Source organism: Paenibacillus sp. FSL M7-0656 (assembly GCF_038003225.1).
Classification (GTDB): Bacteria; Bacillota; Bacilli; order Paenibacillales; family Paenibacillaceae; genus Paenibacillus; species Paenibacillus amylolyticus.
On record NZ_JBBOOT010000001.1, the window covers coordinates 4,556,042 to 4,613,712 of the forward strand.

Annotated in this window: 54 protein-coding genes (2 of these 54 running past the window's edge); 47 read left to right on the plus strand and 7 right to left on the minus strand. The window is 47.4% G+C overall.

The genetic code is table 11. The features are described 5' to 3' along the window. Nucleotides 1-341 carry the 5' portion of a Leu/Phe/Val dehydrogenase gene (locus MHI01_RS20180; RefSeq protein ID WP_340983963.1) on the minus strand. It extends 874 nt beyond the left edge of the window, so only the first 341 of its 1,215 coding nucleotides appear in the window; the start codon lies at nucleotides 339-341; its stop codon lies off the left edge, out of view. Between the two features lie 345 nt (nucleotides 342-686). On the opposite strand from MHI01_RS20180, the gene MHI01_RS20185 reads away from it, so the two are divergent. From MHI01_RS20185 to MHI01_RS20195, 3 genes are all read left to right on the plus strand, one after another. After that, nucleotides 687-1,202, plus strand: a complete 516-nt coding sequence (locus MHI01_RS20185; protein ID WP_036606590.1) for a DUF2179 domain-containing protein — start codon at nucleotides 687-689, stop codon at nucleotides 1,200-1,202. 289 nt (nucleotides 1,203-1,491) lie between these two features. Beyond that, the gene (locus tag MHI01_RS20190; RefSeq protein ID WP_340983964.1) at nucleotides 1,492-2,919 is read left to right on the plus strand and encodes a pectate lyase family protein; all 1,428 of its coding nucleotides are present in this window, start codon (nucleotides 1,492-1,494) and stop codon (nucleotides 2,917-2,919) included. Between the two features lie 325 nt (nucleotides 2,920-3,244). Continuing rightward, complete coding sequence (locus MHI01_RS20195; RefSeq protein ID WP_100528222.1) at nucleotides 3,245-3,922, plus strand: hypothetical protein; 678 nt, start codon at nucleotides 3,245-3,247, stop codon at nucleotides 3,920-3,922. A gap of 76 nt (nucleotides 3,923-3,998) precedes the next feature. Here MHI01_RS20195 and MHI01_RS20200 read toward each other — a convergent pair whose 3' ends face one another. The 3 genes from MHI01_RS20200 to MHI01_RS20210 all read right to left on the minus strand — a co-directional run bounded on the left by MHI01_RS20200 (nucleotide 3,999) and on the right by MHI01_RS20210 (nucleotide 7,587). Then, a complete protein-coding gene (locus tag MHI01_RS20200) occupies nucleotides 3,999-5,075 on the minus strand; it encodes a substrate-binding domain-containing protein (RefSeq protein ID WP_076320107.1) in 1,077 nt (358 codons plus the stop codon). 140 nt (nucleotides 5,076-5,215) lie between these two features. Next, a complete protein-coding gene (locus MHI01_RS20205) occupies nucleotides 5,216-6,400 on the minus strand; it encodes a glycoside hydrolase family 130 protein (RefSeq protein ID WP_340983965.1) in 1,185 nt (394 codons plus the stop codon). Further along, nucleotides 6,397-7,587, minus strand: coding sequence for an AGE family epimerase/isomerase (locus MHI01_RS20210; RefSeq protein ID WP_340983966.1), 1,191 nt, complete (start codon nucleotides 7,585-7,587; stop codon nucleotides 6,397-6,399). Before MHI01_RS20210 ends, MHI01_RS20205 begins: the two co-directional genes overlap by 4 nt. A 452-nt stretch (nucleotides 7,588-8,039) precedes the next feature. On the opposite strand from MHI01_RS20210, the gene MHI01_RS20215 reads away from it, so the two are divergent. The 10 genes from MHI01_RS20215 to nikE all read left to right on the plus strand — a co-directional run bounded on the left by MHI01_RS20215 (nucleotide 8,040) and on the right by nikE (nucleotide 18,989). Then, entirely contained in the window at nucleotides 8,040-9,353 is a 1,314-nt protein-coding gene (locus MHI01_RS20215) for an ABC transporter substrate-binding protein (RefSeq protein WP_340983967.1), read from the plus strand. Nucleotides 9,354-9,548: 195 nt separating this feature from the next. Then, nucleotides 9,549-10,436 (plus strand): carbohydrate ABC transporter permease, encoded by an 888-nt coding sequence (locus MHI01_RS20220; protein ID WP_340983968.1) that lies wholly within the window; start codon nucleotides 9,549-9,551, stop codon nucleotides 10,434-10,436. 2 nt (nucleotides 10,437-10,438) lie between these two features. Further along, the gene (locus MHI01_RS20225) at nucleotides 10,439-11,272 is read left to right on the plus strand and encodes a carbohydrate ABC transporter permease (protein WP_124116727.1); all 834 of its coding nucleotides are present in this window, start codon (nucleotides 10,439-10,441) and stop codon (nucleotides 11,270-11,272) included. A gap of 229 nt (nucleotides 11,273-11,501) precedes the next feature. Next, nucleotides 11,502-12,539 carry a glycoside hydrolase family 130 protein gene (locus tag MHI01_RS20230; protein ID WP_340983969.1) on the plus strand — a complete coding sequence of 346 codons (1,038 nt, stop codon included), beginning with the start codon at nucleotides 11,502-11,504 and terminating at the stop codon, nucleotides 12,537-12,539. A gap of 5 nt (nucleotides 12,540-12,544) precedes the next feature. After that, complete coding sequence (locus MHI01_RS20235) at nucleotides 12,545-13,486, plus strand: glycoside hydrolase family 113 (RefSeq protein WP_340983970.1); 942 nt, start codon at nucleotides 12,545-12,547, stop codon at nucleotides 13,484-13,486. A gap of 258 nt (nucleotides 13,487-13,744) precedes the next feature. Continuing rightward, nucleotides 13,745-15,379: a nickel ABC transporter substrate-binding protein gene (gene nikA / locus MHI01_RS20240; protein ID WP_340983971.1), complete on the plus strand. Its 1,635-nt coding sequence runs from the start codon at nucleotides 13,745-13,747 to the stop codon at nucleotides 15,377-15,379. A gap of 35 nt (nucleotides 15,380-15,414) precedes the next feature. After that, nucleotides 15,415-16,359 (plus strand): nickel ABC transporter permease subunit NikB, encoded by a 945-nt coding sequence (nikB, locus tag MHI01_RS20245; RefSeq protein ID WP_340983972.1) that lies wholly within the window; start codon nucleotides 15,415-15,417, stop codon nucleotides 16,357-16,359. Beyond that, the gene (gene nikC / locus MHI01_RS20250) at nucleotides 16,356-17,186 is read left to right on the plus strand and encodes a nickel ABC transporter permease subunit NikC (protein WP_340983973.1); all 831 of its coding nucleotides are present in this window, start codon (nucleotides 16,356-16,358) and stop codon (nucleotides 17,184-17,186) included. The genes nikB and nikC overlap by 4 nt, the downstream gene beginning before the upstream one ends. A 39-nt stretch (nucleotides 17,187-17,225) precedes the next feature. Next, complete coding sequence (gene nikD, locus MHI01_RS20255) at nucleotides 17,226-18,032, plus strand: nickel import ATP-binding protein NikD (RefSeq protein ID WP_340028127.1); 807 nt, start codon at nucleotides 17,226-17,228, stop codon at nucleotides 18,030-18,032. A gap of 156 nt (nucleotides 18,033-18,188) precedes the next feature. Further along, on the plus strand, nucleotides 18,189-18,989 hold the full coding sequence (gene nikE, locus MHI01_RS20260; protein WP_340983974.1) for a nickel import ATP-binding protein NikE: 801 nt from the start codon (nucleotides 18,189-18,191) through the stop codon (nucleotides 18,987-18,989). A 546-nt stretch (nucleotides 18,990-19,535) separates the two neighbouring features. Here nikE and MHI01_RS20265 read toward each other — a convergent pair. Next, on the minus strand, nucleotides 19,536-20,114 hold the full coding sequence (locus MHI01_RS20265) for an NAD(P)H-dependent oxidoreductase (protein WP_036671608.1): 579 nt from the start codon (nucleotides 20,112-20,114) through the stop codon (nucleotides 19,536-19,538). Between the two features lie 337 nt (nucleotides 20,115-20,451). Further along, complete coding sequence (locus MHI01_RS20270; RefSeq protein ID WP_036671691.1) at nucleotides 20,452-21,042, minus strand: TetR/AcrR family transcriptional regulator; 591 nt, start codon at nucleotides 21,040-21,042, stop codon at nucleotides 20,452-20,454. Nucleotides 21,043-21,205: 163 nt separating this feature from the next. On the opposite strand from MHI01_RS20270, the gene MHI01_RS20275 reads away from it, so the two are divergent. From MHI01_RS20275 to MHI01_RS20320, 10 genes are all read left to right on the plus strand, one after another. Next, entirely contained in the window at nucleotides 21,206-22,186 is a 981-nt protein-coding gene (locus MHI01_RS20275; protein WP_340983976.1) for a phosphotransferase family protein, read from the plus strand. Nucleotides 22,187-22,204: 18 nt separating this feature from the next. Next, nucleotides 22,205-23,203 carry a glycosyltransferase gene (locus tag MHI01_RS20280; RefSeq protein WP_047840852.1) on the plus strand — a complete coding sequence of 333 codons (999 nt, stop codon included), beginning with the start codon at nucleotides 22,205-22,207 and terminating at the stop codon, nucleotides 23,201-23,203. Between the two features lie 53 nt (nucleotides 23,204-23,256). Next, nucleotides 23,257-23,541 (plus strand): YesK family protein, encoded by a 285-nt coding sequence (locus tag MHI01_RS20285; protein ID WP_315372898.1) that lies wholly within the window; start codon nucleotides 23,257-23,259, stop codon nucleotides 23,539-23,541. 113 nt (nucleotides 23,542-23,654) lie between these two features. Next, nucleotides 23,655-23,816, plus strand: coding sequence for a hypothetical protein (locus tag MHI01_RS20290; protein ID WP_017691697.1), 162 nt, complete (start codon nucleotides 23,655-23,657; stop codon nucleotides 23,814-23,816). 98 nt (nucleotides 23,817-23,914) lie between these two features. After that, on the plus strand, nucleotides 23,915-25,996 hold the full coding sequence (gene abc-f, locus MHI01_RS20295) for a ribosomal protection-like ABC-F family protein (RefSeq protein WP_339284686.1): 2,082 nt from the start codon (nucleotides 23,915-23,917) through the stop codon (nucleotides 25,994-25,996). 392 nt (nucleotides 25,997-26,388) lie between these two features. Further along, a complete protein-coding gene (locus MHI01_RS20300; RefSeq protein WP_127551550.1) occupies nucleotides 26,389-26,856 on the plus strand; it encodes a hypothetical protein in 468 nt (155 codons plus the stop codon). Further along, the gene (locus MHI01_RS20305) at nucleotides 26,856-27,140 is read left to right on the plus strand and encodes a hypothetical protein (protein WP_036671603.1); all 285 of its coding nucleotides are present in this window, start codon (nucleotides 26,856-26,858) and stop codon (nucleotides 27,138-27,140) included. The genes MHI01_RS20300 and MHI01_RS20305 overlap by 1 nt, the downstream gene beginning before the upstream one ends. A 4-nt stretch (nucleotides 27,141-27,144) precedes the next feature. Then, complete coding sequence (locus MHI01_RS20310; protein ID WP_340983977.1) at nucleotides 27,145-28,545, plus strand: glutathionylspermidine synthase family protein; 1,401 nt, start codon at nucleotides 27,145-27,147, stop codon at nucleotides 28,543-28,545. Beyond that, nucleotides 28,527-28,931 carry a DUF350 domain-containing protein gene (locus MHI01_RS20315; protein WP_017691702.1) on the plus strand — a complete coding sequence of 135 codons (405 nt, stop codon included), beginning with the start codon at nucleotides 28,527-28,529 and terminating at the stop codon, nucleotides 28,929-28,931. Before MHI01_RS20310 ends, MHI01_RS20315 begins: the two co-directional genes overlap by 19 nt. A 58-nt stretch (nucleotides 28,932-28,989) precedes the next feature. Then, nucleotides 28,990-29,937 (plus strand): nucleoside hydrolase, encoded by a 948-nt coding sequence (locus tag MHI01_RS20320; protein ID WP_076320098.1) that lies wholly within the window; start codon nucleotides 28,990-28,992, stop codon nucleotides 29,935-29,937. A 77-nt stretch (nucleotides 29,938-30,014) separates the two neighbouring features. On the opposite strand, the gene MHI01_RS20325 is transcribed toward MHI01_RS20320, so the two are convergent. Continuing rightward, complete coding sequence (locus MHI01_RS20325; RefSeq protein WP_340983979.1) at nucleotides 30,015-30,542, minus strand: heme-degrading domain-containing protein; 528 nt, start codon at nucleotides 30,540-30,542, stop codon at nucleotides 30,015-30,017. A 178-nt stretch (nucleotides 30,543-30,720) separates the two neighbouring features. Here MHI01_RS20325 and lspA point away from each other — a divergent pair, with 178 nt between their 5' ends. From lspA to MHI01_RS20445, 24 genes are all read left to right on the plus strand, one after another. After that, entirely contained in the window at nucleotides 30,721-31,212 is a 492-nt protein-coding gene (gene lspA, locus MHI01_RS20330) for a signal peptidase II (RefSeq protein ID WP_036606631.1), read from the plus strand. Nucleotides 31,213-31,830: 618 nt separating this feature from the next. Further along, nucleotides 31,831-33,123 (plus strand): group II intron reverse transcriptase/maturase, encoded by a 1,293-nt coding sequence (gene ltrA / locus MHI01_RS20335; RefSeq protein ID WP_036669585.1) that lies wholly within the window; start codon nucleotides 31,831-31,833, stop codon nucleotides 33,121-33,123. 543 nt (nucleotides 33,124-33,666) lie between these two features. Then, a complete protein-coding gene (locus tag MHI01_RS20340; protein ID WP_405159433.1) occupies nucleotides 33,667-34,857 on the plus strand; it encodes an ABC transporter substrate-binding protein in 1,191 nt (396 codons plus the stop codon). A 24-nt stretch (nucleotides 34,858-34,881) separates the two neighbouring features. Continuing rightward, nucleotides 34,882-35,748 carry a carbohydrate ABC transporter permease gene (locus MHI01_RS20345; RefSeq protein ID WP_036606633.1) on the plus strand — a complete coding sequence of 289 codons (867 nt, stop codon included), beginning with the start codon at nucleotides 34,882-34,884 and terminating at the stop codon, nucleotides 35,746-35,748. Further along, nucleotides 35,748-36,575: a carbohydrate ABC transporter permease gene (locus MHI01_RS20350; RefSeq protein ID WP_036606635.1), complete on the plus strand. Its 828-nt coding sequence runs from the start codon at nucleotides 35,748-35,750 to the stop codon at nucleotides 36,573-36,575. Before MHI01_RS20345 ends, MHI01_RS20350 begins: the two co-directional genes overlap by 1 nt. 557 nt (nucleotides 36,576-37,132) lie before the next feature. Further along, the gene (locus MHI01_RS20355; RefSeq protein ID WP_340983981.1) at nucleotides 37,133-38,905 is read left to right on the plus strand and encodes a cache domain-containing sensor histidine kinase; all 1,773 of its coding nucleotides are present in this window, start codon (nucleotides 37,133-37,135) and stop codon (nucleotides 38,903-38,905) included. Further along, nucleotides 38,895-39,689, plus strand: coding sequence for a response regulator transcription factor (locus MHI01_RS20360; RefSeq protein WP_076320096.1), 795 nt, complete (start codon nucleotides 38,895-38,897; stop codon nucleotides 39,687-39,689). The genes MHI01_RS20355 and MHI01_RS20360 overlap by 11 nt, the downstream gene beginning before the upstream one ends. 114 nt (nucleotides 39,690-39,803) lie before the next feature. After that, nucleotides 39,804-41,123: an extracellular solute-binding protein gene (locus MHI01_RS20365; protein WP_036671596.1), complete on the plus strand. Its 1,320-nt coding sequence runs from the start codon at nucleotides 39,804-39,806 to the stop codon at nucleotides 41,121-41,123. A gap of 38 nt (nucleotides 41,124-41,161) precedes the next feature. Next, a complete protein-coding gene (locus MHI01_RS20370; protein WP_036606643.1) occupies nucleotides 41,162-42,043 on the plus strand; it encodes a carbohydrate ABC transporter permease in 882 nt (293 codons plus the stop codon). Between the two features lie 54 nt (nucleotides 42,044-42,097). Continuing rightward, the gene (locus MHI01_RS20375; RefSeq protein ID WP_036606719.1) at nucleotides 42,098-42,961 is read left to right on the plus strand and encodes a carbohydrate ABC transporter permease; all 864 of its coding nucleotides are present in this window, start codon (nucleotides 42,098-42,100) and stop codon (nucleotides 42,959-42,961) included. 236 nt (nucleotides 42,962-43,197) lie between these two features. Next, on the plus strand, nucleotides 43,198-44,607 hold the full coding sequence (locus tag MHI01_RS20380; RefSeq protein ID WP_340983982.1) for an MATE family efflux transporter: 1,410 nt from the start codon (nucleotides 43,198-43,200) through the stop codon (nucleotides 44,605-44,607). A gap of 266 nt (nucleotides 44,608-44,873) precedes the next feature. Further along, nucleotides 44,874-45,752 carry a helix-turn-helix transcriptional regulator gene (locus tag MHI01_RS20385; protein WP_340983983.1) on the plus strand — a complete coding sequence of 293 codons (879 nt, stop codon included), beginning with the start codon at nucleotides 44,874-44,876 and terminating at the stop codon, nucleotides 45,750-45,752. An 85-nt stretch (nucleotides 45,753-45,837) separates the two neighbouring features. Next, nucleotides 45,838-46,677 carry an Rpn family recombination-promoting nuclease/putative transposase gene (locus MHI01_RS20390; RefSeq protein ID WP_340983984.1) on the plus strand — a complete coding sequence of 280 codons (840 nt, stop codon included), beginning with the start codon at nucleotides 45,838-45,840 and terminating at the stop codon, nucleotides 46,675-46,677. Between the two features lie 396 nt (nucleotides 46,678-47,073). Continuing rightward, complete coding sequence (locus MHI01_RS20395; protein WP_047840845.1) at nucleotides 47,074-47,784, plus strand: response regulator transcription factor; 711 nt, start codon at nucleotides 47,074-47,076, stop codon at nucleotides 47,782-47,784. After that, nucleotides 47,781-49,286 (plus strand): sensor histidine kinase, encoded by a 1,506-nt coding sequence (locus tag MHI01_RS20400; RefSeq protein WP_340983985.1) that lies wholly within the window; start codon nucleotides 47,781-47,783, stop codon nucleotides 49,284-49,286. Before MHI01_RS20395 ends, MHI01_RS20400 begins: the two co-directional genes overlap by 4 nt. A gap of 60 nt (nucleotides 49,287-49,346) precedes the next feature. Then, a complete protein-coding gene (locus tag MHI01_RS20405; RefSeq protein WP_076251820.1) occupies nucleotides 49,347-50,453 on the plus strand; it encodes a TolB family protein in 1,107 nt (368 codons plus the stop codon). 238 nt (nucleotides 50,454-50,691) lie between these two features. Continuing rightward, entirely contained in the window at nucleotides 50,692-51,579 is an 888-nt protein-coding gene (gene trhO / locus MHI01_RS20410) for an oxygen-dependent tRNA uridine(34) hydroxylase TrhO (RefSeq protein WP_036606654.1), read from the plus strand. Nucleotides 51,580-51,600: 21 nt separating this feature from the next. Further along, entirely contained in the window at nucleotides 51,601-52,239 is a 639-nt protein-coding gene (locus MHI01_RS20415) for a helix-turn-helix transcriptional regulator (protein ID WP_340983986.1), read from the plus strand. A gap of 196 nt (nucleotides 52,240-52,435) precedes the next feature. Further along, nucleotides 52,436-53,341 (plus strand): Rpn family recombination-promoting nuclease/putative transposase, encoded by a 906-nt coding sequence (locus MHI01_RS20420; protein WP_253504028.1) that lies wholly within the window; start codon nucleotides 52,436-52,438, stop codon nucleotides 53,339-53,341. Nucleotides 53,342-53,458: 117 nt separating this feature from the next. After that, a complete protein-coding gene (locus tag MHI01_RS20425; RefSeq protein WP_340907409.1) occupies nucleotides 53,459-53,671 on the plus strand; it encodes a hypothetical protein in 213 nt (70 codons plus the stop codon). 418 nt (nucleotides 53,672-54,089) lie between these two features. Continuing rightward, nucleotides 54,090-55,139: an ABC transporter substrate-binding protein gene (locus MHI01_RS20430; protein WP_340983987.1), complete on the plus strand. Its 1,050-nt coding sequence runs from the start codon at nucleotides 54,090-54,092 to the stop codon at nucleotides 55,137-55,139. 185 nt (nucleotides 55,140-55,324) lie between these two features. After that, on the plus strand, nucleotides 55,325-56,185 hold the full coding sequence (locus tag MHI01_RS20435; protein ID WP_051154091.1) for an ABC transporter permease: 861 nt from the start codon (nucleotides 55,325-55,327) through the stop codon (nucleotides 56,183-56,185). A 2-nt stretch (nucleotides 56,186-56,187) separates the two neighbouring features. Next, nucleotides 56,188-56,982, plus strand: a complete 795-nt coding sequence (locus MHI01_RS20440) for an ABC transporter ATP-binding protein (protein WP_340983988.1) — start codon at nucleotides 56,188-56,190, stop codon at nucleotides 56,980-56,982. A 192-nt stretch (nucleotides 56,983-57,174) separates the two neighbouring features. Then, nucleotides 57,175-57,671, plus strand: the beginning of a protein-coding gene (locus MHI01_RS20445; protein WP_340983989.1) for a winged helix-turn-helix domain-containing protein. It continues 682 nt past the right edge of the window; 497 of the gene's 1,179 nt are visible here — the first part of the coding sequence; its start codon is at nucleotides 57,175-57,177; its stop codon lies off the right edge, out of view.

A 57,671-nucleotide genomic window follows, 5' to 3' on the forward strand; every position in this document is an offset into this window, starting at 1 on the left:
TCTACCCCTAGCTCTCCAGCGACCCGCTCACCACTATGAGATCCGCAACCATCCTCATCCGGTTTTGCATTCTTCACAAAAGGTACATCCCATATGACCACTTTCCCGCCACCATACGGTAGTCCAGAGATTGCATTTTTGTACGTCATGCCTTTGGCAAGCTTCACAGCATCCCGAACAGCTTCTTCCTCGGACGCATACGTCCAGTAGCGGCATCCGCCGAGCGCAGGTCCAAGGACCGTGTTATGAATGGCAATGACCGCCCTCAATCCACTATCTGCATCATGGCAAAAAATGAGTTCCTCCATGCCTTCCCGCTCCATCTCCTGCCATAGCTGCATGACGGCACCCCCTTTTGTTTTGACCCATCCATCCTGGTTCTGACCTGATATCCTGTGCGAGCGTGCTTGGCTTTATGATGATACAGCATATTCAAAGACCACCGTTTTCGACCCTGGGACCTCTGCCGGGTTGATAATCGGTACAAACGGTTCTATAATTGCAGTTCCGGCATGCCAGAGAGCAGAAAATGCCTACGGATTTACATTCAACCGTTTAGAATGAGGGCATAACGTCCAATGATGGAGATAGAGCGAACATACAGGAAGCATAGATGAACCGAAATCGTCGAGTATATGCAGCAAAGGGCCAATTCCGTTGGGAGGGCCAGGAAAGAGGGATTGTGATTGTTTAAAATATTGGTATTTATCTTTTTGATCCAGATTGTGTACGTATCCGCTTATACACTCCGGATGATTCTGACACTCAAAGGACAGAAATACATCGCCGCACTGATCAGCATGGGTGAGATTGTGATCTATGTACTCGGTCTGAATCTGGTGCTCCAATACCTGACTCAGCCTTCGGCCCTGATCGTGTACGCGGTGGGTTATGGACTGGGAGTGTTGCTCGGTGCGTGGATTGAAGAGAAGATCGCGCTCGGTTACGTTACCGTTAAAGTCATCTGTAACCAGATGGGCAACAACGTCGCGAATGCTCTGCGAGATAAAGGATATGGTGTTACTGCATGGGTGGGCAGTGGACGTGATGGGGATCGGCTTGTGATGGAGATTCTGGCAAAACGAAAAAACCAGAAACTGCTCTACCAGACAATTCTCGATCTGGACCCCAAAGCATTTGTTATTACCGTGGAGCCCAAACAGTTCCATGGCGGCTTCTGGACACGTTCCATCAAAAAGTAAAATCGAGCAGGTCTGCGGCAGATGCAGTCCTGCTTTTTTAATTTCATCCCATCTGGAATGTTCTTGTTACCACGATATATTCCTGAAACCTTACTCCCCAAGTTAACTCTGTACGATTCAAGGTTGCTTACAGTACAAACCCTTACCTTACCAGCCTTTCCTAACCACATGTGAGATAGGGATTATTGTTGTAATCGCTTTCATAACCTACATTGAGAACATGTCCTTCGTACCTGGCATGGCAGCGATGGACGAATGTCATCATCATATATTGGGAGGAATGGAATCGATGAAAAGCAAATTTCGAAGCTTATGCAGCACAGCTCTGGCTCTAACGTTAGGGTTAACTTTATTGTCCGGCCCGGCAAGTGTGCAGGCAGCGGGTAACGCAGACTACAATCTAACAGGCTTCTCCCAAGGGAATGCGGGCGGCGGCATCATTAGCGAATCAAACACAGCCACGTATAAGAAAGTGTATAATGCGACCGATCTGGCATTGGCGCTGAAAAAGAACTCCGGTGTCAAAGTTGTTGAGATCATGAACGATCTGAATCTGGGATGGAATGAAATTCCGAGCGCAGCGCAGACTTCTCCTTTTGCCAAGCATAATGATGCGCTGACACATCCCGTATTAAAACAGACCGGTGTCAGCAAGCTCACGATTGACGGTTTCAATGGACTCACGATTTTCTCCGCCAATGGTTCCAAGATCAAACACGCTGCGATCAGCGTGAAACGAAGCTCAAATGTCATCATCCGCAATCTGGAATTTGATGAGTTATGGGAATGGGATGAATCCACCAAAGGTGATTACGACAAGAACGATTGGGATTACATCACCCTGGAGGAGAACAGCAACGTATGGATTGATCACTGCACATTTAATAAAGCCTATGACGGACTCGTCGATTCGAAAAAAGGAACCAGCGGCGTGACCATCTCCTGGTCCCTCTTCAAAGGGGATGACGGCAGCTCGAACAGCTGGGTTACCCAGCAGATTAACGAATTGGAAGCAAACAAGGCTTCCTATCCCATGTATAACTACCTGCGCAGCAGTGCTGTAGGTCTCAGCAAAGCCGATATTATCGCCATCTCGGGACCACAAAAGAAAGGACATCTGGTCGGTTCGACCAGCCTGGAATCGGCTAATGCCAACCTGTCCATGACGCTGCACCATAATCTCTACAAAGATATTCAGGACCGGATGCCACGCCTGCGTGGAGGCAACGCACATGCGTACAACATCGTAATGGATGCAACAGGGGCACGTGCCGCTAAAGCCAAAATTACAACGGCGATGGCAACAGCGATTGCGTCCAAAGGTTATAAGTTCGATATCATTGGCAATGGGGCAATCTCCACAGAGAGCGGAGCCGTATTGGTCGAGAAATCAGTTATCAAGGACGTTCTGTATCCTGTGCGCAACAATCAGACCGATCCGGCAGATCCAACCTATACCGGCAAAATCAGAGTGACCGATACTATGTATTCTTTGGATGGAAGCTCATTCCGTGGCAGCAGTGATACGTCTGGCAGTCCACTGGCGCCAATCCCGGCCGTGGTGAAATCGTTCTCTTGGAACGGCTTCTCGACACTTCCTTACAGCTATAACACGGATGATCCATCTACGTTGAATGCTCGCCTCACGGCTTCCAATGGCGCGGGTTCGGGTAAATTGACTTGGTCCAAGGACAATTGGTTGAAGACGAGTTATTGATATCAGAGTAACCTGTTGCTTTACGTTCTTCAAATAAGGAAAAGAGTGCTCCTGCAGCTATGATAGCCGGGAGTGCTCTTTTTATATGAATCAGCTTCATAAACAGTTTGGCGGGCCGCTTGAAAAGTGACTCCTTGTTAGGGTGGATCATCTCCAGCTACAGCATGTGTTGGTCTCGCCGGTGATCGTTGTGAATCTTTATTTATCTTCATTACCTTTGTGAGTAATTTATGACAAATTAACCATTTATACAAGTACGCCTTGTAATTTTACTTACCGGTAAATATAATTTATTAGAATTAACTAATAAGGATGGTGAAGCAGCTTGGATGTATGGATATACTCCGTACTTACGCTTGTTTATTTGATACTTGTTGTTTGGATGGCCGTCGATTTAACCCAGAGGAAGCAATGGCTCGCGTATTCCAGTTTTCAGCTATTTGTAGCATTCAGCTTGGCATATGACAATGGAATTATTGCTATAGGTAATTTGATAGGGGATGGGGAAGTGTTAATGGTCCTCAGTAGCCTTCGATTTTGGCTACATGCCTTTGCTACCCCTACCCTTATTCTTGTTGGCTACCATATCTTGCGCAGCTCAGGTGCCAAGTTTGCCAATAGAAGTATAACGAGTGTGGTGGCATGGCTGATAACTTTAGGTCTGGTTGTCTACCAGATTGTAGGTTTTACTTTATCCGAGGTTAAAAATCTCAAGGTGATAGAAGAGTATGGAGTACTGAGATATATGGCAGAAGGTCATGGAGGTCCGCCGATGATGGTGATCATCGTGGGGATTGTTCTGTTATTTGTTAGCCTGGTCGTTCTTTTCAAACATAAATGGGTTTGGCTGTTTGTTGGAACTGCCTTGTTGTTTGTAGGGCAGTTAATCTCCCTGCCAGTGGAAACCGGTACTTTAACCAATGTGTATGAGCTGATCCTCATCCTCTCGATTTGGAGAACGACTACATTTTTGATGGATTCAACAAATCATCGCCGTCGTTAAGCTCCAATGCATCAGAAAAGACTGGCCAGTAAGATAAAGGCCAGTCATCTGTGTTCGTTTATTTCATTTTTTTAATTCAGATATCCATAGTATCTGATGAGGCAGACACAGTACTCACCGAGTCACGATAGATGATGTTGCCTTTCACGTGTACACGGCCGAAACTGCGGTTTGGGTTGTCGACCTTTTTGAGCATGGACTGAACTGCCGTGCGTGCCATCTGTTCCACATCCACTTCAACAGTTGTGAGCTTGGGATCGGAGAGCATCGCATAGATATCATTATCAAAACCAACAACAGAGCATTGGCCAGGCACCTGAATATCCATTGAAGTCAGTTTTTGAACGAGCAGATGAGCGACCTGATCACAGTTGCATACAAAAGCGGTTGGCAGCTGTTCCGGCAGATCAATCTCAATAAACGTACCCCGTTCATCCCGATCATTCAGAACCAGATCCGGATTCATCGGCAAGCGATGTTCCAGCAAGGATTTGTAGTACCCGAGGAATCGGTCCTGGATACTGCTCGTGGAATACAGGTTACCTACATAAGCAATGTTACGGTGGCCCTGCTGAACCAGATAGTTCGTCAGCTCATAGGCAGCGTAGAAGTTATCAGTAACGACGGAATCGATGTCCGAATGTTCATCGTAGAAGTCGAGAAACATTTTGGGAACTTCCATCGATCGCACCAGTTCAATATACTCTTTGCTGATCTGTCCGAGCACGATGAAACCATCGACCTTGTTATCGCTGTACAGCTTGGGCAGTGTTAATTCCTCCTCATCCTCCACATTCAGAATGTGCAGAATGCCGTAGTAGCCCTGTTCCTCCAGATGTTTGGTGATGCGCTGGAACACGCGTACATAGAACGACTGCGTAGGCCCAGTAAAACGCTCCGGGATAATTACGCCAATATTATGGGTTAAGCCTTCCTTCATGGAACGGGCAGCGGCATTATACCGATAGCCCATTTCAACAGCAAGCACTTTAATTTTTTCCTTTAATTCGCCACTCACGCCATCTTTATCATTCAATGCTTTCGAGACGGTCACACTGCTGACCCCGAGCCTGTCGGCGATATCCCGCATGGTGATATTGTTCTTCAGTATGGTCGCCTCCTTCAAGCCGGTATAGGCACAATGTGCTGTCATTATGATGAGTGTTTTCTCCGCACATAATAACAATCCATATCAGTATACATCGTTACCCACTTGGAATAAAGCAATTCTGGCTGTTGTTTCGCTAATTTTCAGCACATTGCAGGTTTCCCTGAGAGGACGCTCTACCGATGTTACGTTAATTGTTTCTGTAAAAGCTTCTCATTCTGTTCAATCAGCTGACCCCGATGGCTGGCACAATCCAGGGAACGATATGGATCACCCGTTGTATTGAACGTATAATCGACTAGTTTTTCCAGCGTAGTTGTTGCCACATGACAGCGGGTATCACTGGATGCGTAATAGATAAAGACCTCGTCATTTTCGTTGACTACAGCACCATTACAGAAAATAACATTGGACACATCGCCTACACGCTCATCGTCATAAGGGGCAATGAAGTGGCCGCCCGGCTTGGCAATAATACGCGCCGGATCATTCAGATCGGTGGCAAAGGTGTATAACACATAACGCAGGCCTGCCGCGGTGTTCCGAACACCGTGAGCAATGTGAATCCAGCCACGATCCGTCTTAAGCGGAGCAGGGCCCTGACCGTTTTTGACCTCATATACCGTATGATATTGCCGTTCGTCGATAATTGTCTCTTCATGAATGACAGGGTTCAAGATATCCTCACACAGACCAAAGGCGATTCCGCCGCCACTGCCTGTTGAGATGAAACCGTCCTGTGGACGGGTGTAGAAGGCATACTTTCCATCCACGAATTCCGGGTGCAATACGACATTGCGCTGTTGAGGGGAATTCGTTGTGATGTTGGGCAACCGTTCCCAGCTTGTGAGATCTCGTGTACGAACCAGTCCTGCCTGTGCAACTGCGCTGGATGTATCAAATGCAGGAGCCTCCGGGTCTTTACGTTCCGAGCAATAGATGCCATAGATCCAGCCATCCTCATGTTGAACAAGGCGCATATCATACTGATTGGTTTCATCCGCATCGATATCTTCCCAGACCAATGGTTTACCCGTGAAACGGAATCCGTCGATACCATTATCGCTCTCGGCGAGCGCGAAGATTGATTTGCGATCCAATCCTTCGGTACGAATAACCATGACGTATTTGCCATTGAAATAGATGGCTCCTGGGTTCAGTGTAGCGTTAATGCCCAGGCGCTCCATGAAATGCGGGTTCGTCGTCTCATCCAGATCGAATCTCCAATGCAGCGGTACATGATGGCGAGTGATAACTGGATATTGGTACCGATCATATACGCCGTTGTAGAAGGAAGAATTGATCTCATTAGGGCGAGTAAGTAGCTGCTCCTGTTTCTCCAGTAACTCCTTGTATTTCGGGTGTATCATTCTGATCCCATCCTCTCCATTAGTTCAATACAGAATCTGCTATTGTGATACGGGCATTTCCACGGTCCGGCAATTTCGCTCTGATCCGGTGTACCGTCCCCGTCAACCGACCAGTACCATTCCCCACCAGCGCGCTGATCAATGATGTTTTCTTTTGTGTAGTCCCACAAGCGTTCCACTCTCTCCAGAAACAATGGATCACCTGTACGCTGATACGCGTTATAGAAACCGACCATCGCCTCGGCCTGAACCCACCAGATTCGCTTCTCATCGATATGTTCACCTTCTTGTTCATTTAACAGGGAACCATCGGCATTCACGGCTACATTGGAGATGTTATAGGCGATATCCGTAACCATCGCTGCATACTCCGGATATTGTTCCATCCCCAGAACTTTCAGTGCTTCGTCGATTAGCCAGCTGGCCTCAATGTCATGTCCGAACGAGCGGAGATCAATGATGGATTCCCACTGTTTGTTGAAAAATACCCCGAGAAACTTGGTGTTTTGGTCATACACCCGTTCATATAGAATTCCGAGCAGGCGTTCCAGCGCCGCCTTCACTTGTTGATCCGGCCACACGCGATAGAGCGTGGTGTAGGCCTCCAGCACATGGATATGCGTATTCATTGTGTAATCCGCAATCACCCCATTTTCGCTCAGCATTTCATTAGGCTGTTCCTTCCATGTGCGATCAAATTGTTCCTTGTACGCAGGTAGTTCGGCATCCAAACCTTTGTCCTCGATTAGAGCAAAAAGCGTTTTCGCAAGTTCCAATGCAGAAGCATCCCCGGTAGCTCGATAGTACTCACTGAGTGAATACACGCCGAATGATTGCGTATACACATGTTTGCTCGTGTCCAGTGCTTCCCCTGTGTAATCTACCATCCAGTACATACCGCCATATTCGGTGTCCATCACATGATCAGTGAGAAACCGATAGGCGTGCTCCGCGTGATCGCGCCATCTTTCGTTTCCGGTAACCCGATAGGCTGCTGCAAAAGACCAAAGTTGCCGTGCCGTGGCGATCCCGCCTTTGGGCGCCTGTTGATTAACCTGAAGATCATTGCCAACCCAGCCGTAGAATCCACCGTGGGTTGTATCTTTAAGGTTGGACCAGAAGGGTAAAATCTGCGTCTCCCAATGCGCCGTAATTTCAGATTGAAGTTCGGTTGTTTTTGTATTCATAAGTGAGCGCTCCTTCAACGTGTTACATAAATCTTAATATATAAATTGAACTAAAGAATATTTACACTGGCCACTCCGATGACAGAATAACCTTCCGATCGCTGTTATCCCCAGATTTTTTTGATTCCCTTTTTCAAAGGTGAAATTCCGGTGATAAAGGCGAAGCAGATGCTTCCGATGCAGCTTTCTTACAGAAAGCTTTTAGCTCCGCTTCTTCAGGTTCTTTCTGTCCTCTACGTTTCGTGTAAATGTTTAATCAATATATATAGTTAAGTTAACGGTAACTTTATTAAATAATATTAGTGCCCTGAAAAACAGATGTCAACGAATTAACTCGCAATTTTTATTGTTAAGTTATAAATAATTTAATTGACAGGTAAACGTTACCATAATAGAATTCATTTTGTAACCTTAACGATAACTTAATTAACTTAAGAGAGGGGTCGAAACAATTGAAAAAAAACAAAGGTTGGATGATGTTGCTGACGATGCTGCTCATCACTTCACTACTTGCTGCATGTTCATCCGGAGGTGGATCTTCGCAGGCAGGGGAGGAGATCAGTACAGATCCGGCAGATATCAAAGGTGAAATAACTGTTCTGACACAACGGACAGATATTGTGGATACCGTGTTCAAAGACTATGCGGCTGAGTTCAACAAGGAATATCCCGATGTGAAAGTAAATTTCCAGGCACTGGCCGACTACGAAGGACAAGTGAAGATCCGTATGAGCACCAAGGATTACGGTGATGTACTGATGATCCCGACCAGTGTTCCGATCGCAGATATCCCGGACTTTTTCGAGCCGCTCGGCACGTACGATGAATTGAAAGACAAATACACCGCCATTGAAGAACGCATGGTGGATGGTCAGGTGTACGGTATTCCTACCGTGATCACGTTCTCAGGAATCATTTATAACAAACAGGTGTTTAAAGAAGCAGGCATTATGGAAGTTCCAAAAACACCGGAGCAATTTCAGGCTGCGCTTCAACTGGTCAAAGACAATACAGATGCGGTTCCGCTCTACACCAACTATGCATCCGGCTGGGCTCTCACCCAATGGGAATCGGATCTGCCAACCGTTGCAGGCAGTGTGGATTACGTTAACGTGGACCAACCGAACACAGATGAGAACTTTGTGCCTGGTCAGCCGCATTATGAACTATATAAAGTGCTCTTTGATGCAGCCAAGAACGGTCTAATCGAGAAAGATCCAACAACAACCGACTGGGAAAGCTCCAAAGCAGATCTTGCCAAAGGCAAAATTGCCACAATGGCACTGGGCTCTTGGGCCATCACACAGATCCAAGGGATGACGGATACCCCGGACGACATTGGATTCTTACCATTCCCAACCAATGCTAGTGAGGTTGTGGTTCCGCTCTCCGCCGACTATAACATCGGCATGAACGTAAACAGTGAGAACAAACCTGCTGCCAAAGCTTGGATTGACTGGTTCCTGGCGAAATCGAACTACGCAGTTGAACAGGGCGGCGGTATGGATGCAGACAAGAATGCTGAATTGCCACCGATTTTGGATCAATATAAAGATGTGAAATTCTCCACGCTTACACCTGCCAAAGAAGGTCAGGAAGGTCTGGTCGACAAGATTGATAACGAAGGCGAAATCGGCCTCTGGCAGCCTGACTTCAAGAAACGCATTATCGAAGCAGGTATTGGGAACCGCAAGGAATCGTATGACGACATCATGAAAGATCTGAACGACAAGTGGGTCAAAGCAAGAGAAGAACTCACGAAATAATTGGATTAACGTAAGTGGATCAGGTGATGAATGGACTGCGGGGATATAGGAATCCATATATGAATGGAGCATGGAATATGTGGTATTTGAAAGCATGGCACCCATGCTCTTCCCCGGCAGTTATTCCGCAGGAATTCCATTGGACGGGAGTCTTTCGATATATAGGCGGGAGAACCGCTTGGAGGTGTGGAGAGCATGAAGTACTTAAAACTTTCGAATTGGGGCTACTCAGCGCAACGCATATTTATTATCTGTGCCTTCTCAATTATTCCGCTGGCGTTGCTGTTCACGTTTGCATACTTACCGGTCATCAACATGTTCAAATACAGTTTCACCGATTGGAACGGATACAGTAAAAGGTTCGATTATGTTGGCTTTGAGAACTACACGCGCATATTCAGTGATCCCGAATACTTCAAAGTATTTATTGTCAGCTTGTATTACTTCGTGGCTACGTTCTTACAGATGGGCTTGGCGCTTTACTTTGCCACCATTCTGAGTTTCAAAGTTCGAGGCAAAAACTTCTTCAAAGGCATACTGTTTTTCCCTTATTTGCTGAATGGGGTAGCCATCGGTTTTATCTTCCTCTTTTTCTTCAAACCGGACGGTACACTCGATATGCTCATGCATGCTGTAGGGCTGGGACAATACACGCAGCTCTGGCTCGGTAATCCGAATATTATCAACGTGTCACTCGCAGGTGCATCAGTATGGAGATACATGGGCTTCAACTTTATCATTTTCCTGGGTGCAATCTCTTCCATTCCGAAGGATGTGTATGAAGCATCCGATATTGATGGCGCCAATCGCTGGCAGCAATTCCGCCACATCATCCTGCCAAGCATTACACGTATCCTGCAGCTCAACCTGATCTTGGCGATTAGCGGCGCAATTAGTGCGTTCGATATTCCATATATCATGACCGATGGTTCCAACGGCAGTATGACATTTGTAATCCAGACGGTTCATTTGGCGTTTAAATATGGCAAGCTGGGACTGGCATCCGCCATGGCTGTGGTGCTGCTCTTGATCGTTATTCTCGTTACGCTTGTGCAGCGCATCACCATGAAAGGGGAGGGATAAACGTGACACAACTCAAATACACCCTTGCGAGCGTGGTTAAATATGCTTCCCTGGTGCTTGCGGCGTTTATCGCGCTGTTACCGATCGTGGTCATCCTGTTTGCATCTCTCAAAACGAATGCGGAATACGCTACCAGCAGCCCGCTTGCTCCACCAGCCAACTGGCTGAATTTTGCGAACTATACGAAGGCCTTTGTGGATGGCAACATGCTGGTTGGTTTTAAAAATACAATTATTATCCTGGTCATCTCTATTATCGGTGCAACCTTAACGGGTTCCATGATCGCGTATGTGCTGGATCGGTTCAAATTCAAGGGCAAGAAAATTATGGTCGCGGCATTCCTGCTCGCTACCCTGATTCCAAGTGTTACAACACAGGTCGCCACATTCCAGATCATCAACGCGCTCGACCTGTTTAACACACGCTGGGCGGCCATCGTGATGTACCTGGGTACAGATATCATCGCGGTTTATATCTTCCTGCAGTTCCTTGGCTCCATCTCAAGTGCACTGGATGAATCCGCCATGCTGGACGGCGCGTCGTACTTCACGATCTACTGGAAAATCATTCTGCCACTGCTGAAACCGGCCATTGTAACGGTCATTATCGTGAAGGGTGTGAACATCTATAACGACTTCTACACACCGTTCCTGTATATGCCAAAGACCGATCTACAGGTCATATCCACCGCCTTGTTCAAATTCAAGGGACCGTTCGGATCGCAGTGGGAGGTCATCAGCGCCGGCATCATGATCGCCATTATTCCAACGATGATCATCTTCCTGCTGTTACAGAAGTACATCTACAATGGCTTCGCGCAAGGCTCAGTTAAATAAAAAAACGAAAGGCTATATGAAATGCATATGAGAATACACAGGAACGAAGAGGACAGAAAAAAGCTGGAGAAACGGAGTGTTCGCATTTATAACCGGATTTTTCCCTTTTATAAGGGGATCAAAAAAATCTGGGGATAACGGCGATCGGAAGGTTGTTCTGTCATCAAAGTGGTCTAGTGCAATTTTAAGTATTCATTTCATAAAGCCTAACCGAAGGGAGAAATGAAAAATGTCAGTTGCTGAAACAGAAAACGTACACATTGTTGGGGACGCTTTGCCGAATATGCCTTGGGAGAACAAACCGGAGGGAACGGAAGGCCCGGTATGGAGACATTCGGCGAACCCGGTGGTTCCGCGTAATCCGGTCAAAGGCATTGCCCGCATTTTCAACAGTGCTGTTGTACCATATGAAGGAAAATTCATTGGTGTATTCCGCGCCGAAACCGTTAATGGACGTCCACACCTTCACATGGGCGCAAGCGAAGATGGTCTGGAGTGGACAATTGAAGAGGAACGCATTGCATTTGTAGATGAAAATGGCGATCCGTTTATGCCGAACTATGCGTACGATCCACGTTTGGTCAAAGTCGAGGACACGTATTACATCATCTGGTGTACAGACTTCTACGGCGCAGCACTGGGCCTGGCCAAAACAGATGACTTCAAAACATTTATCCGCCTCGAAAATCCAATGCTGCCGTTTAACCGTAATGGCGTGTTATTCCCACGCAAAATCAACGATAACTATGTGATGTTGTCCAGACCGAGTGACAGTGGACATACTCCATTCGGGGACATCTTCCTGAGTGAAAGCCCGGATCTCGTGTATTGGGGCAAGCATCGTCATGTGATGAGCAAGGGCGGCCAAGGCTGGTGGCAATCGGTCAAAATTGGCGGCGGGCCTGCTCCGATCGAAACGTCCGAAGGCTGGCTGATGTTCTACCATGGCGTCACTGGGACCTGTAATGGTTTTGTCTATAGCATGGGTGCGGTCATTCTGGATCTGGATGAGCCCTCCAAAGTAAAATATCGTTCCTCCAACTTTGTGCTGACACCGGAAAAATGGTACGAAGAACAAGGTTTCGTTGATAACGTCATCTTCCCGTGTGCAACACTGCATGATGCCGAGACCGGACGTATCGCTATCTATTACGGCGCCGCCGACACGTATGTGGGCGTGGCTTACACAACCATCGAAGAGATCGTGAACTATGTGATCGAGACGGATGAAGTTATTGCCGGAGATCATGAAGAGGGCAAGCTGTAATGCATATGGATTATATCAAGGGATTTACATTTGGCTGGATGAGTGGCAAGGGTGACTTCCGTAAGCCGGAAGCCAAAGAATCTTTGCGCCTGATGGCAGAACGTACAGGCAGTTCTCATGTTATTTTTGCACTGGCGGCACATCAGGATCATCCGCAGGCGGTAGAGGTCAAGTATCGGGGCACACATCTGGTGGAGGATGATGAACTGGTGGACATGATTCGTTATGCCCGTACACTCGGGCTGCGTGTCATTCTGAAGCCCACCGTCAACTGCACCGATGGCACATGGCGTGCACATATTAACTTTTTTGATATCGATGTGCCTTGTGAGCCGAAGTGGAAGGATTGGTTCCGCAGCTATACGGCATTTCAGAAGCATTATGCAACGATTGCAGAGCAGGAAAAGTGTGAGATGTTCATCGTAGGCTGTGAGATGGTGCAATCCGAGCGTCGGGATGAAGAGTGGCGCGAGGTGATCGCCGGTGTGCGTGAAGTGTACACAGGACTGGTGTCGTACAACACGGATAAATATCAGGAAGGTCATGTGAAATGGTGGGATGCCGTTGACGTCATCTCTTCCAGTGGTTATTATCCCATCGGAGATTGGGAGGCGCAACTGGATCGTATTGAACAGGTGATTGCTCCCTATGGCAAACCCTTTTTCTTTGCGGAAGCAGGTTGTCCCAGCCGCAGTGGATCAGCCCAGGTACCGAACGATTGGGGACTGGAAGGCGAAGTGAGCGCGGAGGAACAAGAGCATTTCTATGAGACCATGTTCCGGCATGTTAGTCAGCGTGACTGGGTACGCGGATTCGGTCTATGGGATTGGAGCGCACATCTGCATGCGGAGAAGGAGGCGCTGACCGATGATGGATATGGTGTTTACGGCAAGCCAGCGGAGCAGGTGATTCGTCGGTTCTATGAGGGCATCGCTGTAGACGTTTAAAATGAGAAACAAGAAGGCGTATGTGAAGATGGATTTCAGTGATATATCTCCATATGTACTATGGTGGAGCTTATTTTTTTAGTTGTAATTCACATTCATGTCAAGAAGCCTTTCCTCCCATAGGAAAGGTTTTTTGGCTATTTTAGTAACAACACATACCATGTCGAATTTTGTTGACAAAAGGAGGGCTCCTGCCTATTCTTAATGGATGAATATGATAATCATTATCATAAAATAGAGAAAAGGGGTTCAACATTCATGTCTGTACAACATCGCAAATCTTCGGCCCTCACGTTGGCAACTATGCTCTTGTTGTTATTCGTTATTGTGGGTTGCAGCAATACAGGAAGTGGAGATGAATCCTCATCTGCTGCTTCGGATCAAACATCTACGAAGTCGATTACGATGTCATGGCCACGTGATATCGGTACAATGAATCCGCACACGTACAATCCTTCGCAATTATTTGCCCAATCCATGCTCTATGAGCCACTGATCAGTTACCAGAAGGACGGAAAACTGGAACCTGCGCTGGCAGAATCATGGACCATCTCCGATGACGGCAAAGTATATACATTTAAGCTTCGCCAAGGTGTGAAATTCTCAGATGGTACGCCATTTAATGCTGAGATTGTGAAAAAGAATTTTGACGCTGTGATGAAAAATAAAGCTACACATAGCTGGCTGGGCATTGTAGGTGTGCTCGACAAGACAGAGGTTGTGGACGACCACACGTTCCGTATGACACTCACAGAGCCGTACTATCCTGTTCTTCAGGATTTGTCTGTGGTTCGTCCTTTCCGCTTCCTGGGTGAAGCCGGATTCCCGGATGACGGAGATACATCCGAAGGCATCAAAGAGCCAGTTGGAACGGGCCCGTGGATGCTGGCTGATTACAAGCAGGACGAATATGCTGTTTTCAAACGCAACCCGAATTATTGGGGAACCGCACCGAAGGTGGATCAGATTACGGTTAAGATCATCCCTGATGCAGAAACCCGCGTGCTTGCTTTTGAAAAAGGTGATCTCGACCTGATCTATGGTGAAGGTATGATCAGTCTGGATGCGTTCCAACAGCTTCGTGACAACGATAAATATGTGAGTCAGCTGTCTGATCCGGTAGGTACGCGAGATCTGCTGCTGAATTCCTCCAATCCGAAGCTGTCTGATCTCAGAGTGCGGATGGCGCTCCAGCAAGGATTTAACAAAAAAGCGATGGTGGAAGGCATCACTCTGGGTCTGGAAGAACCGGCAGATACGGCACTATCCAAAAACTACCCATACACCAATGTTGACCTGAAACCGATCGAATATAACGTGGAACAATCCAAAGCTTTATTGGATGAAGCGGGTTGGAAGATGCCTGCGAATGGTAGCGTTCGTGAGAAAGACGGACAACAGCTTGAATTCGAAATGATTTTTGACAAGACGGACCCGATTCAGAAAGCGATGGCTGAGACCATTCAGGCGGAATGGAGCGAGCTTGGGGTTAAGGTAAACCTCACTGGGCTAGAACTGACGGTACAGATCAAACGTTTGAAAGCCAATGATTTTGACCTGTATTTCTGGTACAACTATGGTGCTCCGTATGATCCACATTCCTTCATTAACGTTGTAGCGAGCCCTGGATTTGGTATCTCTGAGACGCTCAGTGCCTTGCCGATGAAAAAGGAACTGGACGAGCAGGTACATGCCGCACTATCATCAACAGATGAGACGAAACGTCAGGAGCTGTATGGCTCTATCCTGACAACACTCCAGGAACAATCGGCGATTGTCCCCATCTCGTATGTTAAGAAAACGGCGGTATATCAGAAGAAAATTTCCAACTTTATTTTCCCGGCGAACCGTGATGAGAATCCGTTTGTAGGCATTGAATTGGGCAACCAATAATGATCCATGTAGCTTGATAAAAGGGAGGAAGTTTGTTGATCAGTTATATCGGGAAACGAATGATCGCGATCATTCCTATCGTTTTTATCGCTACACTCGTTACCTTTGCGCTTATTCATATTTCACCAGTTGATCCGGCCGAGGCTTATCTGACAGCCGCTCATATCTATCCAACACCGGAGCTGCTTGCGCAAAAGCGGCATGAGTTCGGTCTGGATCAGCCTTTATTAACCCAGTATGTGCATACGATTCAGAAGATTGCCAAGCTCGACTTTGGCACCTCATATCTCACCAACAAACCCGTATGGGATGAAGTGAAACTAAGGCTTCCTGCTACGGCTGAACTAGCCTTCTGGAGTATGCTGTTATCCGCTTTGGTGAGTATTCCATTGGGAATACTGGCCGCGGTGTATAAGAATAGCTGGATTGACATGGTCAGCCGTGCGATTTCCTATTTTGGAGCATCTATTCCGCAATTCTGGCTCGGTTACTTGCTGATCTTCTTTTTCTCGGTGAAGCTGGACTGGCTACCTGTGGAGGGGCGTGGATCGTGGGAGAATCTGGTTCTGCCTACGATTACTCTCTCCTTGATTCTTATTGCGGTCTACACCCGATTGTTACGTTCCAGTGTACTGGAGCAATTGCAGGAGACATATGTACAGTATGCGAGAACACGCGGGATTCGCGAAAGAGTGATTATGCTCAAGCATGTCCTGAAAATCGCCATATCGCCCCTTATTACAGGAATGGGGATGAGTATGGGCAAGCTGCTCACAGGCACCATTATTGTAGAGCAGGTGTTTTCCTGGCCTGGGTTCGGACGTTATTTTGTCGATGCGATATTTAATCGGGATATTCCCGTTATTCAATGTTATGTCTTCCTGGCGGCCTGCCTGTTCATCGTATGCAATCTGCTCGTTGATCTGGTGCAGCTCGTTATGGACCCACGGATTTCAGCGAAAGGACGGGCAGAACATTGATAAACAAATGGCGTGCGGTATTTAAAGGGCAGAGAGCCATCCAGATCTGCTCGGTGATCATATTGCTTTTCTTCGTGATCGCGTTATTAGCCCCATGGATTGCTCCTCATGACCCGGTGAAGGTGAATCTGTTGCAGAAGCTGGCGAGTCCATCGCTTGAGCATTGGCTCGGAACGGATCATCTGGGACGCGACAATCTCACTAGGCTGATGTATGGAGCGAGAGTGTCGCTTGGATTTGCTACCCTGATCTTCCTGTCATCTTTGCTCATAGGTGTCATTGTAGGTTCAATCTCCGGTTACCTTGGTGGTTGGGTGGACAGTCTGTTGATGCGCTTGTGTGAAGGCATTATGGCGTTTCCGAATCTGGTGCTGGTGCTCGGTATTGTAGGGATCTTTGGTCCAGGTTTGATGCAGGTGCTTCTAGCACTCATGATGGTGCAGTGGGTGTATTATGCACGTATCTGCCGGAACATGGTCGTTAGTCTGAAAGAACGGAACTTCATCGCAGCGGCGCGGATTAGCGGCTCCTCTTCGTGGACGATTATTCGGAAACATATCATCCCCAACGTGCAGCGTCCGATCGTTGTGATGGGTACTCTGGAGATGGGGTGGGCGATTATGGATATATCTGCTCTGTCTTTCCTGGGACTTGGTATTCAACCACCGAATGCAGAATGGGGCGCTATGATTCATGAGGGGACAGGTTATATTCGCAGTCATCCGGAGTTGATGATCTACCCGGGGGCATTGATTCTGCTCGTAGTCATTACGTTCAACATTTTGGGAGAAGCGTTATCCGGGCGTTATGGCATTGCAAAAAGGTAGTGGTTCGGAATCGAAGGCATATGAGGGGTGAACGTAACGATGGATGATGCAGCGAAGGTACTCGAAGTTCGTGGTCTGCAAGTGAATCTAAGAACAGCGGAGGGTTCAGTCCCGTTACTGGAGCCCATTGATTTTGAATTAAAAAAAGGTCGTGTCTTCGGTCTCGTCGGTGAGAGTGGCAGCGGTAAGACCGTTACATGTAACGCGTTGCTCCATCTGCTTGATCCGCGCAGGATGGAAGTGTCGGGTAGCATCCACCTGAATGGACGGGAGCTTGGCTCGTTGTCAGGTGAGGAGATGCGGCGCATCCGCGGCAAGGAAATCGGATTTATTATGCAGAATCCGATGAATGCTTTTACACCCGTATATACGATTGGATCTCAATTCATTGAAACCTTGCGTACGCATACGGGAATGTCCAAAGCAGCTGCCAGGGAGCGGGCCATTGCTGCCTTGGCAGATATGAACTTACCCGAACCAGCTAAACTGATGAAGCGATATCCCTTCCAACTGAGTGGCGGTATGTTGCAGCGTGTGATGATCGCCATATCGATGTGCCTGCGACCGGCTTTGGTTATTGCTGATGAACCAACGACGGCACTGGATGTCGTGAATCAGTTCAAGGTGCTTCAGGAATTGGATCGGCTACGTACGGAGTATGGCACATCCATCTTGCTCATCTCCCACGATCTGGGCGTGATCTCGCAAATGGCGGATGAAGTCGCGGTTATGCAGAAGGGGCGAATTGTGGAGCAGGCAGATGTGTACCAACTGTTCGATCACCCGCAGCATGAGTATACCCGGATGTTGTTAAATGCCAGACCCAGTATGTCTTTGGGACGATAGCGAATGACAGATGTGATGAAGCGTTCAGTGAGTGTGTAGATCGGGTATGAACTGTATTTTGAGTGGGTAGCGGAGGGGTGGAATGAACATGGTGATGTTTAAATTCGGCTTCTTCGGAGATTGCTTCTGCCAAGTACAAGAGAGGAGGATGACCTGATGCTTCAGGTACGTGGAGTAAGCCATAGCTATGGCAAACGCAACTGGCTGGATCGTTCGGGAGCGCGTCCTCCTGTGCTGGCAGATATCTCACTTACGATCGAAAAGGGTGTGTGTCTGGGGCTCCTGGGTACGAGCGGGGCAGGTAAAAGTACCTTGGGTAAAATCATTCTTGGTCTGGAGAAGCCCAGCCAGGGTCAGGTTTTATTTCAGGGTCAGGATATCTATCGATCCAGCAAACCCGTGCTTAAGGGATTACGGCGCGATCTGCAGGTCGTGTTCCAGGACTGTTATTCGGCTGTGAATCCACTCATGACTGCCGCGCAGATCATCGGTGAGCCACTGGATAATTACGAGCGATTTTCGGCAAAAGAACAACTTCGTGTGGTCGGACAACTGCTTGAGCAGGTTGGGCTTACACCTGAGGATGGGAGCAAGCTTCCGCACCAGTTCAGCGGTGGGCAATTACAGCGAGTTAACATCGCACGAGCCATTGCGCTCAAGCCAAAGTTAATCGTACTGGACGAGTCGATCAGCAGCCTGGATATGGTGCACCAGACGCAAATCCTATCCTTACTGGGAGAGTTAAGAGCATCCTACGGGTTGTCTTACCTTTTTATCACACATGACATTCGAGCTGCCATGACGATCTGTGACCGCATTGCCGTGATGGATCAGGGAAAGCTGGTATATAGCGGTGATGCCGGGGATTCGGTAATGCAGTCTGATCATCCGGCTGTGCAGCAGTTGGTTACAGCTATTTTGCCTGAGCATCCATCAGGTCGTATTTCGTTTAGGTAATGCGTTGTTTGTATTTGTAGATGGCTGTTCATTGGGGCGCTAACCATGGTCGTTTCCATTGCATTACTGATGCGAAGTCGACTTTCCAAAGGCGGGTGATTGGCATATCAAGCTGACCTGTAGTGCAGATTTGTCTCTCTAAGTGCAGGTCGCTAACGAACCGAGTCAGTGTTAAATGGCGATTTAGCGTGGAATGCAAAATGTAACGAACCTCAGTGAAGTTATTCCGGTGCAAACTAGTTTAAAATCATTAAATGATACACAGATCGAGGAAATAACGCGTCTACGATTCGTTAGATCATAATGAATGCTAAAAGGGTTGTCCCCTACGTCTTGAACAAGACGTAGGGGACAACCCTTTTTTGTAACTGGGAATAGGCACATTTCTGCTTTCTGTTATAAGTCAGACTATAATTACAATTGTGCCACTTGCAGATTACAGGACTACCTTCAAATTGCGCGTATCCACAGATTTTTGATTTAACTTACAACGTGAAAATCTGGAGAGAAGTATATACTTCCCATGAGGCTTTCTTGCAGAAATCTTTACCCCATCTTCCGCCCAAGCTGCTCAATCTTATCAAGCCAATTCTTTCTCTGTTCATCTGACTTTTTACCAACTTGATCTACAGGTGTTATCCGCACAGGTTTGATGCCAGTCAGTGCAAATGTGGAGATTTTCATCATTTTATGCGCAGGCTCACCTTGGAACCATTTGAAGTACCAGCTTGGACCATCCATCGTGGTGATCATGCGAGCGGTGCGGCCTTTGAGCAGTTGATCCGGGAAAGGTTTTCCTTTTTGATACTTGAAGGCGTAACCTGGCATGAAGATTCGGTCAACGAAACCTTTCAACAGGGCAGGCGGTCCTCCCCACCAGATTGGGAATACCCATACAAGATGCTCAGCCCACTTAATCGCTTCTTGAGCTTGTAGCAAATCTGGTTCAAGTGGAAGTTTATTACGATATCCTCCCTCCAGATTCATGTTGAACGCCAACTCGTTCAGGGTGATCATGCGGACGTCGGCACCCGCCTGCACCGCACCTTTACGGTAAGCTTCGGCTAGTGCGCCGTTGTAACTGGGGGAGACGGGATTGCCTTGAATAATTAATATTTTTTTCATGGAAGATGACACGTCCTGACTATTTTAGTTAATGAACACTAACCTCATGTGCAAAAAGAAAAGGTCACGTGTGACCCGGTAATCCATTCTTATATCCTAATGGTATGCTGACGATTCTCTTTTAGAAGTTGTTCAAAGAGTCCGCTTTTGATTACAAATCATGCCTAGCGGCATCATCAGCATCGAAGATGGGATTCAGCTGAAATAAGCGGAAACTTACGAAGGTTGTTTCCTTCGGAAACTTACGAAGGTTGTTTCCTTCGGAAACAATGTAGTTGCTCACGTCGTTTTCCCTACGCTCCGCTAATCCATTTCTAGCTTCATCCCATCTCCATTGTTACTCCTGGGGTACCTGCCCTAACATCGATGCAAGTCTGTGAACCGTTTCCCCCGTATAAGGTACCAACAGCTCCGGTAGTTCACCTTGCATACTGGAGACCGCCATACGTGTAATTGCACCGATCACCAGCACGGCTGTGAGCCGTGAATCCTGCTGAGGCAGTTCGCCCCGCATCATTCCCTGATCGATCAGATCCATTAACGCATCCAATGGCTGACGGTAATCCTCGCTGCTTCCGGCTTCAATGAATATTTCATGATTCTGTGAAATCAGCAGCAGTCCGTAGGGATCTTCATCATGCAGATGGAGAACCTCGGTAACCAGTTGCTTGAAGCGTTCCAACACGGGACCTTCCTGTCGAACATACCCATCAATTAGTGCAGTATAGTCGACACAGTATTGGGTGAAGGCTTCCAGGGCAACGGCATCTTTGTTTTTAAAATGTTTGTAGATCGCCGCATCGGTTACTCCGGCGGCGTCACCGATCTCTTTGACGGATATGCCGTCAACGCCTTTGGTTGCGAACAAGCGCATCGCCGCTTGTAGGATATCTTTCTTTTTGCTATCCACATGAGATTTGTTCTTCATGATTGTATAGTAAGTGATTACTAACCAAAATGCAATAAGCAATTTTGAAACTCTGAATTGAGACACTGAATAAGCGCTTACGACCAAAGCTTGCAGGCTTGTGAGCGGCAACGTATGATGAATAGAAATCAACATCGGAGTAGCAGGCAGAACGAAATGGATGGTGGGTAGCGTGAACGAAGAGTTGGATGCATACAGCTGGGTGACGCCCGAAGGAATGCTGAATGATCACTATATAACAAGCCGTGAACAGTTGTATAAAGGAATGAACGGACGATATGTGGAGCGATTCACTGTTCCTAGCGGTGAAAGTTATATTTTCAAACCACTGACGAATCCTGCGCAGCATGGACGGGAACGATGGATGTACAAGCGTGTGATGTCTGGTCTACCTCCAATCTATCCGCAACTCATTGCAGCGTCGGATCTTACCATTGCTCCAGCACAGAGCTGGATGATCTACGAGGATCTGGGGCAACTGGTGCATGATTTGCAAGAAGCGACGATGCTCGGTGTAGCGGTACAGATGGCGGCGTGGCATGCATTGCCTGTTACGGATTGGAGTGAGCTGCCTCGCGTGGGCCAGAAACCGTCTATTCGCACAATATTGGATGAGTTGCAAATGCACAGACAATCTACGGATGACCTGTTGTCCAGACTGGATATGGGGTTGTCTTCATCGGATTGGGACAAGATTACCACGTTGATCGTCACAGCTGAGGAGCAACTTCCAACCGTTTTGTGTCACGGAGACCTGCATCCCGGTAACATGGCTGAGGTGGACGGCAGACTGGTCATCTTGGACTGGGAGCATGCCCATCTGAATACGCCACTGTGGGATATATATCATCTGGTGGATCTCTCGCATCCACTGTTTCCCAGAACGGTTACGCCTGCATTGCGAGAGCGGGTAATGAATATTTATCTAGACAAACTGGGGAGCCTGGGCGTGCAGATTGAACGGGTTTCTTTTGCAGAATGGTACGACGCTTATGCTATTGTATTCTCACTCTGGATGCTGCGTTTGATTGATGGTGACCTGAGAAGTGAGGGATGTGTGTGGCCGGAGGAACAGTTGCGTAACCAGTGGCATGAGACGGCAGCAACGCTTGAACAGTGTATGAAGCACATGGATGAGGAATAGAAATGAGGGGTGAGAAGCTTGCGTAAAGTCGGACTTGTTATGCGTAAAATTCAATTCACGGAAGCTCAGGGGCCACGCGTATTTGCGGATCGGCTGAAGCAGATTGGTCTGGAGCTGGGTGTGGATATTGTGTTCATCTCGCCGGAGCGTCATGTCAGCGGATACGACTGGTTGCCGGGTTATGAGCATGAGAAAGGTGACCTGGTGAACTACGATATCGTGCTGGACCAGATTCATAGCCAAAATATAGAGCATGTCATCTACACCGTATCCGGGTTTACGTTCTTGAAGATGTTTTTACCGAAGAGTGTATTGTTTCCGCATAGTTTCCCTGATCCCGCACTGACGGGATATGAGATGATGAAGCCATTTTATACGATGGTGGATAAAGCAATTGTACAGACGGAGTTTTTGAAAACAGAGCTGGGTCGCAATTTCGGTGTACATGACGTGAATGTTATTCCGATTGGCTTTAGCGAAGAGCTGGCGAACCGGCACTATGATCCGAGCCAGGTTGTGCATAATCGGGTGCTCTGGATCGGTCGGGATGAGGCGAACCGTCGTCCGGATCTAGTTTTGGAATATGCTCGGCAGAACCCGGACAAGGAAGTATATATGGTGTTTGGCGGTGTACGCTATAAGGAAACCATGAAGAAGTACGACATTCCTTCCAACGTGAAGCTGAAGTTTGCGCTCACGCAGGATGAGATATTTACGTTGATGAACTCATCCAAGGTGTATTGGAACTGTTCGGCCTTTGATACGTTTGCGATGCCGCTGACGGAAGCGATGGCGATGGGCAAAATGGTCGTGAAACCGGAGCATGCTTGCTACGGTCACATTCGATCCACGCATGCATTTGCAGGCAACGAGGATAACTGGTTTGAACTGGTGAACATGGCTGCGGCTGCGCCGCGCAGTGTGTCAGAAGACAACCGGGAGTATGCGTTTGGTGCTTTTTCGCGCACGAAAATGAAAGAAGGGTACCGGAACTTTTTCTCGGATTGGTTGAAGTAACGTAAGGTCTGTAACAAAGGGCTTAATCCATCCAGCAACAGGAGGGGAACCTTATGGAAATACTGATCTTGTGGACATTGGGAATGTGGGCGGTGCTACTGCTGATTGAATGGTTTATCTACCGGTTGCAAGGACGCCGAATGACGTGGGTACAATATATATTGCCATGTGTGGCCTTGCTCGGCGGTGCCGTTGTAATCATGATCAGCATCGATATTGGCGGGTGGAACGGTATCGGATATGCCCTGCTCGGCGCATCACTGGGTACCTCGGGAATGTTAACACTTATTACGGTGGCGATCAGGGATGTAATGCTTCGGCGACGGGGCAGGAATTAAGCGTAAGAATGAAACTACTGTACAGTATGATTGAATTGGGCAAAGGAATGGTTGCGGAAACGCATTCGTCTGTGATATATTGACATTAATTATGACAAGGGAGGTGAAGACAGGTGAATCACGAGATGCTTAACAACCGTATTAGCCAGCTGCCGATTGCTATGGCTGGCATTGTTCATACTTTTCTGACCAACGGGAGAAGTCTGTCCAATTTTGAATATACGGAAGTTAACATTTGCGAGAAGATGCCTGCCTTGACCTCATTCGGACGATAAGCGATATTGCTTGAATTCTGAAGGGCCGCGGAGCTAACCTCCTGCGGCTCTTTTTGTGTTGCGGTCAGGATCTTCCATACCATAGGAGGAACCTTATTATGATAATGATTAGCGCGCAACAACTGACTCAATACCACGGAGCACATCTGGTGCTGGACGGCATTACGTTTGAAATTATGGAAGGTGACAAGGTCGCCCTGATTGGCCGCAACGGAAGCGGCAAGACCACACTTATGCGCCTGATGGCAAGACTGAACAAGCCGGATGAAGGGCAATTGATGATCAAGAAAGATACACGAATGGGATATGTGGCTCAGGTTCCAGAAGGATTGGATGACCATACCGTACTGGATGTACTGAGTCTTGGATTCAAGGAGCTTATGATATGTCGCACGCAAATGAAGGAAATGGAGCAACAGATGTCCGATCCGGCATGTGCAGCAGACCCTATTCAATTGGAGCGCCTACTGAAACGCTACGCGGCACTGCAAGACCAGTTCGAGCGTGAGGGTGGATACGAAATGGATGCCCGGATCGATCAGGTGGCGGACGGTTTGGATATCGCCAAGGCACACTATGGTTGGCGCTTTGGTTCCCTGTCTGGTGGGGAGCAGACTCGGGTGGTTCTGGCTTCACAGCTAATCGTAAGACCCGACCTGTTATTGCTGGATGAGCCGACAAACCATCTTGATCTGGAGCGGGTTGAGTGGCTGGAAGGATTTTTACGAGAATATCCCGGCACCATTGTCCTGATCTCGCATGATCGCTATTTTCTGGATCGGGTCGTGAATCGAACACTGGAGCTGGAGGATGGAGAAGCGGAAACATCTGCTGGCGGTTATACGGAATATATGAAAGTGAAGGAACAACGGCTGTTGCAGCAATTCGAGGAGTTCAAGGAGCAGCAGAAGGTTATCAAAAAAATGAAAGAAACGATCCGCCAGTTAGAGGAGTGGGGCCGAGTTGGTGGGAATGAAAAGTTCTTCAGACGGGCGGCTTCTATGCGTAAAGCCATCGAGCGGATGGAACAGGTGAAGCGTCCTGTACTAGAGCGCCGAAATGCCGAGTTCGATGTGCGTCCTACGGATCGAACGGGTAAACGGGTAGCGGTATTGGAACAGGTCGAGAAGAGCTATGGTGAGCGTGAAATCCTGCACGGGGTCTCGGGTCTGCTGGAATATGGAGATAAAATTGCACTCATTGGCCGCAATGGCTCCGGCAAGACGACCCTGTTCAAGCTGTTGCTTGGTGACGAGCAACCCAATGCGGGCAAGCTGGAGTGGGGGGCGCGTGTGGATGTCGGGTATCTGGCTCAACAGGAGGAACCTACGAATCCAAAGCTGAATGTACTCGAATACTTCCGTCTAGAAGCAGGCGTGGAAGAGGGAGAGGCTCGCGGAATTCTGGCACGATATTTGTTCTATGGAGCGGATGTATTCCGCTCTGTCGGGCAATTATCTGGCGGGGAATGGACGCGTCTGCGGCTAGCTCTTCTGGTGCAACGTAAACCCAATGTACTGCTGCTCGATGAGCCAACCAACCATCTGGATATCGCATCCAGAGAAGCGCTGGAAGAGTCCTTGGTTGATTTTGAAGGAACTGTACTTGCCATCTCGCATGATCGGTACTTCGTCAATCGCCTCGCTTCCCGTGTCTGGGAACTGGAGGACGGTCAGATGACCGCTTATCTGGGAGACTATGAGGCGTATCGTGAGAAGAAGCTTGATTTGCAAGCTCGTGCGGCGGCGACAACTCAGGCTACAGCAGGCGTGGGCGTTTCTTCTCGTGGGAACACCAAGTCAGAGATGAAGTCAGGTTTAACGTCCGCGCCCGGCGGGACTGCCAGATCAGGGAAGAAGCCAGGAGCAACCTCGACAATGAACGGATCCACTGTTGTAGCTGCCGGTGGAAGTCATGATCATAAAGCTTCTACTGAATCAGGTAAGGCGTTAACTCCTTCGGCAGCAACTGCATCGAAACATAGAAGTGGCAGTGGCAACCAACAATCTGCGGAGAAGCTGGAACAGACGTTGGCTCGTCTTGAGGCAGAGATTCAGGTACTGGATCAACAGTTGGAAATGGTGCAGAACAATCCGATTGAACTGGAACAAATCTGGAATGATCGCGAGCAATTGTCCGCTGAATATAATGATGTATTGGCACAGTGGGCTGAGTTATAAGTCAGAATGGCATGAGCATAAGATTAAAAAAGTGCGGTCGGAGAGTCTTCTCCGGCCTTTTTGAACTGGATTACATACCAAAAGTAGAAAACAGTATGTTATTTCCTGCTTCGTTAATCGGAGAACGAAGGTAGCCAACATGTTCTTTATTACATGTCATGGTGAATAGAATCAATTTCATAAATCACTAAAAATGGAGTTTTGTAACTAGACATAGACAAATTAAACCATTTTGATCTATGTCTAGCCTTGATTTGAAGCAGCTAAAGGTACTATGAAATTGATTCACTAGTGTAACTTTTTTCCTTCTGATGCGTTAAATACGTTTGTATGAATTGAAACGGCTCACCTAAGAGCTCGCAAAAAGGGAGGTTATCGGTATCTATTATTCATTGACGTATCGGAGTTGGTCGGATGATCGACAGGCGGAGACGGGAGTGCTGGAACAGGCTTCAGTCACACGAGATGAACTGTTCATGCGCAAACTGGTGGATGCCACCTTGGTGAAAAACAAACTCTGGGCGCATCTGTCCAATGAATGCCAGGATGGGCGGGAACATGCAGTATATGTAACGCCATATGACCAACAGATGCCGGACGAGTACGGTGCAGCCATTGCGGATGCTGCGCTGGCGATGTGCAAAATGTCTTCCATGTACAGCGCAGAGTATATGCTCTGGAATGGAAGTTCGTTTCAGGAGTTGGAGCTCACAGCTTCATCCACCTATACAATGGAGCTTGCCGAGCAACTGTTGGACCATTACATGGTTCGCGGTGGCAAGACGTATGAGTTCATGTATTCCGTGCTGGATGCGGATCGCAAGAAAGTGTTGTTTTATATGAAAGAGGTGGATCTGTAATGAGTGACCAAGAGCGGGGGCAAGCATCAAAACCCGGATCAAAAGCAAAGCTGGTTGCTTTCTCCCTGATGCTGGCGGTTCCTGCCGTGTTATCCGGTTGTGGTAGCAACAATGATGAATGTGACCCGGAGTATGATACCGGATGTGAATATGATTCCAGCAGTGGGCACTATTACTACGGTGGGTCGTCGTATCGAAGCAATAAGGACAGTAACAGCTCCTATAGCAAATCCAAGTCCAAATCAAGCGGCTTCGGTAGCTTCTTCCGTAGCTCGGGAGGATAACCGGATGAGGCAAGTGGTTCAACTGCCGTTAAGTCACGAGGAGGTATTTCAGGGTGAAACGGAACAACAGATTCCATATCATCGAATGTACGGGAAGCAATATTGTGTGCCAGCATTAACGGTCTACTCTCCCTCGGAGGTGCTGGAACTGCATACCGCAGCCGAGGCGGTAGACGGCATTTACTGTAAAGTGATGCGATTTATCCAGCAATACATGCCGGATTCTTTTTTGGAGCATCAGCTGGGTATCCATCCGGGGCTTATTCCGGCAGCACGTATGGAGATGGTAACTGGAGGCATTACCCGTCAGGACTGGATTATCGGAGAAGCTGGGCCCAAGTGTATTGAAAATAATACGGACACTCCTACGGGTATACCGGAGGCTGCTGCATTGGAAAATATCCTGGTCGGTCTTGCTGAGGATGCCGCGTTGACTGCACCATCTGCCGAGATGGATACACGTATTCGGGAGTGTTTCAGGATATGGCTGGAATTCTATGCAGAGCAGGGATTAAAGGGTCCGGTGACGTTTACTTCTTTTGGTGAACATGTCGAAGATCGAACAAATACGGAATACTTGATGAAACGTTGTCAGGAAGCCGGATACGAAGTCTTCTATGCTCCACTTGAGGAACTGGAGATTGTTCCTGGGGAGGCGCTTTACCATCAGGGGCGGGAGATTAACTTGCTGTACCGTCTCTATCCACTGGAGTATCTGATCGATGATCGGGATGAGACGACAGGGGTGGACATTGGTGCTGCACTGCTTGAACTTGTACGTGAAGGGCGACTGGGCCTGATGAATCCCGTTCAGCATGTACTGATGCAGAGCAAAGGTTTCATGGCGGCAATCTGGTCGCTCTACGAGCGGAACGAGCAAACCCCGGAATATTGCGGGTTTACCCTCTTTGATGAAGCAGAAATGGACGTGATTTCCCGATATCTGCTGCCCACCTATTTTTCATCTGAGCCCTTCGAGCTGAACGCCATATCATATGTAGCCAAAAGCTATTGGGGGCGCGAAGGCAGAGGAACTCTTTTGCTGGATGAAGGAACGGACAATGCCTTTGGAAAGCAGGATATGGAGCATCCTCTTAACGAGGCGCTGGAATCCAATCTTGCATCTGGGGCAACAGACGAGGATGAAGAAATTACAGCGTATTACGAAAATCAGCCCAAAATCTATCAGCAGCTGGTTCCGATGGAACAGGTTGTGATCGAGACGGAAGCTGGTGCATACAGCGGCTATCTGCTTACAGGGGTGTTTGTTATCGGTGGGCGTTTGGCTGGGTTGCTGCCACGGGTCGGGGAGAAAGTAACCGGAGATATGGCCTATTATTGCGCGGCTACGGTTCGTGAACGGATGAATGATGAGGAGGAGAAGGAATGGAAAACTTGGGATTAAACCTCGTGAATGTGGCGGTGGGTGTAGGCATTCTGCTGGTGGTATTGGTATGTGGATATTTCGCTTTTAGCAAATTGACCCGGTATAACGATAGTGAGGAAATAGCCAAAGGTAACGAGGCGGCAGGCATGTACATGGGCAGCAAATTACTGGGACTGTGTATTATTGTGGGCATGGTATCTTTCTCGACGCATTCGTGGTTGGATATGCTGCTGTGGTCGGCGTTTGGAATCATTGTGCTGTGCCTGGTCTATATTATATTTGATTTCCTGATTCCAAAAATGCGGGTGTGTGACGAAATCGCACGAGGTAATATGGCGGTAGCACAGCTGCTGCGTTCGATTATCATCGGCGTTTCCATCGTCATTGGTACGTTTTTGATGTAAAATAAGACATAGTGTTTTATAGAATGTACTATATGAACGGAAGAAGGAGCGCGGCATCATGAGAAGAGTCATCATCGATACAGATACAGCAGGAGACGATACGATTGCGATCCTGACGGCATTGCATCACTTTCAGGTGGAAGGCATCACCATTACGGGCGGTAACGTACAATTCGACCAGGAGGTTGAAAATGCTCTGTACACGGTACAGGTTGCTGGACATGGCGGCAAGGTACCTGTGTATAAAGGTTGCGAGCGTCCGCTAATGGCCTACGGAAAGGCTCAGCACCGGACAGTGGAAGATGTGCATGGCGATGACGGCATGGGCGGCGCGCATTTCCCGAAGGCGGATCAGCGTCCCGAGAGCGGGCATGCGGTTGATTTTATCATTGAGAAGGTGCACGCAAATCCGGGCGAAATTGAACTTCTGGCTATTGCTCCACTGACTAACATTGCGATGGCAATTCAGAAAGACCCCACGATTATCCCGGAGATTGCTCACCTGTACATCATGGGCGGAACGAATAATGCACTGGGCAATATCACACCGGCGGCGGAGTATAACTTCTACGTGGACCCGGAAGCAGCGAAAATTGTACTGCATGCAGGCATTCCAATCACGATGGTTGGCTGGGAGATGTGCACGCAATATTCAGTGATGGACGATGACGATCATGCAGAGATTGCGGCTCTGGGTACATCGGGTGCCGATTTCTTCACTGCAATCAACAAAGTGGTTATGCAGTTCAACAAGTCGGTACATAAACTCAATGGCACCACTCATCCTGATACGTTGTTGATGGCTGTAGCCGCGGATGAATCCATCATGACCAAGTCGGGTCAATATTATGTGGACGTGGAAGCGGCAGGAGAACTGACACGTGGATATAGCGTGGTCGATATCAACGGACGTTTTGGCAAAGAGCCGAATGTACGTGTCTGTGAAGCCATCGATCGGCCCAAGTTCAAATCCATGCTGCTGGACGTTCTCTCAGCGATCCAATAAACGCAGGAATTTAACTACAGGAAAAAGAAGAAAATCCGTGCCTATCCCAGGTACGGATTTTTTTTGCTCATTTTAATCTAATCTTGCTGCAACAAAAACGAGTGAATGCCTGTCGTGACCAGATCATGGTCTTCCTCATCAGGCAAACCCGATACTGTAATGGTGCCGACCTGTCCCTCATTTTTCAGAATCAGTGGGAAAGCACCACCAGCCAGGACACAGTCCGATGAAGGCAGATTGAAGTCTTGCTCAAGTGTTTGATTTTCGCTTCTCAACCGCAGAGCCGTGTGCCAAGAGCTGGAGGAGAAATGATTCACCACGTTGTTCTTGCGTCGAATCCAGTCTTCGTTGTCGGGATGAGTGCCTTCCATCGCATGCAAAAAGAGACGATGTCCCTTCAGGGTTATGTCGATGGTCACGGCTTGGGAACGACGCTTCGCTTCTTCAACCAGATGCAGGCCAAGGTTAAGTGCCATTTCAGAATTAAATGTGCCAAATACCAAGTCCTTTTCTTCCTGTTGCATTTCCTTTAATTTCTCTGTCATGGTCAGGTTCAAATTACAGACATCCCCTTTACGTATATGATTGATGTCTACATTCGACATGGATTGGTGTAGTCCCTTCTGGATGCAGTCTGAACGATGTTAGTGGACGTTATTTGCGTGGTTAAAGACCGTTCATTTGGAGACCGTACATCGGCTGTGGTAAAGTGAAGGGAAACTAATATACATAACTCTTAAAGTTAAAATAAGTTATTGCTACGTAGGCAGGAGGAGAAGCACGATGCTGTTTTATTTTGTAGCACTGCTGGTGACTTTGGTGGATCAGGGAACCAAGATTGCAGTGAGGATGTATATGGAAGTTGGCGACGTCATGAGACTGGGTAACTCGGGCATGCAGTTACAGCATTACGAGAACAGTGGAATGGCGGGCAGCATGTTTCAGGGAAATGCGCGTCTGTTCGGTGTAATTGCTGTTCTGTTCATAGCAGGCATGCTGTATTACCGGAGTAAAGGTGAGATTCGCGGTTTCTGGATGCAAGCTGGCGCGGGTTTTATGGTTGGCGGGGCGTTGGGAAATGCAATCGATCGATTTATCTATGCCCGGGTAACGGATTTCCTCGTATTTCCGTCAGGACGCGGGATTTTGAATCTCGCTGATGTCGCAATTAACATCGGTGTGGTCATGATTATCATTGGCATGTTGATTCGTGCATATCAGAGTTATCGGGCCAAGCGTTTACGTAATGCTTTGCCGAAAGCAGAACGTTCGTAATAGGTTGGATAAAAGCGTTACAGTGGCTGAATATAAGCTTATTAAATGAGGGACATTGGATATCATCCAGTGTCCTTTTTGTTATGCCGCGTGCCCAGAGGCACGCATGATCTTGTTGGTGAAAGTCCAACCCAAGGAGGGGCCAAGCCACCTTGGTAGCTAGGATGCTTGCATATGGCGAAATCTGTGTGCAAAAGCGCATCGACAAAAGTACCTGTCAGAAACAGGGCGAGCAACAAGCCAGGCCGTAACATGAAGTGAATCCTGCCGCGTCGTCAAAAAGGCCCTGCAAGGGGGAAAAGAAGGTGCCGAGTCTCGGTCATATAGATGAAGGCCAAGGAAGCTGTGCAGAACTTGGAACAACAGTGAAGAACCTTCCGGCGTAAAGGGAGCGGCATGGCTTGAAAGATCATGCAGTGAACTGGGGAGACCCTCCCCCACACGGATTTTTTTTTTAGGAATTCGTAAAGAGATGCTCTATAAGTCCAAAAGACGAAGTGAAACGTCTGTGGGAAGGGAGTCCGAGGGGCTCATAGTACCGAAGAACCCAAGGACAACATAACCTTGGGGAGGGAAGGAGCCCTGCTTTGTTTATGCTTTTGGAGGAGGTACGAGTGAGTGAATGCCAATCGGCTAACAACACCAAAGGAAAAAGTTCAACAACTCCAAGAAAAGCTAGGTCATGTGGCCAAGGAGAACAGCAAGCGTAAATTCCATGCCTTGTACGACAAAGTCTACCGGGGAGATGTTTTGTGCGAAGCCTGGAGACGAGTGAAAGCGAACAAGGGAGCAGCAGGAGTAGATGCCATGACGCTGGCAGATGTGGAGGAACAAGGAGAAATGAACTTCCTTAAGGACTGCGAACGAGCGTTGAAAGAAGGCAACTACCATCCGCAGCCTGTACGGCGGCACTATATCCCCAAGAAAGATGGGAAGCAAAGGCCGCTGGGCATACCCACCGTGCGCGACCGAGTCATACAGATGGCAACGAAACTGGTAATTGAACCCATCTTTGAAGTGGATTTTGAGGACGTATCCTTCGGATTTCGCCCAAAACGAAGTGCGAAAGGAGCGCTGGAACGAATTCGGAAAGCCTGCAACCGCAAAGGGAATTGGGTAGTCGACGTCGATATCCAAGGTTACTTCGATAACATTAATCAAGAGAAGCTTATGAAATTGGTGCAGATGCGCATCAACGACAGGCGGATACTGAAATTAATACGGAAGTGGCTTCAGGCGGGAGTGATGGAAGAAGGAAACGTAAGGCGCTCCGATTTAGGAACGCCGCAAGGTGGTGTGATCTCACCGCTTCTGGCGAATATCTATCTGAACTATTTTGACCGACTATGGGAGAAACATGGAAGAGGTCTGGGAGAACTGACAAGGTATGCAGACGACTTTGTAGTCATCTGTAAAACCAAAAAGGACGCCGAGCATGCGTATGAACACATAGGCAAAATTATGGAACGTCTGGAGCTAACCCTGCACCCGACCAAAACTCGCATTGTAGGTCTATGGACAGGAAACGAGGGATTCGACTTCTTAGGAATGCACCACCGAAAAACGAAAGCAGAAACGTCGCAAGGGAAGGTATATTACACCACACAGCAATGGCTAACCAAAAAGGCGGAAGAACGAATTCGTGGAGTCATTAAAGAGCGATTATCCCCACCGAGTATGCGATCTAGATCGTTTGCGGAACATGTGAAATGGCTCAATCCGAAAATTCAAGGGTGGAGAAACTATTACTACACGAGTTACAGCCAAAAGAGACTAGCTAAGCTGGATTGGTATATGTTGCAACGGTTAACACGGTGGTACGCGAAGAAGAGACAACGCAGAAAATGGATGGGTTCAATAGCTGAGGTTAAGTACATCGCCAGTCAATATGAATTAAAAACGCTATTGTAATCTGCATGCCCATGAATGACAAACATCGGAAAGCCGTATGAGGGAAAACCTCACGTACGGTTTGATGAGGAGAGGCTGGGTTTTGCCCAGCCTTTTACTCTAGTGATTCAGGTCATGGGAAGAACTGCCGTGATTCATTTTTACCGAAACCGTTTTAGAAATAATAAAGACGTATATTATCCATTCAGATTGAAGTCGGTTTGGAAGGATTAACCAAATGGTTATTTCACCATTTGGATGGGTAAATCTTTACGTATATAAAGTGAAACTAAGATATACACGAACACGGAGAGTGCAGAACCAATCTGAAGAAGCGCAGCTAAAAGCTTTCTGAAAGAAAGCTGCTTCGAAAGCATACGCTAAAATCGGATTTTCCCTTTGAGGAAGGGAATCAAAAAAATCTGGGGATAACAACGATCGGAAGATGGTACTGCAATCGGAGTGACACTGTGTAAATCACATTAGTTCAATTTATTAAGCTGAGGGAGGTACAACATGAGAACAACGCTTACCAAGGCTCTCGGGACAATGTTGCTGTGTGGAATGATGGCTGTACTTTTATCTTCCTGTACCAGTGGAGATAGCGCGAATGGCAAAGTGCAGATTGAATTTTTCCAGAACAAGCCTGAAGCCAAAACAACCTTTGATGAATTGATCAAGACGTTCAACGCGGAGCATAACGATATTCAGGTGACCCAGGTGAATCCGCCAGATGCGGAGACGGTCTTAAAAACGCGTGTAGTCAAAAATGATATACCGGATATTATGGCCATGGGTGCAACCGACACCTATTCCATTCTGGCTCAGAGTGATATTTTCACCGATCTGACGGACAGCTCATTACTCCAGACGATTGATCCGAACTACATACAAATGCTGAAGGATCTCACAGGCATGGACGAAGTGACTGGTATTCCTTACGCGACTAATGCAAACGGCATCATGTACAACAAAACGCTGTTTAAGGAAATGGGATTGGACGTGCCCAAGACGTGGGATGAACTCATTGCAACCGCCCAAAAGATTAAGGATGCAGGTGAGATTCCATTTTACTTCACATACAAGGATGACTGGCAGACGAGCCTGCCGTTCAATGCACTAGCCTCCAATCTGGTTGGTATTGATTTCTACCAAGAGCGACGCGATAACAAAGTGACGTTCAAGGAGAAGTACCGCGAGGTAGCTGAGAAGCAACTGGAACTCATGAAATACGGTCACGGCGATAACTTTGGTAAAGCTTATTCGGACGGTAACCGTGCCTTTGCTAACGGTGAAGCTTTCATGTACATCCAGGGAACCTGGGCCATCTCGGAGATTCGCAAAGCGAACCCAAATGTTGACATTGGTTTTTTCCCATTCCCTACGGGGAACGATGCAAGCGAGATCAAGCTGGTGAACGGGATCGACTCCCTGTTTACCATTGCGGCGGACACGCCTAATCGCGAACAGGCAGAGACGTTTATTGCGTTTCTATTAGAGCCTGAAAATATCGGAAGATATATTGACGAACAGACGCTGTTCTCTGCGGTAGAAGGCGTGAAGCAGGATGATCCTGCCGTACAGGAATTGATGCCTTATATCGAGCAGGGCAAGGTTATTGACTTTCCCGATCACTATATTCCGGCTGCGGTGCAGCTGAATTCCATCGTACAGTCCTTTTTGCAGAACCAAAACATCGACAACTATCTAGATACACTCGACAAAGAATGGGACAAGGTTGCTAATCGGCGTTAAGCCTTGTCAGAAGGAGGATGGAGTATGAACAAGCGTATCGCACCTTATTACTGGATGACGGTTCCGGCGGTAGTATTGTTCTTTGTATTTATGACGCTGCCGGCCCTCCAGGGCATCTATTATTCATTTACGAATTATAACGGATTCGGGAAAGAGTATGATTTTGTTGGCTTCAAAAACTATTTCAACTTGTTCCAGGATGACAATGTAGGCAACGCCTACTGGTTTACGTTCAAGTTCGCGATCGTTGTGACGATCCTGACCAATATTCTGAGTCTACTCATTGCACTCGGGCTGAATGCCAAGATCAAGTTCCGTAACTTTTTCCGCGGCATCTACTTCCTGCCCAATATTCTGAGTGTACTGATCGTAGGTTACATATTTAACTACCTGTTCTCCAACGTATTCCCGATCTGGGGACAAAATCTGGGCATCAACGCGCTATCCACCAACATTCTCGGCAGCGAGAGTCTGGCTTGGATCGGTATCGTCATTGTTGCAGTATGGCAATCGGTGGCCCTGAATACAATTCTGTATTTGGCTGGTCTGCAAACGATACCAACGACACTGTACGAGGCTTCCAACCTCGACGGCGCAGGCAAATGGCGTGAATTCTGGAGTATTACATTCCCGCTCATTGCTCCATTCTTCACCATTAATATGGTGCTGGCGATGAAAAATTCACTTATGGTCTTCGACCAAATCGTAGCCTTGACCAACGGTGGTCCCGGACGGGCGACGCAGTCCATCTCCCACTTGATCTATACCGGTGGATTTGAGGGCGGCGAATATGCATATCAATCTGCGAACTCGGTTATTTACTTCATCGTTATTGCGGTGATTTCAATCCTGCAAATCCGGTTCCTGCAAAGAAGGGAGATGGATCTGTAATGAGAAGCCGTACACGAATCAATTGGCTCGTTATGCTGCTTGTTGTGCTGGGTACCTTGTTTATCCTGTTCCCATTGTATATGACCGTTACGATTGCTTTGAAAAATCCGGAACAGATGGCCCAATCGGTCTTTGCCATTCCGACGACACTTCACTGGGAGAATTTCGCGAGGGCCATCGACATGACAAACTTCTTCCAATCGTTCCGTAACAGTGCAATCGTTACCGCATCCACCGTGCTTTTGACGTTGCTCAGTAACTCGATGGTGGCCTATGCGATTGCACGGAATATGGAGAAACGCAAGTTTTTCAAAGGACTGTATTATTACTTCGTCAGCGCGATGTTCATTCCGTTCCCAATCATCATGCTGCCGATTGTTAAACTGACCGCATCGCTGGAGATGACAAATCTGGTAGGTCTGATCCTGCTGCACACGGTATATGGTTTGGCATTTAACGTATTTGTGTACGTTGGATACATCCGGTCCATTCCGGTAGCGCTGGAGGAAGCGGCGTTTGTGGATGGGGCGACAACTTGGGGCACGTTCTGGAAAATCATTTTCCCGCTCATGGCACCCATCAGTGCCACGGTTGGTATTCTGACTTGCCTGTCCACGTACAACGACTTCTTGCTGCCACTCATTATTATCAGTGATCCGGGACAGTACACGCTGCCGCTGGTACAGTATGTATTCCAAGGACAGTTCAATACCGAGTTTAACCTTGCGTTTGCATCCTACCTGCTCGCATTGCTGCCGATGATTATCATCTACCTGTTTGCACAGAAGTGGATCATCAACGGGGTTACCCAAGGGTCCGTGAAATAACTGAAGATGTGTCACAGAGAAGGATATGTGTGAAGGGATATGAACAAAGAGAGGTGGACTTTAAAAGTCCCCTCTCTTTTTTTGATCCTTGTCATTTAACGTTTGGGAACTATTCGGGAGGATTGATTAACCTGTAAAACTATGCTATTTTTTAGTCGTTAGTTTAATCGATAAACAAAGACTAAGAGAGAAGAAGAGTAAGGTTCATTTCTGCAAGCGCTTTAACTATATAAATGAACTAAACATTTACACGAGAACGGAGAGGGCAGAAATAACCTGAAAAAGCGGAGCTAAAAGCTTTCTGAAAGAAAGCTGCATCGGAAGCATATGCTTCGCCTTTATCACCGGATTTTCCCCTTTAAAAAGGGAATCAAAAAATCTGGGGATAACAGCGATTGGAAGGTTATTCTGTCATCGTAGTGGCTAGTGTAAATATTCTTTTGTTCATTTTATATAGAAGAACTGAATACGTAGATAAATCCGGCATCGTTTGTACCCAGTCTTCAAGAGCACGGGCGTAGGTGGTGGGTTCTTTTTCATGCGAAAAAGAGAGGAGAATGGGGAAGTTGCACGGGAAAAAAGGACATTTTAACTCACTTCGGAATCAGATCTTCATTGGTTTTGTTATGGTGATGCTTGTTGTTCTGCTGCTCGCAGGCATATCGGCTTATGATCGGGTAGCTGCCCTGCTGAAAAGCAATGCGGAGAAACATATTCACCAAACCGCCGTCCAAGCCAGTGGCAGATTGGATGCAATCATTGCACAAGTGAATTCGCTGACTGCCCAGGTGGCGGATGATGCATATGTGCAACGTCTGCTCAGCGATGAGAAACAAGGCAACCCGGCGACCTTTAATCAGCGCCAAGCTCTCTTGCAGATTGCAGGCAGTTATCAGTCTTTCATTAATGGCGCACAAAGTATGGAGATATACACTACGGGTTATAACCGCATCTTTCCGATGGATGACCGATCCCTCGATCTCAGAGTGGAGCGCAACTGGATCAACCTGGCGGATGAAGGAAAAGGCAGACTGGTATGGGCAGGCGCTGACCCTGAAGATCCGGGTGTGCTCCTGGCTATTCGGCGGATTAACCTGCTGGATCATTCTTTCGAACACGGAGGTTATGTGGTGGTGCGGATGCAGCGTAGTTTTTTTCAACTCAATGATTCGAATGGGACAGATGGTTCGCAGGACTCTATCATGCTCTTGGATGGTGCAGGCGAAGTGGTGAGTTCCGATCTGGAAATTAATCTCGATCCAAAGGCCATATTGGACAGCGGATCAGTCGTGCAGAACGGGGAGGAATCCTATATCGTTGTCAGGCAAAAATCGGAGTTAACGGGATGGACACTTGCTGTCCTGACCCCGTTGCGGGAGACAACGGAAGGTGTATCCATCCTGAGAACAGCGTTGCTCGTCTCGGGAATGATTGGTGTTGTTCTGTTCCTTATCATGTCCTTCTTCCTGTCCACCATGATTACACGTCCACTCATACGGCTGATGCGGGCCATGCGCAGTGCAGAGCCGGGAGCAATGAGACCTAATCTAATGGTTAGCTCTACGATGGAGATCAATGAACTTAACAACGTATATAACCAGATGGTCTACAGGCAGAATGAATTGACCCGTGTGGTTCATGAGAAGGAAGTCATGCAGTCCCGGGCTGAGCTGAAGGCGTTGCAGTCTCAGATTAATCCCCATTTTCTATTCAACACACTGGAGGCATTCTATTGGTCCCTTGAGGAGAAGGGAGACGAGGAGATGGCACGTATGGTTGTGGCGATGTCCCGATTATTTCGTTATATCATCTCCAGTTCGCAGCAGGATGAATGGGTTACGATTGCCGACGAGCTGGAACACGCCGAGCGTTATCTTCAAATTATGCAGATGCGGTTGGGAGAGAGAATGCAATGGGAGATTCAGCTGAGTGATACGGTGCGTAAGGTCGCAATACCGAAACTGCTCATACAGCCCTTAGTGGAAAATGCGATTCTCCATGGGATTGAAAGTAAACTGGGACCGGGAAAGATAAGCATCCATGTGGATGCTTTGACCGAGAAAAATCTGGTTTGCATTAAGGTTCGGGATGATGGTCCCGGTATGGATGAATCACGGCTTCAAGCTGTCATTCAAGCTTTACATGGTGGCCCCCCTGTATCTAACAAGGGTACAGGTGTAGGTCTAATCAACGTACATCGGCGACTGATGCTTTACTTTGGCAGCCAACTTGGCGAACGTTGCAAGCTTTCCATAACAAGTAAGGTTGGGGAAGGGACTGTCATTTGCTTTGAGATTCCCATGGGAACGGAGGGTGCATATGATTCATGACAAAACAATTCTTATCGTGGATGATGAGCCGCGTACAAGAGAGGGTATTCGCAAAACACTGGAAGGATGGTCGGCAGGACGAAATCACATTCAGACTGCAGAAAGTGGCGTCGAGGCTGTGGAATGGCTCAAGAAAAAGCCGGCAGATCTGTTAATAACGGATGTTCGCATGCCGGAATTCTCTGGCTTGTCTCTGATTGAAGCCATTCAACATTTTTCGAACAAGCCTGTTGTCCTGATTATGTCGGGACATGCCGATTTTCAATACGCCCAGCAGGCCATTAAGTTGGGTGTTGTGGAGTATATGTTGAAACCGATTGATAAGGAACAATTGCTGCAGACCGTCGAAAAAGCCCTAAAGTTCAGCGAACAACAGCGACGTATTCAAACGATGCAAGAAATGGTTGACCCCAAGTTGCTGGATGTTAAGGAGCGAGGGGAACAGAGGCTCAATAGCCAGATCAGTGAAGCTTTGACCTATGTGGATACTCATCTGGGTGAACATGTAACCATGCGTGAAATCGCTGATTTACTCCATCTCAACTCCAGTTACTTCAGCGTATTGTTTAAGGAACAGATCGGCATCAATTTTAGTGAATACCTTACCCGCAAACGCATTCAGCGCGCGAAGGAGTTGCTTGTGCAGACAACGATGCCAATCTCGGAGATTGCGGAACAGGTGGGTTATCAGACGGATAAGTATTTTATCACAGTATTTAAAAGCCTTGAGGGGCTAAGTCCAAGCAAATATCGGCATTCCCTATCTGAACGAAATAACAAATAACCTCAAAAAAGTGGAGTTTTTCCAAATTGTTCTGGTCTTATAGGTGTGATAGGCGCGTGCTACAATTTGGTTAAAGCGGTTACATTAACCGATAAAACCAAGGGGGTTGGAATAATGAGCAAAAAGACGATGGCCATTCTTCTGTCATGGACGCTGGTTCTCGCCGTAATTTTATCCGGTTGTAACAGTTCAAGTTCGGATGAAGAGGGTGAAACAGGCAGCAACGGCACAGATGGGAAAGTAACCCTCAAATTTATGCACCTCTGGCCAGCAGGCAGTTCCGCACAGCAAAACAAACTGGTCAACGATATCATCAAGCAGTATCAAACGGATCATCCGAATGTAACCATTAAGCAGGAAGTGCTGGAGAATGAACAATATAAGAACAAATTGAAAATCCTGTCGGCATCCAATGAACTTCCCGATGTTGGTGTAACTTGGGCTGCTGGATTTCTGGAGCCTTATGTGAAGGGGAACCTGTTCGCACCGGTCGATGATCTGTTGAGTGACTCGCTGGGCGAGAAATTCATAGCCGGAACAACAGAAGCTTATGCGATAGACGGTAAAACATATGCGCTACCAATCGAGTTGAATATCTCCCCCATTTATTATAACAAAGCCATTTTTGCAAAATATAACTTGCAGCCGCCAGCAACGTACGATGAATTCCTGAGTGTGCTGAAGACACTGACAGAGAACGGTGAGGTTCCGATCGCACTGGGCAATAAAGACCGCTGGACCGGCTCACTCTGGTATATGTATCTGGCGAATCGGTTAGGTGGAGATGCACTGGAAAAGGCCATCAATGGCTCTGGCAAGTTTGACGACCCTGCACTGACTCAAGCTGCTGCCGAGGTACAAAAACTGGTGGATATGAATGCTTTCAACAAAGGCTTTAACGGGTTGTCTAACGATGAGGGTAAATCCGAATTCATGAACGAAAAAGCTGCTATGTATCTGATGGGTACCTGGGAACTGCCAAACTTCACGACTAACCCGGACATCCCGCAGGAATTTAAGGACAAAATCGGATTTTTCAAATTCCCAACAATGGAAGATGGCAAGAGCGACATTAACAGCTGGGTAGGTGGTCCAGGCGTAGGGTTGTTCGTTGCCCAGAACTCCAAAGTGAAGGAAGAAGCGCAGAAGTTTGTGCAATACTTTGTGGAAAAATGGGGTGAAAGTTCGGTAACTGAGGCAGGCGTCATCCCGGCAACCAAAGTAGATACGGCGGCAGTACAGTTGCCACAGCTCTATATTGACCTGCTGAACGAATTGAATCAGGCCAGCAGCCTTACACTCTTTGCAGATGTACAGATGAAACCGGCAGCCGCTCAGGCACATCTGGACATGATTCAGGCATTGTTTGGCAAAGCGGTAACACCGGAGGACTTTGTAAAGAATCATCAGGCTGCAATTGATAAAGGCAATTGACGTACACACGTTTGAACGCTTGAAGGGAGGATAATGTGATGGACAAAGTCATGTCCAACCGTCTCGTTGCTGCGTTGTACGTGCTTCCTGCACTGCTTCTGCTGCTGGTCTTGGTGTACATCCCGATCGTGCTCACCGGGTATTATGGGTTGATGCAATGGGACGGGATCGGTGCAATGACCTTTATTGGATTGGATAATTACGCCAGACTTCTTCAAGACGGAACATTCTGGCAGAGTGCGAATCATACCTTTTTGCTTGCTTTGTTCTCTGCGCTGAGTCTGATCGGTTATCTGATGATTGCTTTGGTGCTGTCAGGCAAGATCAAGGGTGCCAATCTGTTCCGTAAAATATATTTGATCCCGATGCTGCTGTCTTCGGTCGCGATCGCCCAGTTATGGCTGAAGATCTATCATCCCAGCAATGGTGTGCTAAACACCTTTCTGGAAGCGATCGGCTTCAGCAATCCGCCAGCCTGGCTGGCGGAGCCATCCCTGGTGTTGTATGCACTGTTCGTGCCGATTCTATGGCAGTATGCAGGCTTCTATATTTTGATCTATTATGCGGCCCTCAAAAATATTCCGGAATCTCTGGTGGAAGCAGCCCGGATTGATGGAGCAAGCCCTTGGCAGATCGCTTTTCGAATCAAGCTGCCCCTTATTACAGAAGTCATCAAGGTGACTGTAGTACTGGCTGTGGTAGGCTCACTCAAGTATTTTGATCTCATCTACGTGATGACCGATGGCGGACCGAATGGTTCCAGCGAAGTGATGGCCTCCTATATGTATCGTCAGGCGTTCCGTAGCTTCGACTTTGGTTACGGCAGTGCTGTAGGGTTCTTCCTGCTCTTGATCTGTCTGCTTGTTACCTGGCTGCTTCGAAAAGCGACAGCATCCAAAGATACGATCCAGTATTCCTGACGTAAGTGAAATGAAAGGAGGTCCATCCCGGTGAAGACGGATACGGCCGTTAGATTGCCAACTTACCCGGGGACAAGCCGAGGTTCGGCATGGTTAAGGAGATTTGGCTATATTCTGCTGTATTTCCTCTTGTCCCTGGTAGCTTTGCTGCAAATTTTACCTTTGGTATGGCTACTGTTGTTCTCGCTTAAAAATAATCAGGAAGTATTCGACATGGCGCCTTTTTCCCTTCCTGCCACTCCGCGTTGGGAAAACTATGTCAAGGTATGGACAGAGGGAAATATCAGCTTGTACTTCTTCAACAGTGTATGGATTACGGTGGTCTCGGTGGTGATCACCGTGCTGTTCGCCAGTCTGGTGACCTTTGCCATTACACGTATGCGCTGGAAAGGTCGTTCGCTGGTGCTGGGGCTGTTCATGGTGGGTCTGATGATCCCTGTACACTCCACGTTGATCCCGCTGTTCAGCTTGTTCCTGAAGCTTCATCTCACAGATCATCCTTTGTCAGTCATCCTGTCTTATATTGCCTTTAATATGCCAATTACCATTATGATTCTACTTGGATTCTACTACGCTCTCCCCCGGGAAGTGGAAGAAGCCGCAGTGATGGATGGTTGCTCCGTGCATCGGATTTTCTTTCGGATTGTGCTGCCGATGACGTCTTCGGTCATTTCCACAACGGCGATCATTAACATGATCTATAACTGGAATGAATTCATCTTTGTTAATACGTTCATCAGTACAGATTCGTACAAAACCCTGACTGTTGGGGTACAGAACTTTATTGGTCAATACACAACGGATTGGGGAGCCATTGGTGCAACGCTGATGATTAGCATTATGCCAATCCTGATTGCTTTTCTCATCTTGAGTAATCGAATTGTGGAGGGCATTGCTGCGGGTTCTGTTAAAGGTTAAAAGGTTGAGGGTCCAAGGTCCTTCCATTACTTGCTTAAAAGCGAGTTGGGAGGGGCCTTTTTTGTCTTCTGAAACCTCTGATAAGCTTACGGAAATGGGTCTTTATGAAAGCAGTGAAAATACCTATTTATGGAATTACAAAAAACTTTCAACTATTTTCGCAAAACTACTGCATTTTCAAACCACCTGTGCTAACATACCCTAAGAATTAAAGCCCACATGGGAAAGGTGAGAAAATGACAGCAATAACCTCAACCAAAGAGTCCCTTCGTTCTGATGCCAAGGATCTGAATCTGATTCGACTTACATGGCCTATTTTCTTGGAACTCTTCTTATTTATGTTGATGGGGAGCGTGGATACGCTCATGCTCAGCTCGGTATCCGATAATGCGGTCTCCGGCGTTGGAGCAGCCAATCAGATTATTTCTATCGCTATCCTTGTATTGGAAGTCATTGGACATGGTGCTGCGATTGTAGTCGCACAATATATCGGATCCAAAAAGTTAAGTGAAGCAGCACAAGTTACGGGTAATGCGATCACACTGAATCTTATCGTAGGTCTGGTCCTGAGCGGAATCTTCCTTCTGTTCGGAGGACATTTGTTATCACTCCTGAACATTCAAGGCGAAATTTATGATTTTGCCCGTTCGTATATAAATATCGTCGGTGGCGGTATCTTCCTTCAGGCGCTCATTAATGCGCTGGCTGCGACGATTCGTACACATGGTTACACCAAAGAAACGATGTATGTTGCTGTATTCATGAACGTGATTCACGTTGTTGGTAACTATGCATTGATCTTTGGACACTTCGGCCTGCCGAAGCTTGGGGTGGAAGGGGCAGCGATCTCCACGGTGGGAAGCCGTTTTATCTGCCTTCTGATCTTCTTCTGGTTGTTGTATCGTGTGAGCGAGGTACGGGTGGATTTTGAATACTACATTAAGTTGTCCAAGAAATTCATTGGCAAAATTCTGCGGATTGGCATTCCGTCTGCGATGGAATCCATGGTATATCATTCCTGCCAGCTCGTGTTCACGCTGTATGTGACCTATCTGGGCGCAGAAGCTATGGCAACCAAGCAGTATGCGGGTAACATCTCCAGCTATATCTACTTGTTCAGCATGGCGATTGGTATGGGGACATCGATCATTGTAGGTCGGCTTGTGGGTGCGCGGCGCAAAGACGATGCGTACAAACGTGTTTTTGACAGTGTAAAATGGGCCCTTCTTGCCACGGTTATCATTGATGTAATCATCATTTTTTTCCGTGTGCCGCTGATGAGCATATTTACGGATAATCCGGAAATTATCAAGCTGGGGGCTCAAGTGATTCTACTCAGTCTTTTGCTCGAAACCGGGCGTACCTGCAATATTGTGATCATTGGTTCCCTGCGTGCGGCAGGGGATGCAAAGTTCCCGGTATACATGGGTCTGATCTCCATGGTCTGCATGAGTCTGCCGCTGGGATACCTGCTCATATTCAAGCTTCATCTGGGGCTCGCTGGTGTATGGCTTGCCATTGCGGCGGATGAGTGGACCCGCGCGGTCATTATGTACTTCCGCTGGAAGAGTAGAGCTTGGGAGAAACATGAACTGGTGGAGCATGATGACGAAGAGGTTGGTGCACAGCCGGTACCAGCTGTCTGACGAAGAATGTTGTGCAAATAGATAAAGCAAATAGATAAATGAACCTGTTGTAGATCAATGAAGTGGCTCTAGAGTAGCCACAGGGCGGCAGTTTCCCAGAAGAGTCAATTACGGAAAGGATTCAATCCGTGATTGGCTCTTTTTGCATCTCCGGCAGAGGTAAACAGAAATAAAGATAGCAAAAATGATCAAAACGGCGATGACATCCTTCACGTATAGTAAGGATATGGAAGGGGGCTTTACCTCAGTTGAGCCGTTACCGTGCAATGATTCAGCAAAGTTTGTTCTATATTGAGACTCATCTGCATGAGCAGATTGGACTGGAAGAAGTGGCGTCCGAGGCGTTGTTGTCGCCGTATCACTACCATCGAATTTTCCGTAATGAGGTGGGCATGACCGTGGTGGATTATATCCGAAACCGTCGGATGAGTCTGGCGTCTACGGCACTGCGAACCACAGATGCGGGCATTCTGGACATCGCTCTGGCATGTGGTTTTGAGAGTCAAGAAGCCTTCACCCGTGCATTCCGCAAATTATATGGCATGCCACCAGGACGTTTTCGCAAATTGTTCGATCTGAAATTATTCGAAGGAAGAACCAGAGGAGGAGAATTACAGATGAATCAGACGTCAACAATTACAGGTTGGATGTTAACCGGGAGTCATCCGCAGAATTATGAGATGGGCATTGATCCGGCTGAAGTGCATCAGGGGAAAGCTTCAGGATATTTGAAGGCCGTTACGCCGATGAAGCCTAACGAGTTCGCAACAATGATGCAACAGTTCAGAGCGGACAAGTATGTGGGCAAGCGGATGAAGTTATCGGGATTCGTGAAGACCGAGCATGTGGATGCGTTCTGCGGATTATGGATGCGTGTGGATAATAACGTGCATGATGTACTTCAATTTGATAACATGCATGATCGGCCAATCACGGGTACGCAGCCATGGAATCAGTACAGTATTGTGCTTGATGTGCCGGAGGGCAGCGCGGTCATTTCATTCGGGGTTATTTTGAACGGCAAAGGAAAAGTGTGGGTCGACAGCTTCCGCTTCGAGGAGGTTGATCTGAACACACCACTGACACATATGGAGACAGAGTACGAGATGTCGGACGAGCCGCTGAATCTGTCATTTGAGGAGTAGATGCAATTTAAGTGCAGATCCATTATCAAGCTGAGGCTATATGGGAATTATGATATAATGCTGGTGAGAATGGAGCTGATGCTGAGTGACGGAATTACTCGATCCACGAGTAGATTTTGTGTTCAAACGCATTTTTGGAAGTGAGCAAAACAAAGATGTTTTGTTAGCTTTTCTGAACAGCACGTTTATAGAGACCGGCGAATCTCCTCTTACGGAGATCACTGTGGTTAACACTTATACAGATAAGGATAGTCCAGAGGATAAACAATCCATTCTGGATATTAAAGCAAAGACGGTAGAAGGCAAACTAATTAACATTGAAATGCAGCTGTTTAACCCGTATAACATGGAGAAAAGGACGTTGTTTTATTGGAGTGAGATGTACTTTCATCAGATAAAAAAGGGTGAAAACTATAGTCTACTCAAAAAATGCGTGACTATTAATATACTTAACTACTCCTGTCTGGATAATGAGCGATATCACAATGTTTTTCATTTACGAGAAGATCATACAGGTAATGGTTTGACGGATGATATCGAAATACATGTGATGGAACTAACCAAATTGGATGAGTATTCTGTTCCGATGGAAAAAGGCGGACTCGTGAATTGGTTATTATTCCTTAAAGGAATAGATACATCAAACTGGGAGGTGCTGGCCATGAATGAACCGATGTTGAAAAAGGCGATGGATACGCTGGAATTTCTGAGTCAGGATGCGTCCACCAGAATGGCCTACGATGCTCGAATGAAAGCATTGAGTGACGAAAAATCAATGATTGAAGGCGCACGAGCTGAAGGAGCGGCTGAAGGCAAGAGAGAAATGGCTCGTGAGTTACTCACACTTGGCGTAGATCTCTCTGCTATAGTTAAAGCATCTGGACTCTCTGAAGATGAAATTAAGAAGTTATTGCCTAAACAGTAACATGAAACGGGAATCTATAGATTAAGGGCTGATCCAATCACGGGTTGGCTCTTTTTGTCGTCATTGGGGTATAAAGAAAGTAGAGCCAAGTCCAAGCTGAGAGGATGAAAGCTTCTCATACAAATTGCAAACTCATCCATAGCTAAATCGCAAAGACCTTGCTAACATAAATAAAAAAGAACTGAATATTTACACGAAAACGAAGAGTGCAGAACCAGTCTGAAGAAACGAAGTTCAAAGCTTTCTGTCAGAAAGCTACTTCGGAAGCATATGCTACGCCCTTTATCACCGGATTTCCCCTTTGGAAGAAGGGGATTAAAGAAATCTGGGGATAACAGCGATCAGAAGACGGTACTGCACTTGAAGTTATCTCGTGTAACGTAGAGGATGAATCCCATGAATAAAAAAGTGCTCGTGGTAGATGACGAATCAAGCATCGTCAGTGCCATTGCTTACGCGCTGCGGCGCGAAGGATATGAAGTAGATACTGCGAGTGACGGCGAAGAGGCCTTGGTTAAGGTCGCATCGTTTCACCCACAGGTCCTGATTCTGGACGTGATGATGCCAAGGCTTGATGGATACGGCGTATGCCGCAGGTTGGAGGACCGCGAGGATATCGGCATTATTTTGCTGACTGTCAAAAATGATATCGTGGACAAAATCGTTGGCCTGGAAATGGGCGCCGATGATTACATGACCAAACCATTCGAGATCCGTGAACTGCTCGCAAGGGTGAAAGCGCTCATGCGCCGTGTCGAGAAAAGCAGTCCACCACCTGACGATTCGAAGAATCAGGCCATCGTGAATGGCACACTGCGTATTCATGTTGCTCACCGCACAGTGACCGTGAATGAGGAGAAGCTGGATCTGACACCAAAAGAGTTCGACCTGCTGACCATTCTCATGTCCAATCCCGAGCGGGTGTACACACGAGACGATCTACTAGATCGAGTGTGGGGCATGGAGTATGCGGGTGGTACACGAACCGTAGACATTCACATCCAGCGTTTGCGTAAAAAAATTGGAGATACGGATCAGCAAAAATTACAGACTGTATACGGGATTGGCTACAAAGCATCTGCACCTGAAACAGGCGGGGCCATATGAGAGTCAGCATCAAGCTGAAGTTCAGTGTTTTTCTGGCTGCATTGCTTATCCTTACCGTGGTGGTGCTTAGTTCACTGGTCCTGCGCGGTATTGAACGCAATCAGCAGTCACAGATTGAAGGTATTTTATCACAGCAGACACGGCTGGTGAATCTGAATGTGCGACAGTCCTACTACACGGAGTCTGTTCATCTTGAACAGGAAGTCTTTTTACAACAAAACGGCCGCAGGCTTGCACAGGAACTGGCCAACTCTACCGGATTGCCAATTGCTCTCTATGATATGAAAGGCCAGCAAGTTGGCTCATCGATCAGTTCCGGGGAGAGTGCGATTGTTCAGGATACGCTCAACTATGCACTGCAAAATAAAATTGCCTATCATGAACAAGGGGATACCTTGCTCTACGCCGCACCACTGGACGGTCCGGATGGACAGATGGGGGCTGTATGGATGCAATATCCGGTCCAAAGCTACCATGAATTCTATACTCGCATCCTTCAATTGTTCATATGGGCAGGAATTACCGTTGTTGCGCTGAGCTTCATATTAGGTTATCTGTTCTACAATCGGTTTGCCGTTGCGATTACTCGACTGAAGAGGTCCGCAGATTCCATTCGCGAAGGGAATTACATTACGGAGTCTCCTTTAAAGCGCAAGGATGAGTTGGGGGAGCTGGGGCAGGGCATCTATTATATGAGTACATCCATTCAGCAAAATATCACAGCCATGCATGCAGAGCAGCAGAAGCTGCAACTGGCGATTGAGAAGCTTCAGGCGCTGGAACAGCAGCAGAAACAATATATCGGTAACATCAGCCACGAATTCAAGACACCGCTGACGTCGATCAAAGCTTATGTGGAGCTGCTCGACATGTATAAGGATGATCCACAACTGCTTGATGATGCCACGAGTAACATTGGCAAAGAAACGGAGCGGCTGTACGAGATGGTCGAGAAAGTCTTACATTTATCTGCTCTGGAGAAGTATGACTTCGAGAACCAGGCCGAAGATGTAGAGGTCAGCGCTCTGCTGGAGGATGCCTGTGGCCGGATGCGGGGGAAAGCCGAGAAATTTGGGCTGAACATGGAACTGGATCTTGAACCGGCGGTGATCCGCAGCGATCGGGAGAGTCTTATGCATATTTTCATCAACATGCTGGATAATGCCATCAAATATAACGTTCCGGATGGTGTGATCCGGGTGAAGAATGAACTACGGATGCAGGAGCGTCAAGCGGTTATTCGGATCTATAACTCGGGTACGCCGATTCCGGCAGAGGCGCGGGAGAAGATTTTTGAACCCTTTTACACGGTGAACAAAGACAGAGCCAGAAAAACCGGCGGAACCGGACTGGGGCTATCTCTCGTGAAGCAGTTTGTTGAAAAACAGGGCGGTACAATCACCCTGCTGTCGAGTGATCCAGAAGATGGGGAAGGTGTGACGTTCCAGCTCATGTTCCCTTTGGCTGATTCAAGTTTACAAGTTCGAAACAAGTCTGAATAACTTTGGAAGTATGCGATGTGTATGCTTGGTCTATAGCAAGAGAAACCAGGGGGGACCATCATGAATTGGAAACAAGCAGCTATGGGCACGTTCGGAGCCATTGCCCTGTTAACGACAGCGGCATGTGGGGGAACAACGGAGCCGGGGGGCAACGCACAAGGCGGGAAAACGGGCACGGATATTACGGTAAAAGATAATACCAACACGTCCGTGTACCAGAGCTTCAAGCTGGAGAAGATTGATAAATTGCCGAATATGCGCGGAATTGCATGGCTTAGTGATGACTGGATTGTATCCGACAAGGAGAACAAGTCCCTGAAACCCGTCACGGTTGAAGGTCAGGAAAGATACCCGCACAACTTATATATGTATGATCTGACGAAAGGCACCGACACGCCGCTCAAGGAAAGTGAAGCCAGTCTGGGTGCACCGCTGGTGTCACCGGATGGTCAGTATCTGTTTTACCGGGAACCGGAGGAAAATACGGGTAAAGGCTACTTCTTGAACCTGCATAACGGGGAGACAACCCCTGCGGGTAAGGAGGATGGATTTATCCAAGAGGGCGCGTGGCTGGATAATGAACATGTCGTTTTCCCCAATATGAAGGGTGATCTGATCTCGGCAAGTGTGGATGGCACAACGAAAGTGCTGGTGGAAACAGGTAATTTCAATGTACGGAGTATCAAGGTGTCAGGCGATATGCTCTATTATATTACGGGCGAAGATGGCCAGTTGAATGCATACGATGCGAAGACGGGTGACGTGAAACAGGTGCTGAAAAGTGTGGAGTGGGTCATCCCTTCTAATGATGGAACAAGGCTTGCGATTGTGAAAAGAACAGCGGATACCAAACGGGCGCTGGTGCTCACCGATCTGGAAGGCAATGAGAAGGCCACTCTCGCCAGAGGTACACAGGTTTTCGGCACAAGCTGGTCGGGTGATGATTCCAAGATTGCATACACCATCAATTCTGAGAATGATAATGAGAAAGGGCTATTTGTCTCCAACACGGAGTCGGCAGAACAGTTCCAGATCTCGGCCGATATGGACAACGCTTCTGACCCACTCGCCTGGAGCCCGAAAGGAAATAAAATCCTGTTATCGCAGGCGGTATTGGAGAATGAATCGTATCACTTTGTAACCTCGGTCATTACGATCTCGGAATAGGGGAATGATGCAGAAAGATATGTTCCATATCTTTCATGCCTTTCTATACATTTATATTGACTAAGCTGTTCCGCTTCCGATAAACTAGAATGCAGGAATAAAAGTCGAATGTCAGGCAGCAGTTCGAGACGATGTTTCGGGCGGCTGTTTATTTTCTTTTTAACAGTAAGGGTGCAACGTAGTCGTCTTGCCGGATGATCCGGCTAATAACAACATGGAATAGGAACAGGTGATATACATGTGTAACAGCGCGTACCGCGTGCTTTTATATTATAAGTTCGTGAAGATTGAAGACCCAGAGACGTTTACACAAGAGCATCTGCAATACTGTAAGGACCTGGGTGTGAAAGGCCGTATTCTGATCGCATCCGAAGGCATTAACGGTACGGTATCCGGAACGCCAGAACAGACGGAACAGTACATGAAAGATATGCTGGCTAATCCGCTGTTCAGCGACATGGTGTTCAAGATTGATGATGTCGAGGAGCATGCGTTCAAAAAAATCTTTGTTCGTCACAAAGCAGAGCTGGTAACCTTCCGTGTGGAAGATGAACTTGACCCAAATGTGACTAGCGGCAAACGCCTTTCGCCGAAAGAGTTCCATGAACATCTACAACGTGATGACGTTATCGTTATCGATGGTCGCAATGATTATGAATACGAAATTGGTCATTTCCGCGGGGCCATCCGTCCAGATGTGGAGTCGTTCCGTGAGTTTCCGGAGTGGATTCGGGAGAACCTGGGTGACATGAAGGACAAAACGATTATTACCTACTGTACTGGCGGCATTCGCTGCGAGAAGCTGACCGGGTTCATGATCAATGAAGGATTCCAGGATGTGGCTCAATTGGACGGCGGTATTGTCACGTACGGTAAAGATCCGGAAGTACAAGGCCATCTGTTCGATGGCAAGTGTTACGTGTTTGACGAGCGCATCTCTGTACCGATTAACCGGACAGAAGAGGATATTGTCATTGCTAGCTGTTATCACTGTGGAACGACACATGACCGATATATTAATTGTCCAACCTGCAACCTGCAGCATGTAAGCTGTGAGGATTGCGAAGAGACGCATAACCGCTTTTGCTCGGATGCCTGCCGGGAGGCAGCACCGGTACACGCATAAGCAGGAGAGCAGGTGCTGATCGTGAAGCGCGAAGAGGAACGAACGACGCGTGAACGGATTTTGTTCATGCTGAAGCAGCAAGGTACATTGACCGCCAGGGAAATGACAGCTGATCTGGGTCTGACTGGCATGGCCATTCGCCGTCATCTGACGGCACTGGAGCAGGACGGCTGGATCGAGGTTCGGGAGGCCCGGGCTACGGCCGGACGTCCGTCCTCGGTGTACCAATTGACGGTACGCGGGGACAGCTTTTTTCCAAAATCCTATTCGTCCCTTACACTGGAACTTCTTGAAGAATTGTCTGACTCTGCCGGTAGCGGTGTGGTGGATGCATTGTTCGAGAGTCGCAGGGACAAACTGCTTCGTAGCGGATTGCCACAGATGGAAGGCCAGGATCTGGCCGGACGGGTGGAGGAACTCGCGCGAATCCAGAATGCCAACGGATATATGGCGGATGCGTCCAGAGAAGACGATGGAACTTACGTCATTACGGAAATGAACTGCCCGATTGTACAAGTCGCGAGTGTCTACAAGCAGGCTTGCCGCTGTGAACTCGATCTGTTTCGCTCGCTACTTCAAGCTGAGGTGGAGCGTACCGAATGTTACGCCGATGGCGGCAAAAGGTGCAAGTATGAGATTCGCGAAGCGTCGGGGAATTAATTGGTTTATACACAAGAGATTGTTTCGATTCGTCGAAATAGTCTCTTTTTTTGGTAATGAATTACGTATAAACGCTATTTACGTATGGCGATGCGTGTTATAATGGAACGAACATCCAGTGCATGTTCGCATCCTTATATTTGCTTATACTTCAGCAGATATATCCTGTCCATTTTGCGCGTAGGAGTGAATAATAATGACAGAGTTGCTTGATCCCAAGAACGATTATGTGTTTAAACGAATCTTTGGAAGTGAAGAGAATAAGGATGTTCTTTTGGCTTTTCTGAATCATACCTTCAAAAATGCAGGTGAATCTTTACTGACCGAGATTGTGTTAATCAACCCTTATCTGGACAAGGATACACCGAGAGATAAACAGTCCATACTGGACATACGGGCCAAAACAGATCAAGGTGAGCTAATTAATGTTGAAATGCAGTTGTTTAATCAGTATGATTTAGAGAAGAGGACTTTGTTCTATTGGGGTAAACAATATTCCGGACAATTACTTGAAGGACAGAGATATAGTCAACTCAAAAAATGCGTAGCGATCAACATTGTTAATTTCAAAATGCTCGCTAATGATCAGTACCACAACGTATTTCATTTAAGAGAAGACCATACTGATATTCCGTTGACGGATGTTATAGAGATTCATTTTATGGAAATACCAAAGCTGAATGATGAAAATATTCAAATAAAGGATGGATTGGTGCGTTGGCTGTTATTTCTGAAAGGAATGACTAAATCAAGCTGGGAGGCGTTAATGATGCACGAACCCGAACCGGCTTTGAAAAAAGCCATGAGTGTATTGGAGTTTCTGAGCCAGGATGAGCAAGCACGTCAACGATATATCGACCGTCAGAAATTTCTATGGGACGAAGCTTCCATGATTGAGGGCGCACGAGAAGAGGGTCTCAAGAAAGGCATGGAGGAAGGAATTCAAAAAGGAATCGAAGAAGGGATCAAAGAAGGTGAAGCTGAGAGCAAGCGAAAAATCGCAATGAATATGCTCACTTTAGGTCTTGATCAGGCTACGATTATTAAGGCTACCGGGCTAACTCCATCTGAACTAGAGGAACTGCAAAAAGAAAAGGAATAAGCACTCTGGAGCTATCCTTTGATTGATATAAGGCGACCATACCCAAAGTACATTGGGAGGGAGGCCTCTTTTTTTGAAAATTTTAAATTTGAAAAATCTCATGATGAAGCACAATACTTGTCTGGAGCGGAGAAAGCTGCCGTGATTGCCCAGTTGGATCAATTACCCAACGCCATACTGCCCCCGCATCTGCCACATGAAGCGACGGTTGTTCTTGATGTTACCAGAGCGTCCAGCATTCGCATCTTTATGAAGGAGTATGAGAAGTTGTCCGGTATTGGCTTTGCAGATATCGAACCCTGGATTAAGCTTGTTGCGGTCGCAAATTGATCGCGGATGCCATATCAGAAGCGGAGAAAACAATACTTGTGGACGAGATTAGAAGAAGACTTCATACTCCACTTTCATGAGTAGGACCTTATTTTGCTGTACCCATGGCGACCATCTACAGAACAATGTAGGTGGTTTTTATGTTTTATGTAATGTTTTCTATCACAACCATACGATGAAAGTAAATTGGAAGCGGTTCAACCATTGACGGATATCGGGACGCCCCTTAATATTAGGGGAACAATAAAACACCAACACGGGTCATGGACTTCAGTCGCATGAGAAAAGTCTATATTTGTCTGCTTTTGTCGATCAAAGCAACAATGCGTTGAAGCGTTTGTTTTGTCCCGCCCTATCGTGTCAATGAAATCTCGATAAGGGTAACCACATTTTATAAGATGGAGAGGGGTTCTCACACATGAAAAAGAAATTTTGGATGCCACTGATGATGGTTGCTTCAATGATCGTTGCAGCAGGTTGCGGAAATAACAGCGGTACAGGCTCGGAATCCGAAGGATCAGGGACTACAACAGGTGGAGGCAGCGAGGAAAAATCATATCAGATTGCCATCTCGCAGATTGTTGAACATCCATCTCTGGATGCTACACGTGAAGGGTTCATCGCAGCCCTAAAGGAAGCGGGCATTGAAGAGAACAAGAACCTCAAAATCGATTACAATAATGCGCAAGGTGATTCGACGAACAACCTGTCCATTGCACAGAAAATCTCAGGTGATTCCAAAAATGATCTCGTACTCGGCATCGCAACACCATCTGCGCTGGCTCTGGCTCAACAAGTGAAGGACAAGCCATTGTTATTTGCAGCAGTGACAGACCCACTGGGTGCCAAACTGGTGACCGATATGGATAAGCCGGGCGGCAATGTTACAGGTGCATCGGATACGAATCCGGAGGCTATTGTACAATTGGCTGACTTTATCGCTAAAAATCTGCCGGATGTGAAAACGGTGGGCTTGGTCATTAACGAAGGTGAACCAAATGCGGTGGTTATGGCAGATAACGCTGAAAAAGCGCTCGCAACACATAATATCAAGCTGGTGAAAGCACCAGTTACGAATACATCAGAAGTAAAACAGGCTACGGATTCCCTCGTTGGCAAAGTAGATGCCTTCTACATTACACTGGATAATTCTGTCGTGAGTGCTGTTGATACGATCATCCAAACGGCCAACAGTAATAAAATTCCGTTCTTCTCCAGTGATCGGGATACCGTTGAAAAAGGAGCTTTTGCAACCGTTGGCTTCAAATATTATGACCATGGATATCAGGTGGGTGAGATGGCCGCGGACATTCTGAAAAATGGTACAAAACCTGGTGATATGAAAGTCACCGTTCCGGACAAACTGGATCTGATCCTGAACCTGAAAGCAGCTGAAGCCCAAGGTATCACGGTTACGGATGAGATGAAAGCGGAAGTAAAAGACCAGGAAAACAACATTATTCAATAGAATCAATATAATGAGTTTTGAGATTGATTCAATAATCTGACCGGAATGTAATCCGGCAGTATGGATGCGAGGCGAACGTGCAACGGGTTCGCCTCATTCTTTTCGATAGACAGGGAGGAAGTAGTGTGAGTATAAGCTGGAATTCAATTGAAGGGGCGATCGAGCTGGGGCTTTTATATGCACTGATGGCACTTGGTGTATATATTACGTTCCGCATACTCGATTTTCCTGACCTTACCGTAGACGGAAGTTTTACAACAGGAGGCGCAATCGCGGCGGTTATGATCTCCAATGACTTCTCTCCTTGGCTAGCCTGTTTGGCGGCAATGGCTGGCGGCATGGTGGCTGGGGCTTGTACAGGTCTGCTTCATACCAAAGGCAAAATCAACGGATTATTATCCGGGATTTTGATGATGATCGCGCTCTACTCCATTAATATGCGTATTCTTGGCGCACCGAATAAATCCATTATGGGTATGGATAATCCATTCTCAGGTGAGCATGTCATGGTGTTAATTATCATCGTGGTGCTGGTGTTTAAAATCATGCTTGATCTGTTCATGAAAACAGATGTTGGACTGGCACTCCGCGCGACAGGTGATAACAAACGTATGATTCGCAGCTTTGGTGCAAATACGGATGTGACTACCATTGTAGGTGTCAGCTTATCCAATGGATTGGTTGCCCTGTCTGGTGCATTCATTGCACAGCAATCAGGTTTTGCAGACATCACGATGGGCATCGGTATGATCGTTATTGGACTGGCTTCCGTCATTATCGGTGAGGCCATTCTTGGAGCAAGAACGGTATTCTGGGCTACACTTGCAGCGATCGTTGGTTCAATCATTTACCGGATTGTGGTCGCGCTTGCGCTTCAAGTGGAATGGTTTGATACATCTGATCTGAAGTTGATCACCGCGGTGATCGTTATTATTGCTCTTGTATTCCCAACGATGCAACGCTCCATGAAGCAGCGTAGTCTGGCTCGCAAACGAACGGAAGAGTTGATGCGATCCGGGGGTCATCAGGCGAAGGGAGGTATGTGATCATGCTGGAGATTACGCAAGTAACCAAGCTGTTCAACCCAGGTACAACGGATGAGAAGACCGCGCTGGTTGGTGTGAATCTGACAATGAATCCGGGAGACTTTGTGACGGTGATTGGCAGTAACGGAGCGGGTAAATCCACGCTGATGAACATCATTTCGGGTGTGATGAAGCCGGATATGGGCAATGTGCTGATCAATGACCGCTCCATTAAAAACCTGCCGGAGCATAAACGTAGCAGCTGGATTGGCAGGGTATTTCAGGACCCGATGGCAGGAACAGCACCACATATGTCCATTGAAGAGAATATGGCGATGGCATACAAACGTGGCAAAGGACGCGGACTGGGCTTCGGAGTTACCCGTGCCAGACGGGAGATTTTCAACACGCAACTGGAGAAGCTGGGAATTGGACTGGAAAAGCGGCCGAATGCAAAAGTGGGTCTCTTGTCTGGCGGAGAGCGCCAGGCACTTAGCCTGTTAATGGCTACGTTTACCCAGCCGCAAATTTTGCTATTGGATGAGCATACGGCAGCCCTTGACCCATCACGTGCCGAACTGATAACGGAACTAACGGAGACACTTGTGCGTGAGATGAGACTGACTACATTGATGGTGACGCACAATATGGAGCAGGCCATTCGTCTGGGTAACCGTCTGATCATGATGGACAAAGGCCGAATAATTCTGGATGTCAGCGAAGAGCGCAAGCGTACGTTGACTGTCCCTGAGTTGCTTGGTGAATTCGAACGGATTAGCGGCAAAAAAATGGCAGATGATCGTGTCGTGCTGGGTTAAGACAAGGGAACACTTGTTGGAAGAACAGATATACGTACCGTAACCCACAATCTAAGCCATCTATAAGATAGACGATAAAAACCTTTTGCGTTCTCGCAAAGGGTTTTTGTGGTATGTTGAACACGTTGAAAAAATGGAATGAATCTATACGATTTCGGATCAGCGAATTATACATAGTAGGAGGAACCAGACATGTCTTTGCAATTGGATGAAGGGACATATACGGTAACACGGCGAACGGAATCCATTTGTCTACTCGCCAAGGAATTTGCACTGCTGCATTTCCTGTATGAAAACAAGGAGAAAGCCTTCACCCGCAGTCAACTGCTGGATCGGGTATGGCCGCTTGAATATCCGGTTGAACGCACTGTGGACGATCATATCTATCGCCTGCGCAAGAAATTGAAACGCTGGGATGAGATCCGTCTGGATACAGTAAGGGGCTATGGATATCGGCTTGCTGTGCATGAGAACAAGTCCGCTCTACCCGCTAGCCCCTCTGCTCAGGACCCAGAAATGCAGGAGGTCATTCACGGATTACTTCGTAAATATCACTTGTTTGGGCAGGGAAACGCCATACAGACCTTGGTCCAACAGCAGGAAACACTCGGTATTCAGATTGTCCCGTATTATCAGTTGTATATCCGTTTTATACAGGGAGATCTGGAATGGCTGATTACAACAAAGGA

Excerpts from the sequence above, each read along its gene's own strand:
- MHI01_RS20190 (WP_340983964.1), top strand. The coding sequence starts at position 1,492 with ATGAAAAGCAAATTTCGAAGCTTATGCAGCACAGCTCTGGCTCTAACG.
- MHI01_RS20200 (WP_076320107.1), bottom strand. The coding sequence starts at position 5,075 with ATGACAGCACATTGTGCCTATACCGGCTTGAAGGAGGCGACCATACTG.
- MHI01_RS20205 (WP_340983965.1), bottom strand. The coding sequence starts at position 6,400 with ATGATACACCCGAAATACAAGGAGTTACTGGAGAAACAGGAGCAGCTA.
- MHI01_RS20210 (WP_340983966.1), bottom strand. The coding sequence starts at position 7,587 with ATGAATACAAAAACAACCGAACTTCAATCTGAAATTACGGCGCATTGG.
- MHI01_RS20220 (WP_340983968.1), top strand. The coding sequence starts at position 9,549 with ATGAAGTACTTAAAACTTTCGAATTGGGGCTACTCAGCGCAACGCATA.
- MHI01_RS20230 (WP_340983969.1), top strand. The coding sequence starts at position 11,502 with ATGTCAGTTGCTGAAACAGAAAACGTACACATTGTTGGGGACGCTTTG.
- MHI01_RS20235 (WP_340983970.1), top strand. The coding sequence starts at position 12,545 with ATGGATTATATCAAGGGATTTACATTTGGCTGGATGAGTGGCAAGGGT.
- nikA (WP_340983971.1), top strand. The coding sequence starts at position 13,745 with ATGTCTGTACAACATCGCAAATCTTCGGCCCTCACGTTGGCAACTATG.
- nikD (WP_340028127.1), top strand. The coding sequence starts at position 17,226 with ATGGATGATGCAGCGAAGGTACTCGAAGTTCGTGGTCTGCAAGTGAAT.
- nikE (WP_340983974.1), top strand. The coding sequence starts at position 18,189 with ATGCTTCAGGTACGTGGAGTAAGCCATAGCTATGGCAAACGCAACTGG.
- MHI01_RS20265 (WP_036671608.1), bottom strand. The coding sequence starts at position 20,114 with ATGAAAAAAATATTAATTATTCAAGGCAATCCCGTCTCCCCCAGTTAC.
- MHI01_RS20270 (WP_036671691.1), bottom strand. The coding sequence starts at position 21,042 with ATGAAGAACAAATCTCATGTGGATAGCAAAAAGAAAGATATCCTACAA.
- MHI01_RS20285 (WP_315372898.1), top strand. The coding sequence starts at position 23,257 with ATGGAAATACTGATCTTGTGGACATTGGGAATGTGGGCGGTGCTACTG.
- abc-f (WP_339284686.1), top strand. The coding sequence starts at position 23,915 with ATGATAATGATTAGCGCGCAACAACTGACTCAATACCACGGAGCACAT.
- MHI01_RS20305 (WP_036671603.1), top strand. The coding sequence starts at position 26,856 with ATGAGTGACCAAGAGCGGGGGCAAGCATCAAAACCCGGATCAAAAGCA.
- MHI01_RS20310 (WP_340983977.1), top strand. The coding sequence starts at position 27,145 with ATGAGGCAAGTGGTTCAACTGCCGTTAAGTCACGAGGAGGTATTTCAG.
- MHI01_RS20315 (WP_017691702.1), top strand. The coding sequence starts at position 28,527 with ATGGAAAACTTGGGATTAAACCTCGTGAATGTGGCGGTGGGTGTAGGC.
- MHI01_RS20320 (WP_076320098.1), top strand. The coding sequence starts at position 28,990 with ATGAGAAGAGTCATCATCGATACAGATACAGCAGGAGACGATACGATT.
- MHI01_RS20325 (WP_340983979.1), bottom strand. The coding sequence starts at position 30,542 with ATGTCGAATGTAGACATCAATCATATACGTAAAGGGGATGTCTGTAAT.
- lspA (WP_036606631.1), top strand. The coding sequence starts at position 30,721 with ATGCTGTTTTATTTTGTAGCACTGCTGGTGACTTTGGTGGATCAGGGA.
- MHI01_RS20340 (WP_405159433.1), top strand. The coding sequence starts at position 33,667 with ATGATGGCTGTACTTTTATCTTCCTGTACCAGTGGAGATAGCGCGAAT.
- MHI01_RS20345 (WP_036606633.1), top strand. The coding sequence starts at position 34,882 with ATGAACAAGCGTATCGCACCTTATTACTGGATGACGGTTCCGGCGGTA.
- MHI01_RS20350 (WP_036606635.1), top strand. The coding sequence starts at position 35,748 with ATGAGAAGCCGTACACGAATCAATTGGCTCGTTATGCTGCTTGTTGTG.
- MHI01_RS20355 (WP_340983981.1), top strand. The coding sequence starts at position 37,133 with ATGGGGAAGTTGCACGGGAAAAAAGGACATTTTAACTCACTTCGGAAT.
- MHI01_RS20360 (WP_076320096.1), top strand. The coding sequence starts at position 38,895 with ATGATTCATGACAAAACAATTCTTATCGTGGATGATGAGCCGCGTACA.
- MHI01_RS20365 (WP_036671596.1), top strand. The coding sequence starts at position 39,804 with ATGAGCAAAAAGACGATGGCCATTCTTCTGTCATGGACGCTGGTTCTC.
- MHI01_RS20370 (WP_036606643.1), top strand. The coding sequence starts at position 41,162 with ATGGACAAAGTCATGTCCAACCGTCTCGTTGCTGCGTTGTACGTGCTT.
- MHI01_RS20380 (WP_340983982.1), top strand. The coding sequence starts at position 43,198 with ATGACAGCAATAACCTCAACCAAAGAGTCCCTTCGTTCTGATGCCAAG.
- MHI01_RS20385 (WP_340983983.1), top strand. The coding sequence starts at position 44,874 with ATGATTCAGCAAAGTTTGTTCTATATTGAGACTCATCTGCATGAGCAG.
- MHI01_RS20395 (WP_047840845.1), top strand. The coding sequence starts at position 47,074 with ATGAATAAAAAAGTGCTCGTGGTAGATGACGAATCAAGCATCGTCAGT.
- MHI01_RS20400 (WP_340983985.1), top strand. The coding sequence starts at position 47,781 with ATGAGAGTCAGCATCAAGCTGAAGTTCAGTGTTTTTCTGGCTGCATTG.
- MHI01_RS20405 (WP_076251820.1), top strand. The coding sequence starts at position 49,347 with ATGAATTGGAAACAAGCAGCTATGGGCACGTTCGGAGCCATTGCCCTG.
- trhO (WP_036606654.1), top strand. The coding sequence starts at position 50,692 with ATGTGTAACAGCGCGTACCGCGTGCTTTTATATTATAAGTTCGTGAAG.
- MHI01_RS20420 (WP_253504028.1), top strand. The coding sequence starts at position 52,436 with ATGACAGAGTTGCTTGATCCCAAGAACGATTATGTGTTTAAACGAATC.
- MHI01_RS20430 (WP_340983987.1), top strand. The coding sequence starts at position 54,090 with ATGAAAAAGAAATTTTGGATGCCACTGATGATGGTTGCTTCAATGATC.
- MHI01_RS20435 (WP_051154091.1), top strand. The coding sequence starts at position 55,325 with ATGGCACTTGGTGTATATATTACGTTCCGCATACTCGATTTTCCTGAC.
- MHI01_RS20440 (WP_340983988.1), top strand. The coding sequence starts at position 56,188 with ATGCTGGAGATTACGCAAGTAACCAAGCTGTTCAACCCAGGTACAACG.